The sequence below is a fragment of the Acinetobacter sp. 826659 genome (assembly GCF_000588515.1).
Classification (GTDB): domain Bacteria; phylum Pseudomonadota; class Gammaproteobacteria; order Pseudomonadales; family Moraxellaceae; genus Acinetobacter; species Acinetobacter pittii.
Window position 1 is genome coordinate 1 of record NZ_JFYD01000012.1, and the last position, 40,581, is coordinate 40,581.

General features: G+C 41.4%; 32 protein-coding genes, 4 tRNA genes and 6 rRNA genes. 18 read left to right on the plus strand and 24 right to left on the minus strand.

Features of this window, described 5'->3' with window-relative positions; translation table 11 throughout:
• From rrf (J663_RS17720) to J663_RS17740, 5 genes are all read right to left on the minus strand, one after another.
• Window positions 1-94, minus strand: a 5S ribosomal RNA gene (gene rrf, locus J663_RS17720); the annotation flags it as partial.
• Between the two features lie 186 nt (window positions 95-280).
• Window positions 281-3,171 (minus strand): 23S ribosomal RNA (locus J663_RS17725).
• 352 nt (window positions 3,172-3,523) lie between these two features.
• Window positions 3,524-3,599, minus strand: a tRNA-Ala gene (locus tag J663_RS17730).
• 55 nt (window positions 3,600-3,654) lie between these two features.
• A tRNA-Ile gene (locus tag J663_RS17735) sits at window positions 3,655-3,731 on the minus strand.
• 59 nt (window positions 3,732-3,790) lie between these two features.
• Window positions 3,791-5,328, minus strand: a 16S ribosomal RNA gene (locus J663_RS17740).
• 541 nt (window positions 5,329-5,869) lie between these two features.
• On the opposite strand from J663_RS17740, the gene J663_RS17745 reads away from it, so the two are divergent.
• From J663_RS17745 to J663_RS17755, 3 genes are read left to right on the plus strand one after another with little or no spacing between them, the layout of a single operon-like run.
• Complete coding sequence (locus J663_RS17745) at window positions 5,870-6,373, plus strand: YfiR family protein (RefSeq protein WP_002117836.1); 504 nt, start codon at window positions 5,870-5,872, stop codon at window positions 6,371-6,373.
• Between the two features lie 5 nt (window positions 6,374-6,378).
• Window positions 6,379-7,602, plus strand: coding sequence for a diguanylate cyclase domain-containing protein (locus tag J663_RS17750; RefSeq protein WP_005065229.1), 1,224 nt, complete (start codon window positions 6,379-6,381; stop codon window positions 7,600-7,602).
• Between the two features lie 14 nt (window positions 7,603-7,616).
• Window positions 7,617-8,096: an OmpA family protein gene (locus J663_RS17755; RefSeq protein ID WP_002117846.1), complete on the plus strand. Its 480-nt coding sequence runs from the start codon at window positions 7,617-7,619 to the stop codon at window positions 8,094-8,096.
• A 50-nt stretch (window positions 8,097-8,146) separates the two neighbouring features.
• Here the strand turns inward: J663_RS17755 and J663_RS17760 are convergent, their stop codons facing one another.
• Window positions 8,147-9,157 (minus strand): metallophosphoesterase, encoded by a 1,011-nt coding sequence (locus J663_RS17760; RefSeq protein WP_032006015.1) that lies wholly within the window; start codon window positions 9,155-9,157, stop codon window positions 8,147-8,149.
• 106 nt (window positions 9,158-9,263) lie between these two features.
• Between J663_RS17760 and J663_RS17765 the strand changes: the two genes are divergently transcribed.
• Window positions 9,264-10,889 carry a phospholipase D family protein gene (locus J663_RS17765; protein ID WP_033851333.1) on the plus strand — a complete coding sequence of 542 codons (1,626 nt, stop codon included), beginning with the start codon at window positions 9,264-9,266 and terminating at the stop codon, window positions 10,887-10,889.
• Here the strand turns inward: J663_RS17765 and J663_RS17770 are convergent, their stop codons facing one another.
• Window positions 10,890-11,699 carry a lysophospholipid acyltransferase family protein gene (locus J663_RS17770; RefSeq protein WP_032006019.1) on the minus strand — a complete coding sequence of 270 codons (810 nt, stop codon included), beginning with the start codon at window positions 11,697-11,699 and terminating at the stop codon, window positions 10,890-10,892. It abuts the gene before it with no gap.
• A gap of 218 nt (window positions 11,700-11,917) precedes the next feature.
• Between J663_RS17770 and hflX the strand changes: the two genes are divergently transcribed.
• From hflX to J663_RS17790, 4 genes are all read left to right on the plus strand, one after another.
• Window positions 11,918-13,261 (plus strand): ribosome rescue GTPase HflX, encoded by a 1,344-nt coding sequence (hflX, locus tag J663_RS17775; protein WP_033851335.1) that lies wholly within the window; start codon window positions 11,918-11,920, stop codon window positions 13,259-13,261.
• A 33-nt stretch (window positions 13,262-13,294) separates the two neighbouring features.
• Window positions 13,295-13,666 (plus strand): hypothetical protein, encoded by a 372-nt coding sequence (locus J663_RS17780; protein ID WP_002117849.1) that lies wholly within the window; start codon window positions 13,295-13,297, stop codon window positions 13,664-13,666.
• Between the two features lie 10 nt (window positions 13,667-13,676).
• Window positions 13,677-14,351 carry an LrgB family protein gene (locus tag J663_RS17785; protein WP_005804924.1) on the plus strand — a complete coding sequence of 225 codons (675 nt, stop codon included), beginning with the start codon at window positions 13,677-13,679 and terminating at the stop codon, window positions 14,349-14,351.
• A gap of 82 nt (window positions 14,352-14,433) precedes the next feature.
• Window positions 14,434-14,877, plus strand: coding sequence for a DUF2147 domain-containing protein (locus J663_RS17790; RefSeq protein ID WP_033851336.1), 444 nt, complete (start codon window positions 14,434-14,436; stop codon window positions 14,875-14,877).
• Window positions 14,878-14,967: 90 nt separating this feature from the next.
• Here J663_RS17790 and J663_RS17795 read toward each other — a convergent pair whose 3' ends face one another.
• Genes J663_RS17795 through pdxA form a run of 3 tightly spaced genes read right to left on the minus strand, consistent with a single transcriptional unit; the run spans window position 14,968 to window position 17,630 of the window.
• Window positions 14,968-15,810 (minus strand): symmetrical bis(5'-nucleosyl)-tetraphosphatase, encoded by an 843-nt coding sequence (locus J663_RS17795; RefSeq protein ID WP_033851338.1) that lies wholly within the window; start codon window positions 15,808-15,810, stop codon window positions 14,968-14,970.
• On the minus strand, window positions 15,811-16,623 hold the full coding sequence (rsmA, locus tag J663_RS17800) for a 16S rRNA (adenine(1518)-N(6)/adenine(1519)-N(6))-dimethyltransferase RsmA (protein ID WP_005065242.1): 813 nt from the start codon (window positions 16,621-16,623) through the stop codon (window positions 15,811-15,813).
• Window positions 16,624-16,646: 23 nt separating this feature from the next.
• A complete protein-coding gene (pdxA, locus tag J663_RS17805; protein ID WP_081404810.1) occupies window positions 16,647-17,630 on the minus strand; it encodes a 4-hydroxythreonine-4-phosphate dehydrogenase PdxA in 984 nt (327 codons plus the stop codon).
• 173 nt (window positions 17,631-17,803) lie between these two features.
• Here pdxA and rplM point away from each other — a divergent pair, with 173 nt between their 5' ends.
• From rplM to J663_RS17850, 9 genes are all read left to right on the plus strand, one after another.
• A complete protein-coding gene (gene rplM, locus J663_RS17810) occupies window positions 17,804-18,232 on the plus strand; it encodes a 50S ribosomal protein L13 (protein ID WP_002117832.1) in 429 nt (142 codons plus the stop codon).
• A 12-nt stretch (window positions 18,233-18,244) separates the two neighbouring features.
• A complete protein-coding gene (gene rpsI, locus J663_RS17815) occupies window positions 18,245-18,631 on the plus strand; it encodes a 30S ribosomal protein S9 (protein ID WP_002048725.1) in 387 nt (128 codons plus the stop codon).
• A gap of 174 nt (window positions 18,632-18,805) precedes the next feature.
• Window positions 18,806-19,459 (plus strand): glutathione S-transferase N-terminal domain-containing protein, encoded by a 654-nt coding sequence (locus tag J663_RS17820; RefSeq protein WP_005065247.1) that lies wholly within the window; start codon window positions 18,806-18,808, stop codon window positions 19,457-19,459.
• A 6-nt stretch (window positions 19,460-19,465) separates the two neighbouring features.
• On the plus strand, window positions 19,466-19,900 hold the full coding sequence (locus J663_RS17825; RefSeq protein WP_005804921.1) for a ClpXP protease specificity-enhancing factor: 435 nt from the start codon (window positions 19,466-19,468) through the stop codon (window positions 19,898-19,900).
• Window positions 19,901-19,917: 17 nt separating this feature from the next.
• The gene (locus tag J663_RS17830; protein WP_033851343.1) at window positions 19,918-20,574 is read left to right on the plus strand and encodes a hypothetical protein; all 657 of its coding nucleotides are present in this window, start codon (window positions 19,918-19,920) and stop codon (window positions 20,572-20,574) included.
• Between the two features lie 339 nt (window positions 20,575-20,913).
• Window positions 20,914-21,273: a hypothetical protein gene (locus J663_RS17835; protein WP_003656109.1), complete on the plus strand. Its 360-nt coding sequence runs from the start codon at window positions 20,914-20,916 to the stop codon at window positions 21,271-21,273.
• 83 nt (window positions 21,274-21,356) lie between these two features.
• Window positions 21,357-22,322, plus strand: a complete 966-nt coding sequence (locus tag J663_RS17840; protein ID WP_033851345.1) for a hypothetical protein — start codon at window positions 21,357-21,359, stop codon at window positions 22,320-22,322.
• Window positions 22,323-22,330: 8 nt separating this feature from the next.
• Window positions 22,331-22,891 carry a GTP-binding protein gene (locus J663_RS17845; RefSeq protein ID WP_033851347.1) on the plus strand — a complete coding sequence of 187 codons (561 nt, stop codon included), beginning with the start codon at window positions 22,331-22,333 and terminating at the stop codon, window positions 22,889-22,891.
• Window positions 22,884-23,303, plus strand: a complete 420-nt coding sequence (locus tag J663_RS17850; protein ID WP_002117819.1) for a roadblock/LC7 domain-containing protein — start codon at window positions 22,884-22,886, stop codon at window positions 23,301-23,303. The genes J663_RS17845 and J663_RS17850 overlap by 8 nt, the downstream gene beginning before the upstream one ends.
• A 54-nt stretch (window positions 23,304-23,357) precedes the next feature.
• Here J663_RS17850 and J663_RS17855 read toward each other — a convergent pair whose 3' ends face one another.
• From J663_RS17855 to J663_RS17880, 6 genes are read right to left on the minus strand one after another with little or no spacing between them, the layout of a single operon-like run.
• On the minus strand, window positions 23,358-25,298 hold the full coding sequence (locus J663_RS17855) for an acetyl/propionyl/methylcrotonyl-CoA carboxylase subunit alpha (protein WP_033851350.1): 1,941 nt from the start codon (window positions 25,296-25,298) through the stop codon (window positions 23,358-23,360).
• 18 nt (window positions 25,299-25,316) lie between these two features.
• Window positions 25,317-26,153 (minus strand): enoyl-CoA hydratase/isomerase family protein, encoded by an 837-nt coding sequence (locus J663_RS17860; RefSeq protein ID WP_033851351.1) that lies wholly within the window; start codon window positions 26,151-26,153, stop codon window positions 25,317-25,319.
• 16 nt (window positions 26,154-26,169) lie between these two features.
• Entirely contained in the window at window positions 26,170-27,327 is a 1,158-nt protein-coding gene (locus J663_RS17865; protein ID WP_033851353.1) for an acyl-CoA dehydrogenase family protein, read from the minus strand.
• Window positions 27,328-27,369: 42 nt separating this feature from the next.
• Window positions 27,370-28,983 (minus strand): acyl-CoA carboxylase subunit beta, encoded by a 1,614-nt coding sequence (locus tag J663_RS17870; RefSeq protein WP_033851354.1) that lies wholly within the window; start codon window positions 28,981-28,983, stop codon window positions 27,370-27,372.
• Between the two features lie 2 nt (window positions 28,984-28,985).
• Entirely contained in the window at window positions 28,986-29,873 is an 888-nt protein-coding gene (locus tag J663_RS17875) for an SDR family oxidoreductase (protein WP_033851355.1), read from the minus strand.
• 20 nt (window positions 29,874-29,893) lie between these two features.
• Window positions 29,894-31,699, minus strand: coding sequence for an acyclic terpene utilization AtuA family protein (locus J663_RS17880; RefSeq protein WP_033851356.1), 1,806 nt, complete (start codon window positions 31,697-31,699; stop codon window positions 29,894-29,896).
• A gap of 186 nt (window positions 31,700-31,885) precedes the next feature.
• Between J663_RS17880 and J663_RS17885 the strand changes: the two genes are divergently transcribed.
• Complete coding sequence (locus J663_RS17885) at window positions 31,886-32,485, plus strand: TetR/AcrR family transcriptional regulator (RefSeq protein WP_033851358.1); 600 nt, start codon at window positions 31,886-31,888, stop codon at window positions 32,483-32,485.
• 31 nt (window positions 32,486-32,516) lie between these two features.
• Here J663_RS17885 and J663_RS17890 read toward each other — a convergent pair whose 3' ends face one another.
• The 8 genes from J663_RS17890 to J663_RS17925 form a co-directional block, all read right to left on the minus strand.
• The gene (locus J663_RS17890; RefSeq protein ID WP_033851360.1) at window positions 32,517-33,680 is read right to left on the minus strand and encodes an acyl-CoA dehydrogenase family protein; all 1,164 of its coding nucleotides are present in this window, start codon (window positions 33,678-33,680) and stop codon (window positions 32,517-32,519) included.
• Between the two features lie 141 nt (window positions 33,681-33,821).
• On the minus strand, window positions 33,822-34,385 hold the full coding sequence (locus J663_RS17895; RefSeq protein WP_033851361.1) for a DUF4256 domain-containing protein: 564 nt from the start codon (window positions 34,383-34,385) through the stop codon (window positions 33,822-33,824).
• A 167-nt stretch (window positions 34,386-34,552) separates the two neighbouring features.
• Window positions 34,553-34,948 carry a DUF2007 domain-containing protein gene (locus J663_RS17900; protein WP_033851363.1) on the minus strand — a complete coding sequence of 132 codons (396 nt, stop codon included), beginning with the start codon at window positions 34,946-34,948 and terminating at the stop codon, window positions 34,553-34,555.
• A 147-nt stretch (window positions 34,949-35,095) separates the two neighbouring features.
• A 5S ribosomal RNA gene (rrf, locus tag J663_RS17905) occupies window positions 35,096-35,210 on the minus strand.
• Between the two features lie 186 nt (window positions 35,211-35,396).
• Window positions 35,397-38,287: ribosomal RNA gene (locus J663_RS17910) — 23S ribosomal RNA — on the minus strand.
• Between the two features lie 352 nt (window positions 38,288-38,639).
• Window positions 38,640-38,715, minus strand: a tRNA-Ala gene (locus J663_RS17915).
• Between the two features lie 55 nt (window positions 38,716-38,770).
• Window positions 38,771-38,847: transfer RNA gene (locus J663_RS17920), tRNA-Ile, on the minus strand.
• Window positions 38,848-38,906: 59 nt separating this feature from the next.
• Window positions 38,907-40,444, minus strand: a 16S ribosomal RNA gene (locus J663_RS17925).
• Between the last annotated feature and the right edge of the window lie 137 nt (window positions 40,445-40,581).

Genomic DNA, 40,581 nt, shown 5'->3' on the forward strand with positions numbered 1-40,581 from the left:
ACATGGGTAACCCCACACTACCATCAGCGCTAAGAGGTTTCACTTCTGAGTTCGGGAAGGGATCAGGTGGTTCACTCTTGCTATGGTCGCCAGCACAACTGTTTATGGATACTTGCTTCGTTTTATTCACTGTGTGATACGTTGCGTTTTCCAAATCTTTACAGATGGGCTGATTGGTCTGATTTTCGTTGTTCATTTTAGCTAAGTGTTTAACTAAATCAAGTTGCTTTGCATATTTATGAATTGATTGATGCTTCATATACAACTGCTTGGGTGTTGTATAGTCAAGCCTCACGAGCAATTAGTATTGGTCAGCTTCACATATCACTATGCTTCCACATCCAACCTATCAACGTCCTAGTCTCGAACGGCTCTTTAGAGGAATAAATTCCTAGGGAAATCTTATCTTGAGGTAGGCTTCCCGCTTAGATGCTTTCAGCGGTTATCCCTTCCGAACATAGCTACCCGGCGATGCGACTGGCGTCACAACCGGTACACCAGAGGTTCGTCCACTCTGGTCCTCTCGTACTAGGAGCAGATCCTCTCAAATTTCCAGCGCCCACGGTAGATAGGGACCGAACTGTCTCACGACGTTCTAAACCCAGCTCGCGTACCTCTTTAAATGGCGAACAGCCATACCCTTGGGACCTGCTTCAGCCCCAGGATGAGATGAGCCGACATCGAGGTGCCAAACACCGCCGTCGATATGAACTCTTGGGCGGTATCAGCCTGTTATCCCCAGAGTACCTTTTATCCGTTGAGCGATGGCCCTTCCATACAGAACCACCGGATCACTAAGACCTACTTTCGTACCTGCTCGACTTGTGGGTCTCGCAGTTAAGCGCGCTTTTGCCTTTATACTCTACGCGTGATTTCCGACCACGCTGAGCGCACCTTCGTACTCCTCCGTTACTCTTTAGGAGGAGACCGCCCCAGTCAAACTACCCACCAGACACGGTCCTCGTCCCGGATAACGGGACAGAGTTAGAACCTCAACATTACCAGGGTGGTATTTCAAGGACGGCTCCATTGGAACTAGCGTTCCAACTTCAAAGCCTCCCACCTATCCTACACAAGTAAGGTCAAAGTTCAGTGTCAAGCTGCAGTAAAGGTTCACGGGGTCTTTCCGTCTAGCCGCGGGTACACTGCATCTTCACAGCGATTTCGATTTCACTGAGCCTCTGCTGGAGACAGCGCCGCCATCATTATGCCATTCGTGCAGGTCGGAACTTACCCGACAAGGAATTTCGCTACCTTAGGACCGTTATAGTTACGGCCGCCGTTTACTGGGGCTTCGATCAAGAGCTTCGCTTACGCTAACCCCATCAATTAACCTTCCAGCACCGGGCAGGCATCACACCCTATACGTCCACTTTCGTGTTTGCAGAGTGCTATGTTTTTAATAAACAGTTGCAGCGGCCTGGTTTCTGCGGCTGTCGTCAGCTCAGGAAGCAAGTTCCATCACCAACAACAGCGTACCTTCTCCCGAAGTTACGGTACCATTTTGCCTAGTTCCTTCAGCAGAGTTCTCTCAAGCGCCTTGGTCTACTCGACCTGACCACCTGTGTCGGTTTCGGGTACGATTCCTGTGTAACTGAAGCTTAGAGACTTTTCCTGGAAGCATGGTATCAGCCACTTCGCTGTACAAGTACAGCTTGCTATCGGATCTCAGTATAGAGTACCCCGGATTTGCCTAAGATACATACCTACATCCTTCCACCTGGACAACCAACGCCAGGCTGACTTAACCTTCTCCGTCCTCTCATCGCATTACACAGAAGTATTGGAATATTAACCAATTTCCCATCGACTACGCCTTTCGGCCTCGCCTTAGGGGTCGACTCACCCAGCCCCGATTAACGTTGGACTGGAACCCTTGGTCTTTCGGCGAACGGGTTTTTCACCCGTTTTGTCGTTACTCACGTCAGCATTCGCACTTCTGATACCTCCAGCATACTTCTCAATACACCTTCATCGGCTTACAGAACGCTCCCCTACCACTTGACTAATGTCAAATCCGCAGCTTCGGCACATAGTTTTAGCCCCGTTACATCTTCCGCGCAGGCCGACTCGACTAGTGAGCTATTACGCTTTCTTTAAAGGGTGGCTGCTTCTAAGCCAACCTCCTAGCTGTCTATGCCTTCCCACATCGTTTCCCACTTAACTATGATTTTGGGGCCTTAGCTGGCGGTCTGGATTGTTTTCCTCTTGACTACGGACGTTAGCACCCGCAGTCTGTCTCCCGGATAGTACTCATAGGTATTCGGAGTTTGCATCGGTTTGGTAAGTCGGGATGACCCCCTAGCCGAAACAGTGCTCTACCCCCTATGGTATTCGTCCGAGGCGCTACCTAAATAGCTTTCGGGGAGAACCAGCTATCACCAGGCTTGATTAGCCTTTCACCCCTATCCACAAGTCATCCCCTGGCTTTTCAACGACAGTGGGTTCGGTCCTCCAGTTAGTGTTACCCAACCTTCAACCTGCTCATGGATAGATCGCCTGGTTTCGGGTCTATACCCAGCAACTAAACGCCCTATTAAGACTCGGTTTCCCTACGGCTCCCCTATACGGTTAACCTTGCTACTGAATATAAGTCGCTGACCCATTATACAAAAGGTACGCAGTCACACCACGAAGGTGCTCCCACTGCTTGTATGCATGCGGTTTCAGGATCTATTTCACTCCCCTCACAGGGGTTCTTTTCGCCTTTCCCTCACGGTACTGGTTCACTATCGGTCAGTCAGGAGTATTTAGCCTTGGAGGATGGTCCCCCCATATTCAGACAAGGTTTCACGTGCCTCGCCCTACTCGTCATCATTATGTGTGCCCTTTCGTGTACGGGAATATCACCCTCTACGTTCGCACTTCCCAGAGCGTTCCACTAAAACACACATAACTTAATGGGCTGATCCCCGTTCGCTCGCCGCTACTGAGGGAATCTCAATTGATTTCTTTTCCTAAGGGTACTGAGATGTTTCACTTCCCCTCGTTCGCCTTGCAACACTATGTATTCATGTTGCAATACCTACCTTAAAGTAGGTGGGTTCCCCCATTCAGAAATCTCCGGATCAAAGGATATTTGCCGCCTCCCCGGAGCTTTTCGCAGGCTATCACGTCTTTCATCGCCTCTGACTGCCAAGGCATCCACCACATGCACTTAATTACTTGACTATACAACCCCAAACAGTCGTCAACACCTACAAGTGAGTGTTGTCCGTGCGATTCTTCATCGCTACTATCTGTTGTCTGTGTACTTAAACACTGTACAGCTTCAATCTAAATTCATATACCAAAACGCTTGATTCAGTTAATTTGCTAGTTCTCAATTCATCTAGATTAATTGCTTAATCTAAACTCTTGAGTGAACAATTTATTTCAGACTCAATTTTGCCAATCTGTTAATGAATAAACACGCCTTCGTCAGGTCATGCTTAATACCGTGATACTTAAATCACAGAAGTTAATAAACCAAGACCGAAATCTCTATTTACTAATTTCTGTAATCCGAACTTCTCTTAAGTTCTGGTGGAGACTAGGAGAGTCGAACTCCTGACCTCCTGCGTGCAAAGCAGGCGCTCTACCAACTAAGCTAAGTCCCCAGCTTACATCATCAGTCATGTATCTTTTATCTATAACTTCAACCAGTCAAAGTCATGGTGGGTCTGACAAGACTTGAACTTGTGACCCCACGCTTATCAAGCGTGTGCTCTAACCAACTGAGCTACAGACCCTCAGATACATCTATGAAGAACAACTTGTTGTGGATTCTTACCAATCGTCAATCTTTCGTTAAGGAGGTGATCCAGCCGCAGGTTCCCCTACGGCTACCTTGTTACGACTTCACCCCAGTCATCGGCCACACCGTGGTAACCGCCCTCTTTGCAGTTAGGCTAGCTACTTCTGGTGCAACAAACTCCCATGGTGTGACGGGCGGTGTGTACAAGGCCCGGGAACGTATTCACCGCGGCATTCTGATCCGCGATTACTAGCGATTCCGACTTCATGGAGTCGAGTTGCAGACTCCAATCCGGACTACGATCGGCTTTTTGAGATTAGCATCCTATCGCTAGGTAGCAACCCTTTGTACCGACCATTGTAGCACGTGTGTAGCCCTGGCCGTAAGGGCCATGATGACTTGACGTCGTCCCCGCCTTCCTCCAGTTTGTCACTGGCAGTATCCTTAAAGTTCCCGACATTACTCGCTGGCAAATAAGGAAAAGGGTTGCGCTCGTTGCGGGACTTAACCCAACATCTCACGACACGAGCTGACGACAGCCATGCAGCACCTGTATGTAAGTTCCCGAAGGCACCAATCCATCTCTGGAAAGTTCTTACTATGTCAAGGCCAGGTAAGGTTCTTCGCGTTGCATCGAATTAAACCACATGCTCCACCGCTTGTGCGGGCCCCCGTCAATTCATTTGAGTTTTAGTCTTGCGACCGTACTCCCCAGGCGGTCTACTTATCGCGTTAGCTGCGCCACTAAAGCCTCAAAGGCCCCAACGGCTAGTAGACATCGTTTACGGCATGGACTACCAGGGTATCTAATCCTGTTTGCTCCCCATGCTTTCGCACCTCAGCGTCAGTGTTAGGCCAGATGGCTGCCTTCGCCATCGGTATTCCTCCAGATCTCTACGCATTTCACCGCTACACCTGGAATTCTACCATCCTCTCCCACACTCTAGCTAACCAGTATCGAATGCAATTCCCAAGTTAAGCTCGGGGATTTCACATTTGACTTAATTAGCCGCCTACGCGCGCTTTACGCCCAGTAAATCCGATTAACGCTTGCACCCTCTGTATTACCGCGGCTGCTGGCACAGAGTTAGCCGGTGCTTATTCTGCGAGTAACGTCCACTATCTCTAGGTATTAACTAAAGTAGCCTCCTCCTCGCTTAAAGTGCTTTACAACCATAAGGCCTTCTTCACACACGCGGCATGGCTGGATCAGGCTTGCGCCCATTGTCCAATATTCCCCACTGCTGCCTCCCGTAGGAGTCTGGGCCGTGTCTCAGTCCCAGTGTGGCGGATCATCCTCTCAGACCCGCTACAGATCGTCGCCTTGGTAGGCCTTTACCCCACCAACTAGCTAATCCGACTTAGGCTCATCTATTAGCGCAAGGTCCGAAGATCCCCTGCTTTCTCCCGTAGGACGTATGCGGTATTAGCATTCCTTTCGAAATGTTGTCCCCCACTAATAGGCAGATTCCTAAGCATTACTCACCCGTCCGCCGCTAAGATCAGTAGCAAGCTACCTCTCTCCGCTCGACTTGCATGTGTTAAGCCTGCCGCCAGCGTTCAATCTGAGCCATGATCAAACTCTTCAGTTAAAATCATTTTGCACCTTATTTAAAGACAAGGTGCCAATTCTGGCTCATCAATTACTGACTTAAATTTCGCTCAAATAAACTTCGAGTAATTTAAACCAATCAATCAATGAAAATTATTTCGATTAATCAATCAGTAAAAATCCACACAAGTTGTTCTTCAATTCTCTTAATGATCTTCTTCCTGGTTCGTCACCAGCAAGCTAGGTCGGCTATATTACTCTTAATCTCTTAAAAGTCAACAGGTAATTTCGATATTTTTAAAACTCATCTCTCAAACCAACTTACCATCAAATTCATCACTTAAAGTAATCAACTTAATCACAAGTAACTGTTTTTCAACAAGTTTCTATCTACATCACCGCCGATGGATGTGCATTATAGACCATCTCATTCCCTTTGCAACCCTTTTTTTAAATCAATATCATCAACTGGACAATTTTTAAGCTTTTTGGTCACTTTTAGATGAGATATTAAACTTTTTTTACGTTATCAACTTCATGTAGAATAGATTATTCGTGCAATAGTTTGGCATTAACTCACCATGTGGCAGTTCGCTAAAAAAGTATTTGTTTGCATACTTGTAGTGCTTGCTACGAGTGGGCCTTGTTATGCCAATTCAAAACATAATTTCTATGTACTTACTTTATCTATCCTAAGCTACAGTAAGTGGGAGAATGTAAATACTCCTACTCTTTGTGTAATTGATAACCCTTCTATTACATCTACTTTTCAATCTTACATCCAGCAAATGTCTTATAATTATCGTGTTCAAACTGTAAATGCGAAAGATTTTGCTCGGTCACATTGTCAGGCTGTCTATTTTTCTAGTACTTCTCCGCAGCAACAACAAAACCTTATTCAAAACTATCCTTATCATTCTTTACTTTCTTTAAGTATTAATAATTCAGAGTGCGAGATAGGAAGTATCTTTTGTTTATATACTCAGAATAATTACACTACCTTTAAAGTTAACTTAGATGCTTTAAGTCACTCCAAAGTCCATATTGATCCGAGAGTATTACTCTTGGCTAAGAATGCGGAGTAAGGATCATGATATCAAAGTTGTATCAGTCCACTTCACTACACGCATTATTTAGAAAATCTCAATTTACTATTTTTGCTATTACTTTTTTTATTTGCTCTTTTACGTTTGTCTCAATTTCCGTTTTTACTATGGAAACTTATGCCAAACAGAATTTGCAATTGCTTAGTCATACTCTATTAGAGCGTATTCAGCCTGCAGTCGTGTTTAATGATAAAATTACAATAGAGCAGATTTTGAATGAATATACGAATGATCATTCAATTCGTACTATTCATATTTATGATTCAGAACATCATCTGATCGCCCAAAGTTTTAAATTATCAAGTCAAACTTCAATTTTAGAAGGCTGGTTTGATCACTGGTTTTTAAATGAGCCTGTTCATCTTACAATTTATCATCATGAACAAAATGTAGGTGAACTCACACTTTTTGGTAGCTCTGAAAAAATATTGCAGTTCCTCAAAATGATTATGGTAGGGCTTGCGATTGCAATGTTGTTTATTGTTTGCGCTTTATGGTGGTCAGTGAACTTAACTTATCGTCAAATTATGCAGGCTATTTACCCACTTACTAATATTGCTCAAATTGTAAGTGAACAAAAAGCTTATAATCTTCGTTTTCCTTATAACCGAATTAAAGAATTTCAAGATTTAAATACCGTTTTTAACGAGTTACTTGAAGAAATTCAAATATGGGATAACCAGCTACAAAAGGAAAATCGTAAATTATCCTTTCAGGCTCATCACGACCAGCTCACCTTATTACCTAATAGACATTATTTTTACCAAATCCTTTTAGACATGTTTGAAGATAAAGGGTTTGATAATAAGTCTGCATTATTATTTATAGATAACAATAACTTCAAAGCAATTAATGACCAATTTGGCCATTTAGCTGGCGATGAAGTTTTAAAAGAAATGGCGAATCGCCTGCAAACTCGTTTGCGTCATCAAGATTTTATTGCAAGGTTAGGTGGTGATGAATTTGCTGTCATTTTGCATTCCATTAGTCATGCTGATCATTTAATATCTATTGCTGAAAATTTACTCGAAAGCTGTAAAGAACCTTTGCATCTAAATGGTCAAACCATTTACTTCAGTTTCAGTGTAGGTATTGCTTTATCACAATTTGCATCTAGCCCCGAAGATTTCATTATGCAAGCAGATCAAGCAATGTATAAGGCTAAAAATTCGGATGAACACTGGTTTATCTATAAACCTGAAAATTAAATTTAGGCTAATCTATGAATACAAGATCTTTAAAACTCTCTTTTATTGCATTGCTATGCATTACTCTTGCAGGGTGCCTGAGTTTTGGTCCATTAAAATATCGTCAAGTAAAATTGCTCAAAAAAGAAGGTTTCGTTCTTACTGATGAAGGCTGGACTTTAGGTTTACCAGAACGCTTATTATTTGACTTTAATAATGCGCAGTTAAAACAAAGTCATGAAGCTGAATTAGTACGTCTAGCAAATCAATTGAATAAATATGACTTGAATAAATTGAAAATTGTTGGTCATACTGATGATGTTGGTGATGCTACATATAACCAAAAGTTATCTGAAGAGCGTGCTCAAAGTGTGGCAAACCTTTTCTTAACACGTGGATTTAAAAAAGAAAATATCTACGTGATTGGCCGTGGTTCAACGCAACCTTATGTGCCAAATACAACCAATGAAAACCGTGCGATTAACCGACGTGTTGCGATTGTCGTTATTCCATAAGTAGATTTAACTCATAAAAAAGCCAATCCTCTGTGATTGGCTTTTTTATTTTAAACTAGCTCAATAATATCAATGGTTGGTGGCACTCTGAAACGCAAAGGAATTCCAACCATTCCTGTACCAACGGTAACAAAGACATCCGCATGCTCGTGAGAGTAAAATCCACGCTTATGACCTAAAATTGATACTTTTTTCATAATATAGTTAGTCAACCATGGAAGCTCTACCTGCCCTCCATGTGTATGCCCAGATAACATTAATGGTCGATTCGGTAATTTAGGTACCATATCTACCGTATCAGGGTTATGAGATAAAATTAACCAAGGCTTGTCTTGCGGTAAATCTGGCATAGAGCGCATATCGGTTTTGCCTGCCCAGAGGTCACCAATACCAATCAAACGGAACTCATCGAAATCAACAATCTTACCTTCAATATCAACAACTTCATTATAAAATAGGGCATCTTTCAATAATTGCTGAATTGGTGGGCCAGGATATTGCTCATCATGATTCCCAGGAACAGAATATACAGGTGCCTGAATTTCTTTTAAAACTCTTAACTCTTCAATCAATCTGTCTTCCGGCTCATATGTCCAATCACCAGCGACTACCACTAAATCAGGTTGCTGTTCATTTAATTTTCTAACTATGGTTTTGAGCTGACGTTCATGCCCTGAAAATAAACCAATATGTAAATCTGCAATTAAGGCTACTTTTACTGGCTTATCAAAACTACGATCTGGGTTTAAGCGATATTGATGAGTATCAACACGGACTAAATGAGGTTCGATAAATCGGGCGTAAATTAACACGCCACTTAAGAAAAAGATGAAAATACCTTGATGAATTGAGTAGTAACCAATCCAAGCAGCATATAAATTAAAAAACCAGAGAGGAATAAGTAGATAAGAGAGATAAAATGCGAGTAGATGTACAAAAGCTTTAAATGGATGAATCGTCTCGGTTCGTGATTGATGAATCCAAGCCTCAGAAATTCCCCATAGAGCAAGTATTGAAAAAATAAAGTAAAAACAAAAAATGATTGAATTTGGATTCCACATTACGACTCTCGACTTATCTTATATTGATTGCTAGTAATCAAATTCAATATTTATCTTTCAATATGCACGAATTATACTCTAGCTCACCTTATCGTATGTACTGATTATGGCACAATCCTTTCATTCCAAACAGCTTCAAACGAATCAACAAGCTAAAGGCTTTTTGATAAAAGCCTCTATAGTCCTATGTTCAAGTTTTGCTGTGGGTTTGACAGGATGTAGTACTCTGCCAAAACATGGTGTTGAACCAGTACAATATGCAAAAGATATTGATACCTCTGAGACTTCACTTGCCAAAATTATTACACCTTTACGCCAGCAAAATCCAAAGTTAACGGGCTTCCATGTTCTAATTGATCCGCTGGAGGCTCTAGCGGCTCGACTTAGATTGATTGATAAAGCCGAAAAGACTTTAGATTTACAATATTACATTTGGGATAATGACAAAGTTGGTGCTTTAGCCTTGCACGCGATTATTCGTGCAGCTGATCGAGGTGTAAAAGTCCGACTTCTTATTGATGACAATAATGCAAAAAAAATTGAAGGGATTTTACTGGCCCTTTCTCAGCATAAAAATATTGAAGTTAAGCTTTTTAATCCCTATCGTTTCCGTAAATACCGTGCGATGGATATGGTGCTGGATTTAAAACGTATCAATCGTCGTATGCACAATAAAAGTTTTATTGCCGACAATGAGGTTGCTCTTATTGGCGGGCGTAACATGACCAATCAATATTACAATGTAAGCGATAGCTATCAGTTTTCTGATGTCGATGTAATGTTGGTAGGCGCTGCTGTTGATGATATCGTAAATTCGTTTGATGATTACTGGAATCATGAATATGCATATTCAGTTCAAAGTATCGTAAGTCCTGAGCAGCACCGTTTACGCTATGAAGGCTTAAAAGAACAACTCGAAGCACACTATCAACAAGCTACCGTCCAAAACTTTTTAAACTTAACCGCAAAATCTCATGCATTTGATCAATGGCTAAATCACAATATTCAATTTGATTGGGTCAAAGCAGAAGTCGTAAAAGACTCACCTGATAAAATCAAATCGAAAGCTAAGAAAGAAGAACACCTCAATTTCCAGTTAATTAATCATTTGGAAAAACCAGAAAGTAACGTTGACTTAATCTCTGCTTATTTTATTCCTGAAAAACAAGGTGCCAAGATTTTAAGCACGCTTGCCAAAGAGGGTGTTGAAGTTCGAGTTTTAACGAATTCTTTTAAAGCAAATGACGTTGCTGTTGTACATGCCTTTTATGGGAAATATCGTAAAGAATTGCTTAAAAACGGCGTACAACTTTATGAATTTTTACCAACACCAGATAAAAGAGATCTAAATAAAAATACAGATGAGCTTGCCACTAAAGCTAAAGTAAATATGAAAGGGCTAAGCCGATCAAGTTTACATACTAAACTGATGGCATTAGATGAGCAGGTTTTTATTGGTTCATTTAACTTTGATCCGCGCTCAGCTTACCTAAATACTGAAATTGGTGTGATTTTAGATAGCCCATCGCTGGCTAAGACGATTCACCATACAATGGATGAAAATTTAAATAAGTATGCTTATAAATTAAAGCTCGACACTAACAATCACATTTATTGGCAGCAAGAAACTCCAAATGGTCCTGTAATTTATAGACAGGAACCTGAGATGAAATGGTGGCAAAAAGCAGGCATGAAGTTTCTTTCATGGCTGCCACTTGAAGGATTTATGTAATTAGTTTCTTGGCTTAAGTACTTTCTGATGTAGTTGGGCCAAACCTTCTACCATTTTTTCTTGAACTTCGCGCGTTAAACTTTTGACGTCATGCCCTTCCACTGAAATTGGAGGCAAAGTTAACAGATGAGCTGTTACTTTAGGCATTTCAAGTACGCGTTGAATATGTTCGGCAAATGTCATGTCACCAATAAATGGCGCAACTGTATCTAATTGTCCATCGCGGTTTACATAACAAATCAAACAAACCTGTACTGGACGCTGTGCTTCAATCGCTGCTCCTAGTAATCGTCCATGTACTTTTTTTACAGAATGTCCATCTGTAGTTGTCGCTTCAGGGAAAAATAATACGGGAATATTCTGTTTTAAAAATTCAGCAATTTGCTCACGAATTCTGACGGAATCGCCAGATCCACGCTTAATAAATAACGTTCCACCACTTTTGGCTAAATTTCCAAGAATAGGCCAATTTTCAATTTCAGCTTTAGCCAGAAAGAAAACTCGTGCACCAGAACCTAGAACTGCAACATCTAGCCAAGAAATATGATTACTTACCCATAAAGCTGGTTCTCTAGGAATTGTGCCATGTACTTCTATATCTAAATTAAAAACCTGACATAAACGGCGGCAAAAGTATTGGACATAACGTGTATTAACAGGATTATTAGGATCTTTATAAAGCCCATGTCGATAAACTAGATAAAAACCTTCACTAATTGCGGCCGTGGCAGAAGTGACCTTTTTTCCGTATAAACCTATTTTTGATAATTTCTTTAACGTTGAATTAACTATACTTTGCGTTTGAGCCATAAAATTTCACTAACGATTAATCATTGTTATACCCATCTCAAGTCATTCTATACGTTTCGTAATAAACTTGCATTGACGATAGAGAACGGCAAATAAAATAAATCTGAACACTAGACTAATCTCATATAACTAATCTAAAGGATAAGAACAAACGCTTTCCCCTTTTGCTTAAGTTTCCTCTAGAATAAAGTTTTCCCATTTTCAGGATTTATAGCCACGTGGAATATGTTGATCGGCATCAAGGCGGTGAACGCACAATCTTAGTGAGTGTTTCTGTACAATTATTAGATGATCTGGATGCCGAAGAGTTTGCTCTACTTGCACAGTCTGCTGGTGCAGATATCCTTGAACATATTAAGGTTCAGCGTAATAAGCCTAATCCTAAATTTTTTATTGGCTCAGGAAAAGTCGAAGAAATTGCAGAGCAAGTTCAGGAGCTAGAAGCGAGTCTGGTTATTTTTGACCACGCGTTATCACCTGCTCAAGAACGAAATCTAGAAAGAATATTAAAATGCCGAGTTATTGACCGCACTGGCTTGATTTTAGATATTTTTGCGCTGCGTGCCCGTACGCATGAAGGTAAGTTACAAGTCGAACTTGCTCAGCTTAAACATTTATCTACTCGTCTTATTCGTGGTTGGTCTGCCGATTTTGAACAACAAAAAGGTGGTATCGGCTTACGTGGTCCTGGTGAAACACAACTAGAGACAGATCGCCGTCTCATTCGTGTTCGTATTACCCAATTAAAAGATAAATTAGACAAAGTACAACAGACTCGTATGCAAGGGCGTGCTGCAAGACAAAAAGCAGCTATTCCAACGGTTTCATTAGTAGGTTATACCAACGCTGGTAAATCGACTTTATTTAATATTTTAGCTAATAGTGATGTCTACGCAGCTGATCAACTATTTGCAACACTCGATCCAACCCTACGCCGTTTAGACTGGGATGGTATCGGTACTGTTGTGCTAGCAGATACAGTAGGTTTTGTACGAAACTTACAGCATGATTTGGTTGAATCATTTAAAGCAACACTTGAAGAAACGCTAGAAGCGACCCTTTTATTGCATGTTATTGATAGTAGTAGCCATGACATGCTTGACCAAATTGAAGCGGTTGAAGGTGTATTAAAAGACATTGGCGCTGATGCTCCCATACTTCGGGTGTACAACAAAATTGACCTAAGTGGTGAAGAGGCCAAAATCATTTATGCTGAGCCCCACGTCCCAGATCGAGTGTATGTTTCAGCTCATTCTGGTCAAGGTCTAGAGTTACTCCAAAAAGCAGTACAAGAATGCTTAATGGGCCAAATTCAAAAGTTTTCACTCGTTCTTAAGCCTGCTTATGGCAAATTTCGTACTCAACTTTATGCCTTAAATGTTATTGAGTCTGAACATTATGATGATGCGGGCTTATTACATATTGATGTGAAGATTGCACCACATAAGTTAGAAAAGCTTATTCGCCAAGCAAAACTGCCCTTAGATGAAATCTTGGGAGAACACGCGAGTCAATTTAAGCGCCCCTTGGAAGAGTTTGAAATCAAGGGCGATATCAGTTAAAACTTGATAAGTAAACTTTTAGAGATAAAAAATATGGATAAGATCAAAAGTATAGACTGGACAGCATGGGTAATTACATTACTACTCATTATTGGTTTTCGTGAAGGCTCTGTCGTTGTCATGCGTGCTTTTGGTCATCCAGAATTAGGTAATCTGGTCGGTTTAATCAGCTTACTTATTATTTTACTGATTTGGAGAAAGTTTAAAAAAATTCCACTTCGAATAGTAGATACCAATAATAAAATCATGAAAGAAAGTGGATTCGCGTTTTTACCTATCTGTGCAGGTTCATTAATTATGCTGGTACATATGGGTAAGGAAATTCCATTATTTCTTTTTGTTTTAGTGGTCAGTACCCTTATACCTTTGTGGGTCTATGCAAAAATGGCAAAACGTTGGTTATAAGGAGAATAAAATGTTTACGATTTTCTACGGATTTTTGATCACACTCATTGGTTATCTGTGTGCAAAGCCTTTAAACCGACGTTTCCCGCAAGTTCCACTTTTAGTTTTCGGCATGTTCATTGTAATTGGCTTACTTTCAGTTTTGCATGTGCCATATGAGCAGTATCGTCTTTATGTGAATGACTTATTTGGTCATCTATTAGGTTATGTCACCGTAGCATTAGCCATCCCTTTAGCTGCAATGCGTTACGATGATCTTCCAATTAAATCGGTCATTGGTATTTTACTTTTTGCAAGTATTAGCGCCGTTGCCCTACCTATGGGGCTAGCATACTTGTTACATATGTCCGAACCTACCATCCTTGCATTTGCCACCCGTGCAGTAACTACTCCAATTGCTCTGAACATCGCAACTTTATTACATGCTCCTGAAACACTTGTGACCCTTATTGTTATTTTGTCTGGGGTAATTGGCGCTGCATTCTCACCATTCTTACTTAAACATATTCATGATGAGAGAGCATCAGGTTTAGCCTTAGGTTTAGCTGCACACGCCATTGGAACAGCTCAAGCTTGGCAACGTGGACCTGTCGCAGGTCGTTATGCTGCATTTGGTATGGCATTGAATGGCGTATTTACTGCAATTTGGCTACCAACATTAATGTTGTCTTTTGGAACACCATAATTAAGAAGTTGATTAAATAAACATTGAACGGTCTATCAATTCCAAATAAGATGACCTTTCAAAGTTAAAAGGATTTTTAATTATGGGGAAAATTTTTATTGGAGCTCTGCTCTTATTGGGGATTAATACTGCTACATTCGCAGCAGATATTACAGGTCTCTGGCAAACAATTGATGATAAGACAGGTGCTCCCAAAGCACAGGTGGAAATACGAAAAGAAACGAACGGGACATATGCCGGAAAAATTGTCAAACTTACGCCACGCCCAGGTTATACGCCTAAAGAAATTTGTGATAATTGCCCTGCGCCATATACCAATAAACCGATTTTAGGTATGGATATCGCAACTGGTTTAAAACAGGTAGATGGACTGAACTATACTGGCGGTAAAATTTTAGATCCGAATACTGGCAAAGTTTACGGTCTTAAGGCGAAGCTTAGTTCAACTGGCAAACGCTTACATATGCGCGGTTATCTCGGAGTTTCAGCTTTAGGGCGTAATCAAATCTGGATTCGAGTAGAATAAGAGTTCCCAATAAAAAAGCCGCTTATGCGGCTTTTTTACTTTCACACGGGCACAACTCTCGTCTTGCGCTCGTGAAAAGCATGGCTTTTCCTATACTTGTACAGGATTTTCGACAGCAAAGCTTTCTTTGTCTTCAAGGCGATAAGCCATTAACTTTCGTCCCCATACACAGCCGCCATCAATATTCTGGATCTGCTCATTAATAGTTCTACCTTCTAGCGCGGCCCAATGACCAAAAATAATCTGATGAGTCTGAGCAGCTTTGCTTGGAAATTCAAACCAAGGTAGATAGCCTTCTGGCATTGGCGCATCTAGAGCATCTTTAAAAGTAAACTCTAAAGCCCCTTCTGCGTTGGTTAAACGCATGCGAGTCAAATAATTGGTAATACAACGTAAACGCGCAGAACCAGTTAGGTTATCTTCCCACAAATCTGGTTTAGAACCATACATGTCTGCTAAAAAAGCATCCAAGACAGATAAATCTTGATGTGACAGTACCGCCTCAACCTCTTTTGCTAACGTTACAGTTTTTTGCGCATCCCAAATACAAGGTATGCCAGCATGAGTAAGGATCGTATGCTCGTTTGGCAATAAACATAATGGCTGTTTACGTAACCAATCGATTAACTCATCACCATCAATCGCATCAATAACATCTTGGGTACGATCTTTTGCTTTAATCTCTTTTAAACCACGCGCACCCGCGATTAAAGTCAGGTCATGATTTCCAAGTACAGTTGCAGCAGCTCCACGATCAGCAAGCTTTTTAATAAAACGTAATGCCCCTACCGAGTTTTCACCACGTGCGACTAAATCCCCAGCAAACCATAAAAAGTCTTGATCTGGATCAAAACGTATTTCTTTAAGCAAGGCTTTTAGAGCTTCAAAACACCCCTGCACATCGCCAATAACATAGTTAAAACGCTTAGTCATTTACGCCACCATTTGATCGGCTAAAGCAACAAATTGGGCAAGTGTTAAGGTCTCTGGACGAGCCATTGGATCAACACCAGCTTTTTCAAAGCCATCTTCTGCAATCATACCTTTAAGACTGTTTCTTAATGTTTTGCGGCGCTGAGTAAATACATGGGCAACCAGTCGAGCTAAAGCTTTTTCATCTTTTGCTGTAATTGGCTTTTGATCATACGGAACAAGGCGGAAAACAGCACTCGTTACTTTAGGTGGTGGGTTAAATGCCCCAGCCGGCACTTCAAATAAAAATGTTGGTTGACAGTAATATTGAATCATTACCGACAAGCGTCCATATTCTTTTGTATTCGGTTCAGCAGTAATACGGTCAACAACCTCTTTTTGCAGCATAAAGTGCATATCTTTAACTTTGCTGCCAAATTCCAAGAGATGAAAGAGTAATGGGGTTGAAATGTTATAAGGTAAGTTACCGACTACACGTAATGGTCGGCCATCTTTTACCAATTCGCTAAAGTCATATTTTAATGCATCAGCTTCTATAATCGTCAAACGTTCAGGATGTGGAACACGTTCCGGTAGCCCAGCAGCTAAGTCACGATCTAGCTCCACTACTGTTAATGCATCACACTCACCAATTAAAGGAGATGTTAAGGCAGCTAAACCAGGTCCAATCTCGACAATATTGTCGCCTGTACGCGGACTTACAGAGCGCACAATTTTGGCAATGACTCTCTGATCATGTAAGAAGTTTTGACCAAAACGTTTACGAGCTTTATGCCCTTCATCTTTCGGGTTTAGGGCATTAATTTGATACATAGAACATTTCCAACATGAAAAATTTAGCTCGCTGCTAAAGATAAAGCTAAATCAACAGCGACATTTAAACTTGAGCTTTTTGCCAAACCAGTCCCAGCCAAAGACAATGCAGTGCCATGGTCAACCGAAGTTCGGATGAAAGGCAAACCCAATGTAATATTGATGGCTTCACCAAACCCTTGTGATTTTAACACAGGTAAACCTTGATCATGGTACATGGCAAGTACAGCGTCTGCATTTTTAAGATGTTCTGGAGTAAATAAGGTATCTGCTGGCAAGCTTAAACTCATTTTAATCCCTTGCGCCCGATAACTTTCGAGTACCGGATTAATAGTCTCAATCTCTTCACGCCCCAAATAACCATCTTCACCTGCATGCGGATTTAAACCACACACCAATACACGTGGATCTGTAATCTTAAATTTAGTTTTTAAGTCATGCAGTAAAATATCAATGACCTGATGCAATCGTTCTTTAGTAATTGCATCTGCTACATCTCTTAAGGGTAAATGTGTAGTTGCTAAGGCGACACGCAAGGTTTTGGTTGCAAGCATCATTACGACACGCTCTACACCTGCAAACTCTTGATAGTATTCAGTGTGACCACTAAACAAAATACCAGCATCATTAATAACCGATTTTTGCACGGGTGCCGTGGCTACTCCCACACTTTTACCAGACATTGCATAATCTGCTGAACGACGCAGTTGTTCTAATACGTAGGCTGCATTAGCTGGGTTTAATTGACCATCAATGACAGCTGCCTCTAAAGGCACATGTTCTATATAGAGTTCATTCAGAGATGATGACTCAGGCTGTCCGGTATATTCTATAAATTGAATATCGATCCCAAGTTTTTGGGCACGTTGTTCTAATAAATTTTGGTCACCCAAAACAACAACAGGGCGTTCATCAACCCGCTTAGCCAAGCTCAAACAGATATCTGGACCAATACCAGCCGGCTCACCGGAAGTGACATATAATGGCAACACAATCACTCCAGACACATAACAAGAATTTGTTTGATTTTAACATATCTGACATTCATCAGTTTATGGATTAAATTATATGGCTTAAACTGGATTTTTCTTGTGAGTTTGGACAAACTCGTTTAGAATGCTCGCTCCTTTTGTTTGGACAGATTCCATAGTCCAAACCAACTATAATAGGTAGTGGTTTAATGAAAACTCTCAGCGCTAAGCCAGCTGAAGTTCAACATGACTGGTATGTTGTTGATGCTTCTGGCAAAACTTTAGGTCGCCTTGCGACTGAAATCGCTCGTCGTTTACGCGGTAAGCACAAAACTTCTTATACTCCTCACGTTGACACTGGCGATTACATCGTTGTGATTAATGCTGAACAAGTTCAAGTGACTGGTAAAAAATCACTTGATAAGAAATATTATCGCCATACTGGTTTCCCTGGTGGTATCCGTGAGACTAACTTCGAGAAGTTAATTGCTCACAAACCTGAAGCTGTTCTTGAAAAAGCGGTTAAAGGCATGTTACCAAAAGGTCCTCTTGGTTATGCAATGATCAAAAAAATGAAAGTGTACGCTGGTACTGAGCATCCGCATGCTGCTCAACAGCCACAAGTTTTGGACATCTAAGGGATACAGCACATGGCTACTAATTATGGTACAGGTCGCCGTAAGACCGCAACTGCACGTGTTTTCTTGTCAGCTGGTACAGGTAAACTCGTTATTAACAACCGTACTTTAGAGCAATATTTCGGTCGTGAAACTGCTCGTATGGTTGTTCGTCAACCTTTAGAACTTTTAGAAGTTACTGAAAAGTTTGACCTTTACATCACTGTTAAAGGTGGTGGTATCGGTGGTCAAGCTGGCGCGATCCGTCACGGTATTACTCGTGCGCTTATCGCTGCTGACGAAACTTTAAAACCTGTTCTACGTCAAGCTGGTTTCGTTACTCGTGATGCTCGTGAAGTTGAACGTAAGAAACTTGGTTTACGTAAAGCTCGTAAGCGTCCTCAATTCTCTAAACGTTAATTCGTTTATCGAGTTGGACAAAAAGCCTTGGATTTTTCCAAGGCTTTTTTATTATGAAAATAGAGCCACAAAATGCAAACTTATAAATATAAACAAACTATCTCTTTAGAACCGTGATTTCCTAGAGCATTTTTAGTATCCTAATCGATTCACTCAACCACGTCGTCTTGTGATATGTCGGTCGAAAACACCTCTATTCAGGGGATTACCCTTTACAGTCATGCTGATGATTTCCGTTCTCACTGGATTCGTTTCTTATTAGCAGAAAAACAAATCAAATATCAATTGATCATAACTGACCATGAAGACGAAGATTTGGCCAGCTTAAATCCTTACAACCAATTACCAATGTTGGTCGAACAAAACCTTAAATTATTTTCAGCACCTATCATCGCTGAATATTTAGATGATCGTTATCGCCAAAGCAAGCTTTATGCAGATGCACCTATGATGCGTGCAGAACAGCGTCAGTATATCTGGAGACTTGAAAACGACTGGTTTAAGTTAGCAGATCACATGTTAAAACATGCTGACTCACTAAATGTCGAACAAAAGCAAAAAGCTCAAAAAGAACTACGTGAAACATTAATTTCACTTACTCCCCTATTTCAGCATTTTCCGTATTTCATGTCTGAGAATTTTACAATCTTAGACTGCATGCTTGCCCCTATCTTTTTAAGATTAAATAGCATGGGAATTGATTTACCCAAACAGCACTGTCGACCTATATTTTTGTACTGTAAACGTATCTTTGAACGGCCTTCTTTTGCTAAATCAATGACGCCTCAAGAGAAAAACCGTTACAATGAACTATTAAATATGGAATAGCGTGATATGTCTGAGCAAACTATTGATTTAACCCCTACACGTCCTTATCTTGCTCGTGCAATCTATGAATGGATTTGTGATAACCAGCTTACTCCTTATCTATTAGTTGATGCGACACAACCGTATACCGACGTTCCACAACAATTTGTTAAAGATGGGCAAATTGTTCTAAATATTGTACCCCATGCAGTTCATCAATTGCTTATTACCAATGAAGCTATTACTTTTTCAGCTCGTTTTGGCGGAGCATCAAAAGACATTTATGTTCCTATTCAAGCTGTTCTAGGGATTTACGCACGTGAGAATGGACAAGGTTTATTCTTTGATCCTGAAGAATATGCCAATGTAACACCTGTAGAAAATACAGTAGAGTCAGAAGTACAAGAAGCAACTGAAACAACATCGACTAAGAAAAAACCATCGTTAAGAATTTTAGATTAAATTTAGAGGAAGAAAGCATGGCATTTGATTTAGTCCAATACTTTGCTGAGCAGATAAAAATTCAAAAGCCTCAGCTTTTAAATCAATATCCAGTTAATGAAAAAAATAAACTGATTGATGAGGTGAATATTCTTACGCTTGGAAAACTGATTAGTTTATGGCGTCAGAATGATAATAAGATTTATCAAGAAATCAAAACCTCAGATCCACTTTATATTCAAGAAGTTGCTCGTCATTTAACGACTTCTAAACATAATCAGTCGACTTTAAAAAATTCAGAACTAGAACAGAGTATTTCTGAAATTTTAACTTTGCAGTTAGCAGAACTTAATCAGCTCGATGAAACAGGTGGTTTTGGACATAATGGCTTAAAAGAGTTAATTTTAGGTCAGATTGAACACTTATCAGGTCAAGCTGAAGATTGGGTTTGGTCAACAAACCACCTAAATGAATTAATTGGTTCTAAACCTGTGGAACAAGAAGAGCTATCATTGGATACAACAATGAAGGAGTTCAACCAAATGGTTCACCAAGCCCAACCTCATCATGATGACGTGCATATTGAAGAACAAGCTGCCGAAATTTCTGTACCTACATGGTCAAAGATTTTTGCCCCTATAGTTGCTTTAGCAATTTTGGGCTATCTCTACTGTATTTATACACAGCTCGTTTAATTTAATTTTTATATAAAAAAGGGGAATTCATTATTCCCCTTTTTATGATTAAAATTAGAATATTTTATTTTTCAATATTTTATTAACATTCTATTACAATTGTTTTATTCAGATTTTAAAATATATAATGTAAAGCTCAGCACAGTATTAAAAGTATAATGTAAAAATAATCTTATAATATTTTTTATAATCTGACATTTTCTGTCACTTATTTCCCAAAACAACAATTTCTCTATTTCTTTGATTTATTGACTTCAAATTGAGCAGAAATATAATGAATTTCAACTACTTTTAGGAAAAAGTAGTAAATATAATTTTAGAATCCTGAGAGATAAAAACATGGCTAAACTTTCTTTAGATAGCTTAACTGAAATTGATGGTTTTATTGCATCTGCACTTGTTGATTCAGAAAGTGGTTTATCACTTGCAACTCAAGGTGGTGGGGAGATTGATTTAGAATTGGCAGCTGCCGGCAATACAGAAGTAATCCGCGCAAAACGAAACATCGCCAATGCTTTGAAATTAAATGACAATATTGAAGACATTTTAATTACATTAGGTAAGGCTTACCATTTAATTAGACCTCTAGAAAGTAATAATAATTTATTCCTTTACTTAGTCCTTGACCGGAGTAAGTCAAATTTAGCAATGGCTCGACACGAGTTAAAGTCATTTGAAAAAGAGTTAGACTTTAGCTAATTAATCTGAAATGTGCTTTTTATACCTATTATAAAGAGCACATTAAAACCCCTCTCTTATTCAATAAAATTTAATGTGATACTATGGATAGGCATTGCATAAATATTGCAACCTCTGGTTTAAGCTTAAAAGTTTCGGATGAATTAAAAACTTTAATCAGAAGTTTAATATCTAATCAGTATAATATTAATTGGGTTAATATTTCTAATATTCATATTGATCTATTATTAATTAACGAAAACTTTTTTGATTCAGATAATATTCAAAATATTCTTCAAAAGAAAAAATGTCCTTATTTAAAAATTAGTAAAACTCCCTCAAAAAATAGATATCAAGTTGATGAACACACCCTGCATCTGCCACTAGAAAAAGTAGAGTCTTTACTTAACTGGATAGAAATAAACTTATTATCGTATTTGAACAAAAAAAATACTGCTGTAGTTTCAGATTTATCAAATGAGCTACTGTTGATTGATGATAAGTTTATAAGGAATTTACACAGTCCAGAAAATGCCAGACTACATATTTTTGATGATAAAGGTACTCTAGCCATTATTGATAATAGAACTCAAATTGCTTGGTTAGAGCCATCACGCCAACATACGCGAACCAATCAAAGCTTTGATTTTACTTTTGCTAATACTTCAGACTTCACTAAGGTTTCGCGTAAAAAAGATTATTATTTACAGGACTGGTTATGGAATCTGATTTGGAATTCAAACAGTTTTGAAAATCTAGCCTCGAAGGATAGCTATTTTAAAATTGATCATTGGCCACAGCCCTATCAAAAAGAATATAGAAAAGTGAGCCTACAACTCTCTGCATGCTTTATACAGGGAGCAAAAATTACTGATGTGGCTAACCAGCTTAACTTATCAATTGATGATGTCTTACGCTTCGTTACAGCTTGCTTAATGGCAAATAATGGAAAATTTGTTTCTGCAAGCAAATGCACTTACACGCCAAATTCGTACTTAAAGAATTCAAATACAGAGAATCATTTTTTTAAAAATTTTATAGGGAAAATTAGACGGCGATTTGGTCTTTAAGGGAAGTTATGATTATACAGCAATATAAAATTGTCTTTGCAGGTAGCATGGGGGCAGGAAAAACAGAAGCGATTAAATCGCTATCTGAAATTCCAATTCTAGAAACAGAAGCATTCAATACAGATGTTCAAAGCCATCAGAAAACCCAGACCACTGTAGGCATTGATTATGGTGAAATTACTTTAGATGATGGAATCAAAATCGGACTCTATGGAACCCCAGGACAAAGCCGTTTTGATTTTATATGGTCGGTCATTTGTGAAGGTGCAATCGGTGTTATTTTATTATTAGATCATAATAGCTCTAATCCAATTGCCGAGTTAGAAAGCTATTTAGAAACCTTTAAAAATTATAATGATAATATTGCAATTGGTATTACTCATATTGACGAAAATAAAGAGTCATCACTTCAACAATATCGTCATTGGATAAAAGCAAATGCACTGCCATACCCTCTTTTTTTTATTGATGCACGTGAGCAAGAACAAATTTTAATGATGGTTGAATCATTAATTGCATCACTTGAAGTCAAGGTAGGCTTAACATCTCAAGGGAATGATCATGCTTAGTATCCCAACTCAAAAACGAACCGCTCCAACACAGTTACTACAACTTGCAAAAGCCGAAGCTCATAATATTTTGATGAATACGCGTGGTGTAGATTTTGTCATGATTTGCTCTTCTGATGGTTTTGAATTAGCAACAGTGAGCCACAAGAACCACCATAACACTACTAAGTTAGCAGCCGTAAGTAGCTCAATTTTGGCAATGGTCACTGCATTTTTAAAAGAGATTCAACTCACGGGCTGTAACAACATTACTTTAGATGCAGATAATGGCAAGGCCATTTTAACTGCTATTCCTGCTGTTCATCACCCAATGGTCATGGTTACGCTAAGTAATAAAGAAGTCCTTTTAGGTCAACTACTATATAGCCTAAAAAAAGCAAGTCAGACAATTGCAGAGGCCGATGGAGAATAAATCAGGACTCCTCATTTAAAGTAAAATACCACTCATATAGAGCGGTATTTTTTACTAGATTTGAATAGTAAATAACATCTGCCGTTTTTTTACTTGCTGCCCTTGCTGACCTAAAACATCTTCAACTACACCATCCACATCCGATTTAATCTGCTGTTGGATTTTCATGGCTTCAAGCACTAATAAAGTTTGGCCTTTTATGACTTGATCACCTTTATTGACCAATATATTTACTACCGCACCATCCATTGGCGCACGAATTTTGCCATCCCCAGCCACATCAGCTATCTCTGGGGCGGCATAAGTTACGTTGCGAATTGCAACATTGCCATTATCTTGATCTAAATAAAGCAGATCACCATCCAGTACATATTGCACACGGCGACGTACACCATCAATTAAATAAACTAATTGCTCTATCGTTCTTTCAAGCACTTCAATACAAATAGTTTGATCGCAGAGCTGTACCGTAAACGTATTATTTAGCGATGAAAGCTGCAATTGAACTTGCTGATCATCATATTTAAGCTTTAATGGTAATGGCACACCTAGACCAGTTTGCCACACTGCCGTACCGTTACTTTGGCTAAATAATGCCGCAGCAATTGCTAAGGTTTCTAAAGATAGAACCTGCTTATGTAGACTGCTGTCGTTTTGAAAATGCTGCTGAATAAATGCTGTATTGGTATCCCCTGCCACAACAACCGGATGACGCAGTAAATTGACCAAAAACTGCTTATTGCTATTTACACCCAGCAAAACACAGTCATCGACGGCACGCTCCAATAAGCGAATTGCATCCTCACGGGTTTTACCATATGCGATCACCTTCGCCACCATCGGGTCATAAAATGGGCTAACCTCATCAGTTGCTAACATGCCATGATCGATTCGTACATTTGGCAAAGTTGCTGGCTGCCAACGCAGAACTTGTCCTGTTTGTGGTAAGAAATCTTGCCGTGGATCTTCTGCATACAAACGTACTTCGATCGCATGTCCGTTTAAAGTCAATTCATGTTGTTGCAGTGGTAAGTGCTCACCATTAGCAACACGCAACTGCCATTCAACCAAGTCCAATCCTGTAATAAGCTCAGTCACAGGATGTTCTACCTGTAAGCGGGTATTCATTTCCAAAAAGTAAAATGCACCCGATGCATCAAGTAAAAATTCAACCGTTCCCGCACCGACATAAGCACATGCTTTTGCCGCTGCCACAGCTGCCTCACCCATTTGCTGACGTAGTTCAGGTGTCATGACTGGACACGGTGCTTCTTCAACAACTTTCTGATGGCGGCGTTGGATCGAACAATCACGCTCAAACAAATACACGTAATTGCCATGTGTATCCCCAAAAACCTGAATCTCGACATGGCGCGGAGCAATGACAGCTTTTTCTAAAATAAGCTCACCTGAACCAAAAGCATTTTCAGCTTCTGAACGTGCGGTTTGTAATGCCTCAAACAACTCGGATGCTTGCTGTACCAAACGCATGCCACGACCGCCACCACCCGCAGAAGCTTTGACCATAATTGGAAAGCCAATCTGCTCAGCTTGAGTTGCTAAATATTCAAGGTCTTGTCGGTCACCTTCATCCCCCGGCACACAAGGAACGCCCGCCTCAATCATGGCGATTTTTGAAAGGCGTTTACTGCCCATTAACTCAATTGCAGAAGCGGTAGGCCCAATAAATGTAATCTGGTTGTCGATACATGCCTGAGCAAAATCAGTATTTTCTGACAAAAAACCATAGCCAGGGTGAACTGCATCAGCACCTGTCTTTTTGCATGCATCTATTATCTTGGTAATTGAAAGATATGACTCAGATACTTTTGAAGCACCAATATAGACAGCTTCATCGGCCTCTTGCACATGGCGAGCATGACGGTCTGCATCGGAATAAACTGCGACAGTTTGATAGCCCATTGCCTTAGCAGTTTGCATGACTCGAACTGCAATTTCACCACGATTGGCAATCAGTACTTTTGAAAATTTCATTATTTTTATTCCTATCGCTTATGATTCATCGGTCCAATTCGGCAACCGTTTCTGAATAAAAGCCATCGTTCCTTCTTGTCCCTCGGTACCACCAACTGCTTGAGCAAACTGCTGTGCAGCATCATCTAATAAATCACTCAAAGGCTCATTGAGCGCTCGATGTAACAGTGCTTTAGTCACGCGGGAAGCCTTGGGTGCGGCACGTTTAATGTGTTGAATTGTTTCTTGTAAAGCTTGCTCAAGTTCAATTTCATTATGTGCAATTTGATGAACCACACCGACACTCAGTGCCGTATGCCCTTCAAAACGCATGCCGAGTAAAGCAAGTCGGCGTGCCTGAGTCAGGCCAATACGTTTCACCACAAAAGGAGCAATTTGCGCAGGAATTACGCCTAGCCCCGTTTCAGGTAAACCAAACTGGGTATTGTCACGGCTAATGGCAACATCGGAAACACATGCCAGACCAAATCCCCCACCTAACACCGCACCCTCTAAAATCACCACAACCGTTTGCGGTGCAGCTTCAACTTGCTCAAGCATGGCACCAAAACGGCGATTAAAATCAGCATAAGGTTGTAGACTGCCGACATTGGTCGCTTCAATTCGTAAAGCAGCCATATCTTTAATGTCACCACCTGCACAAAAAGTCCCGCCTTCGCCACGGATAATCACCGCACGAATCGAAAGGTCACCGCGAATAGCAGCAAAAACTTGTTGAATGGCATTTACCATATTCAAGTTCATGGCATTACGGCTCTCTGGTCGATTTAACCAAAGGTATAAAATACTGCTGTCTTGTTCTAATTGAATGCTGTCATCAAGATCTAAAGCTTGTAAAGATGTCGAAAGTGTCATGGTGTATTCCTTATTTTTATTTCTGCTTTTTAGGCAGAATATCCATCAACTTACAGATAATCCCCAACATAATCTCATCTGCCCCGCCCCCAATAGACCCTAGGCGGCCATCACGATACAGCTGCGACGCAGGGTTATCCCACATGAAGCCATTGCCGCCCCAGTATTGCAGACAACTATCAGCAACTTCACGAGTTAAACGTCCAGCTTTGAGCTTTGCCATAGACGCCAACATCGTGACATCCTCGCCCGCAATATGCTGTTCGCATGCTTGATAAGTTAATGCTTTGAGTGCTTCCACTTCGGTCATAAGTTCAGCAAAGCGGAAATGGATATATTGGTTATTAATGAGGGGTTGACCAAAAGTAGTACGCTCTTTGGTGTAATTAATTGTTTGCTGAATACAATGCTGCAAGCCGCCAATCGCATTAGCACATGCCCATAAGCGCTCTTCCTGAAATTGCATCATTTGCATCATAAAGCCCATACCTTCAACACCCACCAAGTTACGCTGCGGTACACGTACATTGTCTAAATAAACTTGTGCTGTGGTTGTTGAAAGCATCCCTAATTTATTAAGTGGCTCTGAAAAACTAATCCCTTTAGTTTTTGCTGGCACAATAATCAATGACTTATTAACGTGAGGTTTATCATCAGACGTGTTGGCTAAAAGACAAAAGAAGTCGGCCTGCAATGAGTTGGTAATCCACATTTTGCTGCCGTTAATGACATAGTCATCGCCATCTTTTTTTGCAGTTGTTTTAATAGCAGCAACATCCGAACCAGCATGTACTTCTGATACTGCAATGGATGCAACATATTCCCCTGCAATCGCTGGTGTTAAAAACTCATCACGTAATTCTTTACTACCAAAACGTGCCAAAGCAGGTGTTGCCATATCGGTTTGTACACCAATAGCTAAAGGCACCCCGCCACAAGCCGCATAGCCAATTTCTTCTGCAACCACGAGGTTATACGAATAATCTAACGCTAAACCGCCATTTTCTTCTGGCTTGCAGATTCCTAATAAACCAAGATCACCCATCTTTTTAAATACTTCATGGATTGGGAAACGTCCCGCGGCCTCCCATTCTGGAATATGTGGATTCAGCTCATTTTGAACAAATTGACGAGCTGTACGGCGCAATGCTTCATGTTCATTAGTAAATTTCATTGTGTTATTCCTATTAATTTTTTTAATTGCGGTAAAGGTTGATTAAAAACGGGACACACCAAAACGAGTTGGATTTAGCTCTCGTTGCTGTGCTTCATAAATGGTCTGTAAAAGGAAAATTAATAATTTTCGGGTATCTCGCGGATCGATAATGCCATCATCATGTAGCATAGCTGTATTGAAAAGCGCGGTAGATTGCTGCTCTAATTTCATGGCCGTACTTTGCTCAAGAAAATCGAGCATTTGCGGATTCGGCTCCTGCCCTGAAGCTTTTTGTTTCCCTTCAGCAACAATACGCAGTACCTTTCCAGCTTGTGCAGCACCCATTACAGCAACATGCGAATTTGGCCATGCAAAAATAAAGTCTGGCAATAAACTCCGACCACACATCGCGTAATTGCCAGCACCATACGCCCCTGCCACAACAATTGAAATTTTAGGTACAGAACAATTGGCAACCGCTTGAATCAGCTTTGAGCCATGTTTAATAATGCCATTTTGCTCGGCATCGGTTCCCACCATAAAGCCAGTGGTATTATGCAAGAATAATAATGGGCGCTTGGTCTGCTCACACAGGTGAATAAACTGGGCTGCCTTCGCCGCCCCTTGGGGTGTAATCGGACCATTATTGGTAATAATACCGATATGTAGTCCGCCAATTTTTGCCCAGCCACATACCGTTAAATCATCATATTCCTGTTTAAATTCTAGAAAATCTGAATCGTCAATAATGCGGGCAACCACTTCTTTCATGTTAAATGGTTGTTTAGGGTCACTTGGAATAACACCCAACAGTTCATCGGCATCGTAACGAGGTTCTTTATAAGTTACATCAACTGGTTTGATTTGCTCTTTCCAGTTCAGATGTTCAAAAATTTCACGTGCAAGTCGAATACCATCAGCATCATTTTCAGCCAAATATTCTGCGGTTCCAGCAACCTGCGCATGCATTTCTGCCCCGCCCAACTCTTCAGCTGTTGCTACTTCACCAGTGGCAGCCAAGAGTAAAGGGGGACCTGCAAGAAGCATCTCGGTTTGCTTACGTACAGCAATTACATAATCTGAAAGACCGGGCTGATAAGCACCGCCTGCCGTTGCATTACCATGCACCACTGCAAGCTGTGGAATACCTGCCGCAGAAAGACGTGCCTGATTGGCAAATGTCATACCACCATAGGTAAATACTTCCGCAGCATAATTAAGGTTTGCACCACCACTTTCGGTCAGCGTAATCAGTGGGAGTTTTTGTTCTAAGGCAATTTTTTGCAAACGCAAAGTTTTCTGTACGCCCATAGGAGACATGGTCCCACCTTTAATCGCGCTATTACTTGCAGAAACCAGACAGCGCACACCACTCACAAAACCAATACCGGCAATTACACCACCACCAGCTTCGGAGCCATCCTTGTCATCATGCATGTTGTAGCCGACCAAGCCACACAACTCAACAAAAGGTGAATCAGCATCGAGTAACAATCGTACACGCTCATGCGGCAGAATCTTGCCCTTTTTATCGAATTTCGGTTTAGCAGCATACGATTTATCAATGCTTTTTTGCTGAATTGCACGGACTTCACTCAGTTGAGTAAGCAATGCCTCTTTATTCTTTTGATACTGTTCACTACCAACAGCAATTTCGGATTGGAGAATAGTCACTGTTACTCCTCCTCAGCCTCAGTCTTTTTCTGAAAAATTTCAGGAATAAACGCGCGATGGAAACCATTATAAGACTGACTATTTGTCGCATCAGCTAGTGGATACATGCGTGTTCCTTGCGATGCAGCGCCATCAATACGCAAAGTTACACCTGACACAAAAGCCGCAGCATCTGACAGTAAATAACAAATCGCCGATGAAACTTCTGATTCAGTTCCCATACGTTTTAGCGGTACATTGCCAGCAAGACTTGGAATAATCACTTTGGCAAAATCACCGCTATAATTATCCATACCGGATGACACAATCCACCCCGGTGCAACCGCATTTACACGAACGCCAGATTTGCCCCACTCAACCGATGCTGTTTTAGTTAAGTTATCAACTCCTGAACGCGCAGCACCAGAATGTCCCATTCCCGGCATACCGCCCCACATATCAGCAGTCATATTGACAATACTGCCACCATATTTAGCCATCCATTGGTTATAAGCTTCACGCATTAAATAGAAAGTTGCATGCAAGTTATTACGCACCACTGCATCGAAACCATTCGCTGAAATATTCTCTAAAGCTGAGGGGAACTGGCCGCCAGCATTATTTACCAAGCCATCTAGTTTGCCGAATTTCTCAATCACTTCGGCAATCATATTTTTCACTTGTTCTTCTTCACGGTTATCACAAACAATGAAATGAACTAAGCCCCCATCTTCTATAATTTCTTGGCTTACTTTCTCTAATTTTTCAATTTTGCGTCCTGTAATCACTACTTGAGCGCCGAGGGCTGCAAGCTCATGTGCAGTACAGCGTCCAATTCCTGAGCCACCACCTGTCACAATAATGACTTTATTGGCGAAAGCATCTGGTCTAAATATTGATTGATAACTCATCTTTGTTTCATCCATTCATTTTATTTTTCTAAAAGATGTGCCGGAACTTTAACAGGTATATCCAATAATTGCTGTGCAAAGGCTTTCCCTTGCGGATCTATACGTAAACTTGCAACACCACCGCCACCCAAGGCATTTTCCAACATAAAATTCAGTGCATTCAAACCCGGTAACTCATAACGGATTACTCGCCCTTTCTCAGCATCCAAGACATGTTGCATATAGCTTGCAACAGCCTCTTCCGTCAGTGCTGCACGGATCCATGGCAAATAGTCTGCTTTACGTGCAATCACACCGATGTTGCTATGATTGCCTTTATCACCACTGCGGGCATGCGCAATTTCAATCAAAGGAACTTCAATTTCATCTCCTTGATAAATTGCATTTTCACCTGCCTTTAAAGTAGGCAATTGCTCTGTAGAAACTCCTTGTGGAATCTCAACTGGGTAGCGTTTTCCTTCAAAATCGATTTCGACACTTACTTGATTTTTATCTATTAAAAATGAAAATAGTTTAATCACTGGCGATGCTTTTGGACGCCCTCCCACAATCCCAGCCAAAGCCGGAGCCATACCTGTTGAAGCCTGCGCAATTTCAGATGCAAAGAACATACATGCTTCTTTGAACATGTGTTTTACAGCTATTTTGACCACAACTTCACGACTATTTAATGTTTGGGCATGTTCGCCATAGGTACTTTCAATACCTAAAATTTCAACAGACTTTTCACTAAATGGCGGCACTGAGCGCATTGCTAAAACACGTTCGCACTTAGCCAAAATCGCATCGGCAATGATTTGTGCTTTTTGTGGTGCCTCACGTCCTGCAATTAAAAAACTCACTAAAACCCGATATCCATCTGGATAGGTCGCACTGACTTTATACTGCGCAGTCGGTGCTTGTCCTTTTGCCCCTGTCACACGAACTCGGTGCTCCCCAACTTGTTCTAAATGCACCTGATTAAAATCCGCAATTACATCGGGTAGTAAATATGCTTGGGGATTACCAATTTCATAAACAATTTGTTCAGCAACCGTGGCGGTGGAAACCAAACCACCTGTACCCTGTGGTTTCGTCACAACAAATGAGCCATCTTCACTCACCTCAACGACTGGAAAGCCTATATTGTCGAAACCCTGAACTAAGCGCCAATCGGTAAAGTTACCACCCGTACATTGAGCTCCACATTCAATGACATGACCTGCCAAGGAACCTTGTGCTAATTTGTCATAGTCATCTAAAGACCATTGATATTCATGAAGTAAAGGAGCAAGTACCACAGCAGAGTCAACAACACGACCAGTAATTACAATATCAGCGCCTAAGTCTAAGGCGTCACGAATAGCCACCGCCCCTAAATAAGCATTACTACTCGCCACTTGTTCTGGCAAAGCTTCCCCGCTAAACATTTCCCGAATATTTTGCTGTTTGAGGTGCTCATGTTGCGGTAAAAGATCATCACCTAAAACCACGGCAACTTTTAGATCTAGTCCATATTCTTTAATTATTTTTTGCAAAGCATCTCGACATGCCAATGGGTTAACACCACCAGCATTACTAATCACCTTAATCTTTTTCTCTGCAATTTTTTTAAGTAGAGGCGCCATGACACGACTGACAAAATCTAAAGCATAGCCATGTTTCGGCTCTACCATTTTCGCTTTGGCCATAATCGACATGGTGATTTCTGACAAGTAATCAAAAACCAAATAATTAATATCGGTTAGATGTACCAATTGAAAAGCAGCAGTATTGGTATCTCCCCAAAAACCTGAGGCACACCCTATTTTTACGACACGCTCATCATCCTGTTGATTACTTGCCATCTTGTTTCTCATTATTTTGTTTAAAAATTACACTCAACATTACCAAGCAAGCGCTTGGTTTGTAAAGAGCAAAATGTTATTGTGAAATTGACTAAAACTGCCAAACTCGACAACTAGCCTAAAACATGGTGAGATTTAGCAAAATTTTTTCCGTAAATATTTTTATATAAAGGATCCAGCTTTCGTATGATTGCGACTTCAATTGAACAGATTCCACATATTTCTTGCTTTGACGATAGCCCGCGTGGTCGTTTATTACAGGGAGCTGCCTATCTATTTCACAAACAAGGTTATGATAAAACCACTGTCCGCGAACTTGCTCAATTTATTGGAATTCAATCAGGTAGCTTATTTCATCACTTCAAGAGTAAAGATGACATCCTCGCTCACGTAATGGAGCAAACTATCATTTACAATCTTGCTCGTTTAGAAGAGGCAGCAGCTCAATCTACCGATCCAGAACACCAATTACGAGCTCTTATTAAAGCAGAACTCATTTCAATTACTGGAGATACTGGTGCAGCCATGGCTGTTTTAGTTTATGAGTGGTTTGCGCTGTCAAAAGAAAAACAAGATTATCTTTTAGAAATGCGTAATGAATATGAACAAATCTGGTTAGATGTCATTGAAAAGTTACGCACTCAAAGCAAGATAAAACATGATGCCTTTATTTGGCGAAGATTAGTTGGTGGTGCGATTTCATGGACTGTCACTTGGTATAAATCTGAAGGTAAAGTCAAAATTGATGAGTTAACCGAAATGGTTTGGGAGATGGCATTAAAATAAAAAAGGTGGCCCAATGACCACCCTGCAAGAATTAATAACCAAGCTGTTTACTAATCAAATCTTTCATAATTTCTTCAGCACCACCGCCAATCATATTGACCTTTACTTCACGGTAAATACGTTCAGACTTAGTACCTCGCATAAAGCCCATACCACCTAATGTTTGCACAGCTGCATCAGCACAAAATTGCATTGTGCGAGTGGCAACATTTTTAAGCATTGAAATTTGTGCCACCAACTCAGGCCCTTGTAAATTCTGCTGAGTCATTTTCCATGCAGTTTCTTCAAGTAATGCCCGTGTTGAGGTCAATTGTGTTGCCATATCTACCAATTTATGACGAACAACTTGATGGTCTATTAATCTCTTACCAAAAGTTTTCCGTTGCTGTGCCCAATCTAAAGCTTCTTCATAACAGACTAAAGCATAGCCATACGCCACTACACCCAAGAAAAAGCGCTCCATATTAAAATTATTCATAATAACTTTAAAACCAGCATTTTCTTTACCGAGCAGATTTGATGCAGGTACTCTCACTTGATCAAAATGCAAATGAGCTGTATCAGAAGCCCACCATCCCATTTTCTTTAAAGGTGTTTTAGTAATTCCCTCACTGTGCGCATCAACGAGCAACATTGAAATGCCTTCAGCACCTGTTTTGGTTGGATCTGTACGCACTGCAACAGTATAGTAATCTGCACGAATTCCCGATGTGATAAATGTTTTCTCACCCGAGACAACATAATAGTCACCATCACGAACAGCTTTAGTCTGTAATGCAGCAACATCTGAACCACCACCCGGTTCTGTAATCGCCAATGCTGAAATCTTTTCTCCAGAAATAATCCCTGGTAAAACTCTTGACTTTAGTTCTTCACTTCCAAAATGCTGAATCGGTGGTGCTCCAATTGTATGTACCATGAGTGAAATATGTCCTCCCCCCGAACCAGCTTTTGCCATTTCTACCCCAGCCAGTAATGAATAAAATGGATCTGCATCGGGAATACCGCCATATTCCTCAGAAAAACCTAAACCTAATAGACCAATTTCAGCAGCCTTTTTATATAGCTCTCTTGGGAATGTCTCAGCCTCATCCCATTCATTAACGAAAGGAGCCATTTCTTTTTGTACAAATCGACGAACATTATCAGCAAAAGCAATATGTTGTTCATTATAGTAAATTGGGTTGGGTTGCATTTCTACAGATGTCCTGATGTTTTTATTTAATTCCAGAACATATCTTGTCATGTTTGCCATCAATCAAAAGTTGCAAGAACCTCCATTTTCTTGGCATAAAACATCAAAGCCTATTCTTTTTATTCAAATACAATGCAATACCTATACTCTTAAGCAACAACGGAAACCACGGGCAGCATAATAAGACTGCGCTCCATTATGATAAATAAAGACACGACCATATCGACGATCAGCAAAAAGTGCTCCATCTAGTTTACGAATTTCATTTGGGGTTTTGAGCCAACTTGATGTTTTAAGATCAAACTCTTCAATTTCTTGTAGTTGGTAATATTGCTCTTCTGTTAAAAGCTCAACTCCCATTTCCTTAGCTACATCTATTGCGCTATTTTTAGGAGGATGATCTTTTCTAGATTCTAGGGCCTCACGATCATAGCAAAGGCTTCTACGACCTTTAGGTGTCTCAAGAGAGCAATCTACAAATAAATATTCGTCTTTCTGCTGATCATAAGCAATAACATCAGGCTCCCCTCCTGTATTTTCCATTTCCAGCAATGACCAAAGTTTATCAGGAACCTTAATTAGTTTATTTTGCACATCCGACCACTCTATTTCTGTATGACGATGTGTATTTTTTTCAAATCTATTCTTTAATAATTCAAGGAGTAACTCTATTTGCTTTTGAGTTAGCTGTTTTTTATCTACCATTAAATAAGTCCTTATATTTATTAAATTGAACGGCCATCAAAATAATTTATTTTATTTAATATCAATGGCTTCTCCGCCTAGTACATTAATTACAGAGATAGAACTAAATCCAATATCTCTACATTAGGTTCCATAATTAAGATAATCAATAATCGTTTACTATATATTTAATTCCAAAAGTGTCCACAATGCTTACATCTATTACCATTTCTAAAAGAAAATAAAGGTAGGCCCAAAAACATAAACGCTAAAAAGGCAGATTTTTTTCCTTTATTATTAACTTCTATATCCAAACTTCCACACTCAGGGCAACATTCTTTACTCTCCCCAAACTTTTGTTCAAGCTCATCACTAAAGTCTTTTTCAAGAAATGACTTCGCTTCATCAACATAGTTTTCTGGAACTAATAAACGGACCCCACCTAAAGCATTAGAATAAAACCAATCCATATTAATTGTATGCTCATTTTCAATATAAACAGGAATTCCAAATGCTTCTAGTTGAGTCTTTGCAATTTGTGCCTCATAAGGAAACGAGAAAGTTTTAATTACGATCCATTGCATATTAGATTTCTAATTAGGTAAATAATTTTAGAGTAGCTTTATTTGTTTATAATTTGAATAAATTTTAATATCTAAAGGATTGAGAATACAAATTCCCCTAATAAAAAAACACCCCCATTCATTAGAACGGGGGTGTTTAGAATAATGAGCTGGCGATGACTTACTCTCACATGGGTAACCCCACACTACCATCAGCGCTAAGAGGTTTCACTTCTGAGTTCGGGAAGGGATCAGGTGGTTCACTCTTGCTATGGTCGCCAGCACAACTGTTTATGGATACTTGCTTCGTTTTATTCACTGTGTGATACGTTGCGTTTTCCAAATCTTTACAGATGGGCTGATTGGTCTGATTTTCGTTGTTCATTTTAGCTAAGTGTTTAACTAAATCAAGTTGCTTTGCATATTTATGAATTGATTGATGCTTCATATACAACTGCTTGGGTGTTGTATAGTCAAGCCTCACGAGCAATTAGTATTGGTCAGCTTCACATATCACTATGCTTCCACATCCAACCTATCAACGTCCTAGTCTCGAACGGCTCTTTAGAGGAATAAATTCCTAGGGAAATCTTATCTTGAGGTAGGCTTCCCGCTTAGATGCTTTCAGCGGTTATCCCTTCCGAACATAGCTACCCGGCGATGCGACTGGCGTCACAACCGGTACACCAGAGGTTCGTCCACTCTGGTCCTCTCGTACTAGGAGCAGATCCTCTCAAATTTCCAGCGCCCACGGTAGATAGGGACCGAACTGTCTCACGACGTTCTAAACCCAGCTCGCGTACCTCTTTAAATGGCGAACAGCCATACCCTTGGGACCTGCTTCAGCCCCAGGATGAGATGAGCCGACATCGAGGTGCCAAACACCGCCGTCGATATGAACTCTTGGGCGGTATCAGCCTGTTATCCCCAGAGTACCTTTTATCCGTTGAGCGATGGCCCTTCCATACAGAACCACCGGATCACTAAGACCTACTTTCGTACCTGCTCGACTTGTGGGTCTCGCAGTTAAGCGCGCTTTTGCCTTTATACTCTACGCGTGATTTCCGACCACGCTGAGCGCACCTTCGTACTCCTCCGTTACTCTTTAGGAGGAGACCGCCCCAGTCAAACTACCCACCAGACACGGTCCTCGTCCCGGATAACGGGACAGAGTTAGAACCTCAACATTACCAGGGTGGTATTTCAAGGACGGCTCCATTGGAACTAGCGTTCCAACTTCAAAGCCTCCCACCTATCCTACACAAGTAAGGTCAAAGTTCAGTGTCAAGCTGCAGTAAAGGTTCACGGGGTCTTTCCGTCTAGCCGCGGGTACACTGCATCTTCACAGCGATTTCGATTTCACTGAGCCTCTGCTGGAGACAGCGCCGCCATCATTATGCCATTCGTGCAGGTCGGAACTTACCCGACAAGGAATTTCGCTACCTTAGGACCGTTATAGTTACGGCCGCCGTTTACTGGGGCTTCGATCAAGAGCTTCGCTTACGCTAACCCCATCAATTAACCTTCCAGCACCGGGCAGGCATCACACCCTATACGTCCACTTTCGTGTTTGCAGAGTGCTATGTTTTTAATAAACAGTTGCAGCGGCCTGGTTTCTGCGGCTGTCGTCAGCTCAGGAAGCAAGTTCCATCACCAACAACAGCGTACCTTCTCCCGAAGTTACGGTACCATTTTGCCTAGTTCCTTCAGCAGAGTTCTCTCAAGCGCCTTGGTCTACTCGACCTGACCACCTGTGTCGGTTTCGGGTACGATTCCTGTGTAACTGAAGCTTAGAGACTTTTCCTGGAAGCATGGTATCAGCCACTTCGCTGTACAAGTACAGCTTGCTATCGGATCTCAGTATAGAGTACCCCGGATTTGCCTAAGATACATACCTACATCCTTCCACCTGGACAACCAACGCCAGGCTGACTTAACCTTCTCCGTCCTCTCATCGCATTACACAGAAGTATTGGAATATTAACCAATTTCCCATCGACTACGCCTTTCGGCCTCGCCTTAGGGGTCGACTCACCCAGCCCCGATTAACGTTGGACTGGAACCCTTGGTCTTTCGGCGAACGGGTTTTTCACCCGTTTTGTCGTTACTCACGTCAGCATTCGCACTTCTGATACCTCCAGCATACTTCTCAATACACCTTCATCGGCTTACAGAACGCTCCCCTACCACTTGACTAATGTCAAATCCGCAGCTTCGGCACATAGTTTTAGCCCCGTTACATCTTCCGCGCAGGCCGACTCGACTAGTGAGCTATTACGCTTTCTTTAAAGGGTGGCTGCTTCTAAGCCAACCTCCTAGCTGTCTATGCCTTCCCACATCGTTTCCCACTTAACTATGATTTTGGGGCCTTAGCTGGCGGTCTGGATTGTTTTCCTCTTGACTACGGACGTTAGCACCCGCAGTCTGTCTCCCGGATAGTACTCATAGGTATTCGGAGTTTGCATCGGTTTGGTAAGTCGGGATGACCCCCTAGCCGAAACAGTGCTCTACCCCCTATGGTATTCGTCCGAGGCGCTACCTAAATAGCTTTCGGGGAGAACCAGCTATCACCAGGCTTGATTAGCCTTTCACCCCTATCCACAAGTCATCCCCTGGCTTTTCAACGACAGTGGGTTCGGTCCTCCAGTTAGTGTTACCCAACCTTCAACCTGCTCATGGATAGATCGCCTGGTTTCGGGTCTATACCCAGCAACTAAACGCCCTATTAAGACTCGGTTTCCCTACGGCTCCCCTATACGGTTAACCTTGCTACTGAATATAAGTCGCTGACCCATTATACAAAAGGTACGCAGTCACACCACGAAGGTGCTCCCACTGCTTGTATGCATGCGGTTTCAGGATCTATTTCACTCCCCTCACAGGGGTTCTTTTCGCCTTTCCCTCACGGTACTGGTTCACTATCGGTCAGTCAGGAGTATTTAGCCTTGGAGGATGGTCCCCCCATATTCAGACAAGGTTTCACGTGCCTCGCCCTACTCGTCATCATTATGTGTGCCCTTTCGTGTACGGGAATATCACCCTCTACGTTCGCACTTCCCAGAGCGTTCCACTAAAACACACATAACTTAATGGGCTGATCCCCGTTCGCTCGCCGCTACTGAGGGAATCTCAATTGATTTCTTTTCCTAAGGGTACTGAGATGTTTCACTTCCCCTCGTTCGCCTTGCAACACTATGTATTCATGTTGCAATACCTACCTTAAAGTAGGTGGGTTCCCCCATTCAGAAATCTCCGGATCAAAGGATATTTGCCGCCTCCCCGGAGCTTTTCGCAGGCTATCACGTCTTTCATCGCCTCTGACTGCCAAGGCATCCACCACATGCACTTAATTACTTGACTATACAACCCCAAACAGTCGTCAACACCTACAAGTGAGTGTTGTCCGTGCGATTCTTCATCGCTACTATCTGTTGTCTGTGTACTTAAACACTGTACAGCTTCAATCTAAATTCATATACCAAAACGCTTGATTCAGTTAATTTGCTAGTTCTCAATTCATCTAGATTAATTGCTTAATCTAAACTCTTGAGTGAACAATTTATTTCAGACTCAATTTTGCCAATCTGTTAATGAATAAACACGCCTTCGTCAGGTCATGCTTAATACCGTGATACTTAAATCACAGAAGTTAATAAACCAAGACCGAAATCTCTATTTACTAATTTCTGTAATCCGAACTTCTCTTAAGTTCTGGTGGAGACTAGGAGAGTCGAACTCCTGACCTCCTGCGTGCAAAGCAGGCGCTCTACCAACTAAGCTAAGTCCCCAGCTTACATCATCAGTCATGTATCTTTTATCTATAACTTCAACCAGTCAAAGTCATGGTGGGTCTGACAAGACTTGAACTTGTGACCCCACGCTTATCAAGCGTGTGCTCTAACCAACTGAGCTACAGACCCTCAGATACATCTATGAAGAACAACTTGTTGTGGATTCTTACCAATCGTCAATCTTTCGTTAAGGAGGTGATCCAGCCGCAGGTTCCCCTACGGCTACCTTGTTACGACTTCACCCCAGTCATCGGCCACACCGTGGTAACCGCCCTCTTTGCAGTTAGGCTAGCTACTTCTGGTGCAACAAACTCCCATGGTGTGACGGGCGGTGTGTACAAGGCCCGGGAACGTATTCACCGCGGCATTCTGATCCGCGATTACTAGCGATTCCGACTTCATGGAGTCGAGTTGCAGACTCCAATCCGGACTACGATCGGCTTTTTGAGATTAGCATCCTATCGCTAGGTAGCAACCCTTTGTACCGACCATTGTAGCACGTGTGTAGCCCTGGCCGTAAGGGCCATGATGACTTGACGTCGTCCCCGCCTTCCTCCAGTTTGTCACTGGCAGTATCCTTAAAGTTCCCGACATTACTCGCTGGCAAATAAGGAAAAGGGTTGCGCTCGTTGCGGGACTTAACCCAACATCTCACGACACGAGCTGACGACAGCCATGCAGCACCTGTATGTAAGTTCCCGAAGGCACCAATCCATCTCTGGAAAGTTCTTACTATGTCAAGGCCAGGTAAGGTTCTTCGCGTTGCATCGAATTAAACCACATGCTCCACCGCTTGTGCGGGCCCCCGTCAATTCATTTGAGTTTTAGTCTTGCGACCGTACTCCCCAGGCGGTCTACTTATCGCGTTAGCTGCGCCACTAAAGCCTCAAAGGCCCCAACGGCTAGTAGACATCGTTTACGGCATGGACTACCAGGGTATCTAATCCTGTTTGCTCCCCATGCTTTCGCACCTCAGCGTCAGTGTTAGGCCAGATGGCTGCCTTCGCCATCGGTATTCCTCCAGATCTCTACGCATTTCACCGCTACACCTGGAATTCTACCATCCTCTCCCACACTCTAGCTAACCAGTATCGAATGCAATTCCCAAGTTAAGCTCGGGGATTTCACATTTGACTTAATTAGCCGCCTACGCGCGCTTTACGCCCAGTAAATCCGATTAACGCTTGCACCCTCTGTATTACCGCGGCTGCTGGCACAGAGTTAGCCGGTGCTTATTCTGCGAGTAACGTCCACTATCTCTAGGTATTAACTAAAGTAGCCTCCTCCTCGCTTAAAGTGCTTTACAACCATAAGGCCTTCTTCACACACGCGGCATGGCTGGATCAGGCTTGCGCCCATTGTCCAATATTCCCCACTGCTGCCTCCCGTAGGAGTCTGGGCCGTGTCTCAGTCCCAGTGTGGCGGATCATCCTCTCAGACCCGCTACAGATCGTCGCCTTGGTAGGCCTTTACCCCACCAACTAGCTAATCCGACTTAGGCTCATCTATTAGCGCAAGGTCCGAAGATCCCCTGCTTTCTCCCGTAGGACGTATGCGGTATTAGCATTCCTTTCGAAATGTTGTCCCCCACTAATAGGCAGATTCCTAAGCATTACTCACCCGTCCGCCGCTAAGATCAGTAGCAAGCTACCTCTCTCCGCTCGACTTGCATGTGTTAAGCCTGCCGCCAGCGTTCAATCTGAGCCATGATCAAACTCTTCAGTTAAAATCATTTTGTACCTTATTTAAAGACAAGGTACCAATTCTGGCTCATCAATTACTGACTTAAATTTCGCTCAAATAAACTTCGAGTAATTTAAACCAATCAATCAATGAAAATTATTTCGATTAATCAATCAGTAA

What these genes read in the sequence shown, in the direction of transcription:
- J663_RS17745 (WP_002117836.1), top strand. Translation starts at nt 5,870, where the DNA reads ATGTGGCAGTTCGCTAAAAAAGTATTTGTTTGCATACTTGTAGTGCTT.
- J663_RS17750 (WP_005065229.1), top strand. Translation starts at nt 6,379, where the DNA reads ATGATATCAAAGTTGTATCAGTCCACTTCACTACACGCATTATTTAGA.
- J663_RS17755 (WP_002117846.1), top strand. Translation starts at nt 7,617, where the DNA reads ATGAATACAAGATCTTTAAAACTCTCTTTTATTGCATTGCTATGCATT.
- J663_RS17760 (WP_032006015.1), bottom strand. Translation starts at nt 9,157, where the DNA reads ATGTGGAATCCAAATTCAATCATTTTTTGTTTTTACTTTATTTTTTCA.
- J663_RS17765 (WP_033851333.1), top strand. Translation starts at nt 9,264, where the DNA reads ATGGCACAATCCTTTCATTCCAAACAGCTTCAAACGAATCAACAAGCT.
- J663_RS17770 (WP_032006019.1), bottom strand. Translation starts at nt 11,699, where the DNA reads ATGGCTCAAACGCAAAGTATAGTTAATTCAACGTTAAAGAAATTATCA.
- J663_RS17780 (WP_002117849.1), top strand. Translation starts at nt 13,295, where the DNA reads ATGGATAAGATCAAAAGTATAGACTGGACAGCATGGGTAATTACATTA.
- J663_RS17785 (WP_005804924.1), top strand. Translation starts at nt 13,677, where the DNA reads ATGTTTACGATTTTCTACGGATTTTTGATCACACTCATTGGTTATCTG.
- J663_RS17790 (WP_033851336.1), top strand. Translation starts at nt 14,434, where the DNA reads ATGGGGAAAATTTTTATTGGAGCTCTGCTCTTATTGGGGATTAATACT.
- J663_RS17795 (WP_033851338.1), bottom strand. Translation starts at nt 15,810, where the DNA reads ATGACTAAGCGTTTTAACTATGTTATTGGCGATGTGCAGGGGTGTTTT.
- rsmA (WP_005065242.1), bottom strand. Translation starts at nt 16,623, where the DNA reads ATGTATCAAATTAATGCCCTAAACCCGAAAGATGAAGGGCATAAAGCT.
- rplM (WP_002117832.1), top strand. Translation starts at nt 17,804, where the DNA reads ATGAAAACTCTCAGCGCTAAGCCAGCTGAAGTTCAACATGACTGGTAT.
- rpsI (WP_002048725.1), top strand. Translation starts at nt 18,245, where the DNA reads ATGGCTACTAATTATGGTACAGGTCGCCGTAAGACCGCAACTGCACGT.
- J663_RS17820 (WP_005065247.1), top strand. Translation starts at nt 18,806, where the DNA reads ATGTCGGTCGAAAACACCTCTATTCAGGGGATTACCCTTTACAGTCAT.
- J663_RS17825 (WP_005804921.1), top strand. Translation starts at nt 19,466, where the DNA reads ATGTCTGAGCAAACTATTGATTTAACCCCTACACGTCCTTATCTTGCT.
- J663_RS17830 (WP_033851343.1), top strand. Translation starts at nt 19,918, where the DNA reads ATGGCATTTGATTTAGTCCAATACTTTGCTGAGCAGATAAAAATTCAA.
- J663_RS17835 (WP_003656109.1), top strand. Translation starts at nt 20,914, where the DNA reads ATGGCTAAACTTTCTTTAGATAGCTTAACTGAAATTGATGGTTTTATT.
- J663_RS17840 (WP_033851345.1), top strand. Translation starts at nt 21,357, where the DNA reads ATGGATAGGCATTGCATAAATATTGCAACCTCTGGTTTAAGCTTAAAA.
- J663_RS17845 (WP_033851347.1), top strand. Translation starts at nt 22,331, where the DNA reads ATGATTATACAGCAATATAAAATTGTCTTTGCAGGTAGCATGGGGGCA.
- J663_RS17850 (WP_002117819.1), top strand. Translation starts at nt 22,884, where the DNA reads ATGCTTAGTATCCCAACTCAAAAACGAACCGCTCCAACACAGTTACTA.
- J663_RS17855 (WP_033851350.1), bottom strand. Translation starts at nt 25,298, where the DNA reads ATGAAATTTTCAAAAGTACTGATTGCCAATCGTGGTGAAATTGCAGTT.
- J663_RS17860 (WP_033851351.1), bottom strand. Translation starts at nt 26,153, where the DNA reads ATGACACTTTCGACATCTTTACAAGCTTTAGATCTTGATGACAGCATT.
- J663_RS17865 (WP_033851353.1), bottom strand. Translation starts at nt 27,327, where the DNA reads ATGAAATTTACTAATGAACATGAAGCATTGCGCCGTACAGCTCGTCAA.
- J663_RS17875 (WP_033851355.1), bottom strand. Translation starts at nt 29,873, where the DNA reads ATGAGTTATCAATCAATATTTAGACCAGATGCTTTCGCCAATAAAGTC.
- J663_RS17880 (WP_033851356.1), bottom strand. Translation starts at nt 31,699, where the DNA reads ATGGCAAGTAATCAACAGGATGATGAGCGTGTCGTAAAAATAGGGTGT.
- J663_RS17885 (WP_033851358.1), top strand. Translation starts at nt 31,886, where the DNA reads ATGATTGCGACTTCAATTGAACAGATTCCACATATTTCTTGCTTTGAC.
- J663_RS17890 (WP_033851360.1), bottom strand. Translation starts at nt 33,680, where the DNA reads ATGCAACCCAACCCAATTTACTATAATGAACAACATATTGCTTTTGCT.
- J663_RS17895 (WP_033851361.1), bottom strand. Translation starts at nt 34,385, where the DNA reads ATGGTAGATAAAAAACAGCTAACTCAAAAGCAAATAGAGTTACTCCTT.
- J663_RS17900 (WP_033851363.1), bottom strand. Translation starts at nt 34,948, where the DNA reads ATGCAATGGATCGTAATTAAAACTTTCTCGTTTCCTTATGAGGCACAA.